General features: G+C 73.2%; 46 protein-coding genes and 2 tRNA genes (1 of these 48 only partly in view). 8 read left to right on the forward strand and 40 right to left on the reverse strand.

Translation table 11 applies throughout. The features are described 5' to 3' along the window. The 4 genes from ACF1AG_RS02860 to ACF1AG_RS02875 all read right to left on the reverse strand — a co-directional run. On the reverse strand, positions 1-850 hold the 5' portion of the coding sequence (locus ACF1AG_RS02860) for a PhoH family protein (RefSeq protein WP_051724555.1). Its footprint begins 221 nt before the window's first position; the window shows 850 of its 1,071 coding nt (coding positions 1-850); it begins with the start codon at positions 848-850; its stop codon lies beyond the left edge, outside the window. A gap of 229 nt (positions 851-1,079) precedes the next feature. After that, positions 1,080-2,225 carry a PfkB family carbohydrate kinase gene (locus ACF1AG_RS02865; protein WP_359600906.1) on the reverse strand — a complete coding sequence of 382 codons (1,146 nt, stop codon included), beginning with the start codon at positions 2,223-2,225 and terminating at the stop codon, positions 1,080-1,082. A gap of 95 nt (positions 2,226-2,320) precedes the next feature. Continuing rightward, the gene (locus ACF1AG_RS02870) at positions 2,321-3,628 is read right to left on the reverse strand and encodes a glucarate dehydratase family protein (protein ID WP_391809241.1); all 1,308 of its coding nucleotides are present in this window, start codon (positions 3,626-3,628) and stop codon (positions 2,321-2,323) included. After that, positions 3,625-4,521: a 5-dehydro-4-deoxyglucarate dehydratase gene (locus ACF1AG_RS02875; RefSeq protein ID WP_359600908.1), complete on the reverse strand. Its 897-nt coding sequence runs from the start codon at positions 4,519-4,521 to the stop codon at positions 3,625-3,627. The genes ACF1AG_RS02870 and ACF1AG_RS02875 overlap by 4 nt, the downstream gene beginning before the upstream one ends. Positions 4,522-4,880: 359 nt before the next feature. Between ACF1AG_RS02875 and ACF1AG_RS02880 the strand changes: the two genes are divergently transcribed. Beyond that, positions 4,881-6,242, forward strand: coding sequence for an MFS transporter (locus ACF1AG_RS02880; RefSeq protein WP_391809242.1), 1,362 nt, complete (start codon positions 4,881-4,883; stop codon positions 6,240-6,242). A gap of 267 nt (positions 6,243-6,509) precedes the next feature. Here ACF1AG_RS02880 and ACF1AG_RS02885 read toward each other — a convergent pair whose 3' ends face one another. From ACF1AG_RS02885 to hrcA, 8 genes are all read right to left on the reverse strand, one after another. Next, positions 6,510-7,418: a ribonuclease Z gene (locus ACF1AG_RS02885; protein ID WP_391809243.1), complete on the reverse strand. Its 909-nt coding sequence runs from the start codon at positions 7,416-7,418 to the stop codon at positions 6,510-6,512. 6 nt (positions 7,419-7,424) lie between these two features. Continuing rightward, positions 7,425-7,778, reverse strand: coding sequence for a histidine triad nucleotide-binding protein (locus tag ACF1AG_RS02890; RefSeq protein WP_122217237.1), 354 nt, complete (start codon positions 7,776-7,778; stop codon positions 7,425-7,427). A 95-nt stretch (positions 7,779-7,873) separates the two neighbouring features. Continuing rightward, entirely contained in the window at positions 7,874-11,089 is a 3,216-nt protein-coding gene (locus ACF1AG_RS02895) for a S41 family peptidase (RefSeq protein ID WP_387794835.1), read from the reverse strand. A 108-nt stretch (positions 11,090-11,197) separates the two neighbouring features. After that, positions 11,198-11,740, reverse strand: coding sequence for a hypothetical protein (locus ACF1AG_RS02900; protein ID WP_359606460.1), 543 nt, complete (start codon positions 11,738-11,740; stop codon positions 11,198-11,200). A 250-nt stretch (positions 11,741-11,990) separates the two neighbouring features. Then, a complete protein-coding gene (locus ACF1AG_RS02905; protein WP_391809244.1) occupies positions 11,991-12,731 on the reverse strand; it encodes a 16S rRNA (uracil(1498)-N(3))-methyltransferase in 741 nt (246 codons plus the stop codon). Further along, positions 12,728-13,843: a nitronate monooxygenase gene (locus tag ACF1AG_RS02910; protein WP_387794578.1), complete on the reverse strand. Its 1,116-nt coding sequence runs from the start codon at positions 13,841-13,843 to the stop codon at positions 12,728-12,730. Before ACF1AG_RS02910 ends, ACF1AG_RS02905 begins: the two co-directional genes overlap by 4 nt. 159 nt (positions 13,844-14,002) lie before the next feature. Next, entirely contained in the window at positions 14,003-15,142 is a 1,140-nt protein-coding gene (gene dnaJ / locus ACF1AG_RS02915; protein ID WP_048460288.1) for a molecular chaperone DnaJ, read from the reverse strand. Next, positions 15,143-16,159, reverse strand: a complete 1,017-nt coding sequence (gene hrcA / locus ACF1AG_RS02920) for a heat-inducible transcriptional repressor HrcA (RefSeq protein ID WP_359606454.1) — start codon at positions 16,157-16,159, stop codon at positions 15,143-15,145. Positions 16,160-16,321: 162 nt separating this feature from the next. On the opposite strand from hrcA, the gene ACF1AG_RS02925 reads away from it, so the two are divergent. Together ACF1AG_RS02925 and ACF1AG_RS02930 are read left to right on the forward strand one after the other, a co-directional pair. After that, positions 16,322-17,050, forward strand: a complete 729-nt coding sequence (locus ACF1AG_RS02925; protein WP_359606452.1) for an MBL fold metallo-hydrolase — start codon at positions 16,322-16,324, stop codon at positions 17,048-17,050. 34 nt (positions 17,051-17,084) lie between these two features. Further along, positions 17,085-17,891, forward strand: coding sequence for a DUF3097 domain-containing protein (locus ACF1AG_RS02930; protein WP_359606450.1), 807 nt, complete (start codon positions 17,085-17,087; stop codon positions 17,889-17,891). A 199-nt stretch (positions 17,892-18,090) separates the two neighbouring features. Here ACF1AG_RS02930 and hemW read toward each other — a convergent pair whose 3' ends face one another. The 5 genes from hemW to lepA all read right to left on the reverse strand — a co-directional run bounded on the left by hemW (position 18,091) and on the right by lepA (position 26,685). Further along, entirely contained in the window at positions 18,091-19,323 is a 1,233-nt protein-coding gene (gene hemW / locus ACF1AG_RS02935) for a radical SAM family heme chaperone HemW (RefSeq protein ID WP_387794576.1), read from the reverse strand. A 53-nt stretch (positions 19,324-19,376) separates the two neighbouring features. Continuing rightward, complete coding sequence (locus tag ACF1AG_RS02940) at positions 19,377-21,398, reverse strand: SpoIIE family protein phosphatase (protein WP_387794574.1); 2,022 nt, start codon at positions 21,396-21,398, stop codon at positions 19,377-19,379. 248 nt (positions 21,399-21,646) lie between these two features. Next, on the reverse strand, positions 21,647-22,591 hold the full coding sequence (locus ACF1AG_RS02945; RefSeq protein ID WP_359603266.1) for an NADP-dependent oxidoreductase: 945 nt from the start codon (positions 22,589-22,591) through the stop codon (positions 21,647-21,649). A 105-nt stretch (positions 22,592-22,696) separates the two neighbouring features. Beyond that, positions 22,697-24,571, reverse strand: a complete 1,875-nt coding sequence (locus ACF1AG_RS02950) for an AMP-dependent synthetase/ligase (protein WP_359603280.1) — start codon at positions 24,569-24,571, stop codon at positions 22,697-22,699. Between the two features lie 245 nt (positions 24,572-24,816). After that, complete coding sequence (gene lepA, locus ACF1AG_RS02955; protein WP_359603282.1) at positions 24,817-26,685, reverse strand: translation elongation factor 4; 1,869 nt, start codon at positions 26,683-26,685, stop codon at positions 24,817-24,819. A gap of 254 nt (positions 26,686-26,939) precedes the next feature. On the opposite strand from lepA, the gene rpsT reads away from it, so the two are divergent. Beyond that, complete coding sequence (rpsT, locus tag ACF1AG_RS02960) at positions 26,940-27,206, forward strand: 30S ribosomal protein S20 (RefSeq protein ID WP_024888342.1); 267 nt, start codon at positions 26,940-26,942, stop codon at positions 27,204-27,206. Positions 27,207-27,402: 196 nt separating this feature from the next. Here the strand turns inward: rpsT and holA are convergent, their stop codons facing one another. The 8 genes from holA to leuS form a co-directional block, all read right to left on the reverse strand. Further along, the gene (gene holA / locus ACF1AG_RS02965) at positions 27,403-28,392 is read right to left on the reverse strand and encodes a DNA polymerase III subunit delta (protein WP_387794571.1); all 990 of its coding nucleotides are present in this window, start codon (positions 28,390-28,392) and stop codon (positions 27,403-27,405) included. A gap of 66 nt (positions 28,393-28,458) precedes the next feature. Next, positions 28,459-28,704: a hypothetical protein gene (locus ACF1AG_RS02970; protein WP_359603286.1), complete on the reverse strand. Its 246-nt coding sequence runs from the start codon at positions 28,702-28,704 to the stop codon at positions 28,459-28,461. Positions 28,705-28,727: 23 nt separating this feature from the next. Then, positions 28,728-29,615, reverse strand: coding sequence for an arylamine N-acetyltransferase (locus tag ACF1AG_RS02975; protein WP_391809245.1), 888 nt, complete (start codon positions 29,613-29,615; stop codon positions 28,728-28,730). Between the two features lie 4 nt (positions 29,616-29,619). Further along, a complete protein-coding gene (locus ACF1AG_RS02980; protein ID WP_391809246.1) occupies positions 29,620-32,151 on the reverse strand; it encodes a ComEC/Rec2 family competence protein in 2,532 nt (843 codons plus the stop codon). Then, positions 32,148-33,347 carry a ComEA family DNA-binding protein gene (locus ACF1AG_RS02985; RefSeq protein ID WP_359603292.1) on the reverse strand — a complete coding sequence of 400 codons (1,200 nt, stop codon included), beginning with the start codon at positions 33,345-33,347 and terminating at the stop codon, positions 32,148-32,150. The genes ACF1AG_RS02980 and ACF1AG_RS02985 overlap by 4 nt, the downstream gene beginning before the upstream one ends. Before the next feature lie 289 nt (positions 33,348-33,636). After that, positions 33,637-34,482 carry a DegV family protein gene (locus tag ACF1AG_RS02990; RefSeq protein ID WP_163086692.1) on the reverse strand — a complete coding sequence of 282 codons (846 nt, stop codon included), beginning with the start codon at positions 34,480-34,482 and terminating at the stop codon, positions 33,637-33,639. Positions 34,483-34,576: 94 nt separating this feature from the next. Next, the gene (locus ACF1AG_RS02995; RefSeq protein ID WP_359603294.1) at positions 34,577-35,329 is read right to left on the reverse strand and encodes a hypothetical protein; all 753 of its coding nucleotides are present in this window, start codon (positions 35,327-35,329) and stop codon (positions 34,577-34,579) included. Between the two features lie 139 nt (positions 35,330-35,468). After that, a complete protein-coding gene (gene leuS, locus ACF1AG_RS03000) occupies positions 35,469-38,357 on the reverse strand; it encodes a leucine--tRNA ligase (protein WP_359603296.1) in 2,889 nt (962 codons plus the stop codon). Between the two features lie 485 nt (positions 38,358-38,842). Here leuS and ACF1AG_RS03005 point away from each other — a divergent pair, with 485 nt between their 5' ends. Then, complete coding sequence (locus ACF1AG_RS03005) at positions 38,843-40,060, forward strand: cytochrome b/b6 domain-containing protein (RefSeq protein ID WP_359603298.1); 1,218 nt, start codon at positions 38,843-38,845, stop codon at positions 40,058-40,060. Then, positions 40,057-41,670, forward strand: coding sequence for an NADH-ubiquinone oxidoreductase-F iron-sulfur binding region domain-containing protein (locus ACF1AG_RS03010; RefSeq protein WP_391809247.1), 1,614 nt, complete (start codon positions 40,057-40,059; stop codon positions 41,668-41,670). The genes ACF1AG_RS03005 and ACF1AG_RS03010 overlap by 4 nt, the downstream gene beginning before the upstream one ends. Positions 41,671-41,823: 153 nt before the next feature. On the opposite strand, the gene ACF1AG_RS03015 is transcribed toward ACF1AG_RS03010, so the two are convergent. From ACF1AG_RS03015 to ACF1AG_RS03055, 9 genes are all read right to left on the reverse strand, one after another. After that, positions 41,824-41,896: transfer RNA gene (locus ACF1AG_RS03015), tRNA-Ala, on the reverse strand. A gap of 139 nt (positions 41,897-42,035) precedes the next feature. Then, entirely contained in the window at positions 42,036-42,269 is a 234-nt protein-coding gene (locus ACF1AG_RS03020; RefSeq protein ID WP_006136074.1) for a hypothetical protein, read from the reverse strand. A gap of 3 nt (positions 42,270-42,272) precedes the next feature. Continuing rightward, the gene (locus tag ACF1AG_RS03025) at positions 42,273-42,446 is read right to left on the reverse strand and encodes a hypothetical protein (RefSeq protein WP_006136075.1); all 174 of its coding nucleotides are present in this window, start codon (positions 42,444-42,446) and stop codon (positions 42,273-42,275) included. Between the two features lie 202 nt (positions 42,447-42,648). Further along, a tRNA-Ala gene (locus tag ACF1AG_RS03030) sits at positions 42,649-42,721 on the reverse strand. Between the two features lie 162 nt (positions 42,722-42,883). Next, positions 42,884-43,558 (reverse strand): histidine phosphatase family protein, encoded by a 675-nt coding sequence (locus ACF1AG_RS03035; protein ID WP_387794561.1) that lies wholly within the window; start codon positions 43,556-43,558, stop codon positions 42,884-42,886. Then, positions 43,549-43,995: a ribosome silencing factor gene (rsfS, locus tag ACF1AG_RS03040; protein ID WP_359605014.1), complete on the reverse strand. Its 447-nt coding sequence runs from the start codon at positions 43,993-43,995 to the stop codon at positions 43,549-43,551. Before rsfS ends, ACF1AG_RS03035 begins: the two co-directional genes overlap by 10 nt. A gap of 93 nt (positions 43,996-44,088) precedes the next feature. Further along, positions 44,089-45,819: an LCP family protein gene (locus tag ACF1AG_RS03045; RefSeq protein WP_391809248.1), complete on the reverse strand. Its 1,731-nt coding sequence runs from the start codon at positions 45,817-45,819 to the stop codon at positions 44,089-44,091. Between the two features lie 16 nt (positions 45,820-45,835). After that, positions 45,836-46,474, reverse strand: coding sequence for a nicotinate-nucleotide adenylyltransferase (gene nadD, locus ACF1AG_RS03050; protein WP_359605018.1), 639 nt, complete (start codon positions 46,472-46,474; stop codon positions 45,836-45,838). 70 nt (positions 46,475-46,544) lie between these two features. Continuing rightward, positions 46,545-46,709: a hypothetical protein gene (locus ACF1AG_RS03055; RefSeq protein ID WP_006136080.1), complete on the reverse strand. Its 165-nt coding sequence runs from the start codon at positions 46,707-46,709 to the stop codon at positions 46,545-46,547. 292 nt (positions 46,710-47,001) lie between these two features. Here ACF1AG_RS03055 and ACF1AG_RS03060 point away from each other — a divergent pair, with 292 nt between their 5' ends. Further along, positions 47,002-48,111, forward strand: a complete 1,110-nt coding sequence (locus ACF1AG_RS03060) for a M48 family metallopeptidase (protein WP_359605020.1) — start codon at positions 47,002-47,004, stop codon at positions 48,109-48,111. Between the two features lie 19 nt (positions 48,112-48,130). On the opposite strand, the gene ACF1AG_RS03065 is transcribed toward ACF1AG_RS03060, so the two are convergent. The 5 genes from ACF1AG_RS03065 to proB all read right to left on the reverse strand — a co-directional run bounded on the left by ACF1AG_RS03065 (position 48,131) and on the right by proB (position 53,114). Continuing rightward, on the reverse strand, positions 48,131-49,207 hold the full coding sequence (locus ACF1AG_RS03065) for a hypothetical protein (RefSeq protein ID WP_387794558.1): 1,077 nt from the start codon (positions 49,205-49,207) through the stop codon (positions 48,131-48,133). 86 nt (positions 49,208-49,293) lie between these two features. Next, positions 49,294-49,866 carry a hypothetical protein gene (locus tag ACF1AG_RS03070; protein ID WP_359605024.1) on the reverse strand — a complete coding sequence of 191 codons (573 nt, stop codon included), beginning with the start codon at positions 49,864-49,866 and terminating at the stop codon, positions 49,294-49,296. A gap of 75 nt (positions 49,867-49,941) precedes the next feature. Further along, positions 49,942-51,228: a glutamate-5-semialdehyde dehydrogenase gene (locus ACF1AG_RS03075; protein ID WP_359605026.1), complete on the reverse strand. Its 1,287-nt coding sequence runs from the start codon at positions 51,226-51,228 to the stop codon at positions 49,942-49,944. 105 nt (positions 51,229-51,333) lie between these two features. Next, positions 51,334-51,804 (reverse strand): hypothetical protein, encoded by a 471-nt coding sequence (locus ACF1AG_RS03080; RefSeq protein WP_052183367.1) that lies wholly within the window; start codon positions 51,802-51,804, stop codon positions 51,334-51,336. Between the two features lie 134 nt (positions 51,805-51,938). Next, the gene (gene proB, locus ACF1AG_RS03085; RefSeq protein WP_359605030.1) at positions 51,939-53,114 is read right to left on the reverse strand and encodes a glutamate 5-kinase; all 1,176 of its coding nucleotides are present in this window, start codon (positions 53,112-53,114) and stop codon (positions 51,939-51,941) included. 325 nt (positions 53,115-53,439) lie between these two features. Between proB and ACF1AG_RS03090 the strand changes: the two genes are divergently transcribed. Then, positions 53,440-55,506 carry a hypothetical protein gene (locus ACF1AG_RS03090; protein WP_387794834.1) on the forward strand — a complete coding sequence of 689 codons (2,067 nt, stop codon included), beginning with the start codon at positions 53,440-53,442 and terminating at the stop codon, positions 55,504-55,506. Positions 55,507-55,593: 87 nt separating this feature from the next. Here the strand turns inward: ACF1AG_RS03090 and ACF1AG_RS03095 are convergent. Next, positions 55,594-56,826: stealth family protein (locus tag ACF1AG_RS03095; RefSeq protein ID WP_391809249.1), on the reverse strand; the 1,233-nt coding region annotated here is incomplete at its 5' end.

A 56,826-nucleotide genomic window follows, 5' to 3' on the forward strand; every position in this document is an offset into this window, starting at 1 on the left:
CCTGCGTCACGTCACCCGTGATCACGATCTTCGAGTCGAAGCCGAGACGGGTGAGGAACATCTTCATCTGCTCGGGGCTCGTGTTCTGGGCCTCGTCCAGGATGATGAACGCGTCGTTGAGCGTGCGGCCGCGCATGTACGCCAGCGGCGCGACCTCGATCGTGCCCGCGGCCATCAGCCGGGGGATCGAGTCGGGGTCGAGCATGTCGTGCAGCGCGTCGTACAGCGGGCGCAGGTACGGGTCGATCTTCTCGTAGAGCGTGCCCGGCAGGAAGCCGAGACGCTCGCCCGCCTCGACCGCCGGCCGGGTCAGGATGATGCGGTTGACCTGCTTGGACTGCAGGGCCTGCACCGCCTTGGCCATGGCCAGGTAGGTCTTGCCGGTGCCCGCGGGGCCGATGCCGAAGACGATGGTGTGCTTGTCGATCGCGTCCACGTAGCGCTTCTGGTTGAGCGTCTTGGGGCGGATCGTGCGGCCGCGCGAGGACAGGATGTTCTGCGTGAGCACCTCGGCCGGGGTCTCCTGGCCGTCGCTCTCCCCGCTTTCGCTCGCCTTGAGCATGGCGATCGAGCGTTCCACTGCGTCCTCCGTCATCGGCTGACCGGTGCGGAGCACCAGCATCATCTCGTCGAACACGCGCGAAACGAGGGCGACCTCCGTGGCGTCGCCGACCGCGCTGATCTCGTTGCCCCGGACGTGGATGTCGGCCCCCGGGAAGGCCTTCTCGATCACACGCAGGAGGGAGTCGCCGGATCCCAGCACGGTCACCATGGGGTGCTGGGCGGGGACGGTGAACTGCACTCTCGCCTGCCCCTGCGCGGGGGTGTGAGCTGTGGGTGTCTGAGTCATGGGCCGGCTCTGAGGCCTGCGGTTCCTCCTCGTCACGGCCGCGCAGCTGTGGGCGGCCTCGCGACTCCCAGGGTACGACGGCGGGGTGACAAGCCCGTAGGCCTTTTATCCGACCGGGTGCGTGGCCCCGTTCGCTTTCTTCCCCGCCTGCGCCGTGGCACGCCCCCTCGTACGGTCACCGTCCGCGCCGTGGCACGCCCCCTCGTACGGTCAAGGGCGGCGCCGGGCGTCACGCCGACCTGCGGAACCCGATCGTCGGGACGGCCCGCCGCAGCGGCCAGGGCCGCACCGCCTCCTCCGGGACCAGCCCGGTCAGGAAGCCGTAACGGCGCAGCGCGGACAGCTCCTGGCTCTCGACCGACTGCACCCTGCGCCACCATCCGGCGATCTCCGCCCAGCCCGGCGCGGACAGCGAGCCGCCGAACTCCTGGACGGACAGCGCGGCCGTGAGCCCGGCGAAGGCGAGCCGGTCGGCCAGCGGCCAGCCCGCCAGCGAGCCGGTGACGAAGCCTGCGACGAACACGTCGCCCGCCCCGGTCGGGTCCAGCGCCTCCACCTCGATGGCCGGCACCGACGCGGTCTCCCCCGTCCGCCGGTCCACCGCGTACGCGCCCTCCGCGCCGAGCGTGACCACGGCGACCGGGACGTGCTCGGTGAGGGCGTGGGCGGCTGCGCGCGGGGTGTCCGTGCCGGTGTAGCGCATGGCCTCCGCCGCGTTCGGCAGGAACGCCTCGCAGTGCCGCAGGTCGGGCAGGCCCGCCAGGTCCCACGCCCCGGTGTCGTCCCAGCCGACGTCGCCGAAGATCCGGGTGCCCGTGCGGGCGGCCTGGGCGATCCAGGGGGCGCTGCGTCCGGGGGTGAGCGAGGCGACGGCGGCGCGGGCGCGGGGCGGACAGTCGGGGGCCGGCTCCTCGGGAGGCGGCTCGTGGCCGTGGGAGACCATCGTGCGCTCGCCCTCGTACGCCATGGAGACGGTGACCGGGGAGTGCCAGCCGGGGACCGTGCGGGACGGGGAGAGGTCGATGCCCTCGCCCTGCTCCAGCGCGTCCCAGCAGTACTCGCCGTAGTGGTCGTCGCCGAAGGCCGCCGCGAGGGACGTGCGCAGGCCGAGGCGGGCCAGGGCGGTGGCCATGTTGGCCACGCCGCCCGGGCTCGACCCCATGCCGCGCGCCCAGGTCTCGGTGCCGCGCACGGGGGCGCAGTCGAGCCCGGTGAAGACGATGTCGAGGAAGACGGTGCCGGTCAGGTAGACGTCCCAGGGCGGGTCGTCCGGGCCGCGCAGGGCGGCGAGCGGGTCGATCTGGGCCGGGCAGGGCGGTCCCTCGACGGGTCCCTCACCGGCTCTCCTGCCGTTCCTCTTCCCGGTGGACGCCATCTCGGTGCGCTCCCTGACGTGGTGCGGTTTCAGCCAGTGTGCACCACTCCGCCGACAGGGAGGCGGCCGTCAGGCCGTGCCGTGTCCCGGACCGGTCACCAGCGGGGCACGGCGGGTCGGACCCAGTCCGGGTCGGCGACCCGCATGGCGGCCGCGTCGTCGCGGTCTCGCAGCGCGCCGTCGTCGTCCAGCCACCGCCGGTGCAGGAACGCCAGCCGGTCGCGGTCGAGTTCCACGCCGAGGCCCGGCGCGTCGGACACACGGACCGTGCCGTCCTCGAACGCCGGCCGCTCGGTGAGGACGTCCTCGGACTGCCAGGGGTAGTGGGAGTCGCAGGCGTGGTGCAGGTCGGGCACGGTGGACGCGACGTGCGTCATCGCGGCGAGGCTGATGCCGAGGTGGGTGTTGGAGTGCATGGAGACGCCGACGCCGAAGGTGCGGCAGATCGCCGCGAGGTGCTGGGTGTTGCGCAGTCCGCCCCAGTAGTGGTGGTCGGAGAGCACGACGTGCACGGCGTCCCGGGTGAACGCCTCCTTGATCTCGGCGAACGTCGTCACGCACATGTTGGTGGCGAGCGGCACGGAGGTGCCGGCCGCCACCTCCGCCATGGCCGGAGTGCCGAGGGCCGGGTCCTCCAGGTACTCCAGGACGTCCCCGAGCTCCTTCGCCACCTTGAGCGAGGTCTCCACGGACCAGGCGCCGTTGGGGTCGAGGCGCAGCGGGTGTCCGGGGAAGGCGGCGGCGAGGGCGCGGACGGCGGCGATCTCCTCCTCGGGCGGGAAGACGCCGCCCTTGAGCTTGAACGACGTGAAGCCGTACCGCTCGGTGAAGCGGCGGGCCTGCTCCACCACTCCGGCCGGGTCGAGGGCCGCGCCCCAGTCGTCCTTCTCCGCCGTCACGCCCTCGGGGTGCTCGGCCCACTTGTAGAACAGGTAGGCGCTGTACTCGACGGCGTCGCGCACCTTGCCGCCGAGCAGGGCGTGCACGGGCAGGCCGAGGCTCTTGCCGAGGGCGTCGAGGCAGGCGACCTCCAGGGCGGAGAGCACGGACAGCCGCAGCTTGTCGGCGGTCTGCACGCCGCGCAGTCCGCCGACGTCGACCTGTCCGGAGACGCGGGCGGCGTCGACGCCGACCTCGTCGGCCTCGGCGAACAGCCGGTTCAGGTCGTCGACCCGGTGCCCGACGAGCCGGTCGGCGAGCGGGCGGGCCAGCTCCAGGTACTTGGTGTCGCCGTACGTCTCGCCGAGCCCGGTGATCCCGCCGGCGGTCACCACCTCCACGATCAGCCGGGGGGTGTACGGCTGGTGCACGCCCTGCGTGTTGAGCAGCGGCGGGTCGGCGACCAGGACCGGGGTGAGGCGGACCTCGGTGACGGTCAGGTCGCGGGAGGTGGATGCGGTCACAGGGCGGCTCCTACGAGGTCGAGTCCGGCGTCGAGCAGGGTCCTGAGGTCGGTGAGGTCCCGGGCGGACGGGTCCGTGAGCGGGGCGCGCACGGGGCCGACGGGACGGCCGCGAAGCCGTGCGGCCGCCTTCACCAGCGACACCGCGTATCCGGGGGTGCGGTCGCGCAGTTCGACGAACGGCACGTAGAAGCCGCGCAGCAGCCGGTCGAGGGTGTCCGCGTCGCCGTCACGGAGGGCGGTGAAGAAGGCGCCGGCGATCTCGGGCGCGAAGGCGTGCACCGCGGAGGAGTAGGCGGGGACGCCGACGGTGGCGTAGGCGCGGGCCTGGATCTCGGCGGTGGCGGCGCCGTTGAAGAACAGGAAGTCGTCGGGGGCGGCGAGGGTGAGGCGCTGGAGGCGGTCGAGGTCGCTGTGCCCGTCCTTGAGGCCGATGACGTTCGGCAGGGCGGCGATGCGGCGCAGCGAGTCGGCGGTGTAGGCGACCTGGCCGCGCTGGTAGGTGACGAGCGGCAGCGGGGTGCGGGCGGCGAGCGCCTCCAGTTGGGCGACGAGGCCGTCCTGCGGGGCGGTGACCAGGTAGTGCGGCAGGACGAGCAGGGCGTCGGCGCCGGCGTCCTGTGCGATGCGCGCGAACCGGGCGGCCTGGGCCCAGCCGTAGCCGACGCCGGCGACGACGGGGACCCGTCCGGCGCTCTCCTCGACGGTGATCGCGACGACCTGGCGGTACTCCTCCTCGTCCAAAGAGAAGAACTCGCCGGTGCCGCAGGCGGGGAAGACGGCGCCGGGTCCGGTGGCGATCCGTTCCGCCACGTAGGCGCGGTAGCCGTCGGGGTCGAGCGTGCCGTCGTCGTGGAACGACGTGAGGGGGAAGGAGAGGACACCGTGTGTCATGCCGTCCTTGAGGCGTCTCGCCACGGCGGCGCTGCCGTCTCCCTCGGTACCGGGACTCACCCTCGCCCATCTCCCTATGTAGACGGCATCCATGTATGAGAACGAAGGCTAGAGGGGTGGACGAGGGGCGTCAATGGGGCGGACGAGCGGGACCGCACCGCAGTCCGGGCAGGCAAAAGCGTGCTGCTACCCAACCCTCCAAACCTCCAAACGCATGAGTGACTTAGATCACAGCTCCCTCACTCCCGTTGCGCTGCCCCCGCTTGATACAAATTGCCCGCGCGTTCTCGTCCGTCGACGGTCGTCGCCCCCCATCACCTCTTTTCGCACCGTCCCTTTCGCACGCCCTGGGAACGCCCGTGTACGCCCCTCGCACCACCCCCTGGCCCCTCGTCGCCCTTTTCACGGCCGGGTACCTCGCCCCGTATCTGCTGCCGACCACCGTCGGACGGCTGGAACGCGGTCTGGATCTGACGCCCACCCAGGCGGGGGGCGTCGGCAGTCTGCTGCTGCTCAGTTCGGCCACGGCCGGGTTCCTGCTCGCCTCCCGCGTCGAACGGACCGGCGCGCGCACCCTGGCCCGGTTCGGTCTCGTCCTCGCCGCCGTCGGCTACGGCGGGGCCGCCCTCACCGCCTCGGTCCCGGCCGTCGTCGCCGGCGCCGTCGTCGGCGGGTTCGGGTCGGGCACGGCGACCACGGTCGCGGCGACCCGGATCGCGGCGGAGAAGGACCCCCACCGGGCGTCCACCCTGGGCCTGCTCAGCGTGTCCGCGCTGGCCGGCGCGGTCTATCTGACGGTGCCGCACCTGCCCGGGCACGGGCTCACCCTCGCTGCCATCGCCCTCACCGCGCTCGCGGTGTGGCCGCTGACGGCGGGGCTGCCCGGGGGTACGGCGGGTACTGCGGGTACCGCGGGGCCGGCCGCGGTCGGGTCGGCGGAGGCCGACGGCTCGGGCGCCGGGCGTCTGCCGTACCGGCGATCGGGCATGGTGCTGGCCGGGGCCATGCTGCTGTGGTCGCTCGCGCAGAACGCGCTGTGGGGAGTCAGCGGGCGCATCGGCGTCGGTCAGGCCCATCTGTCCGAGCCGACCGTGGGCGTCGTCTTCGCGGTCGCCCTGGGCGCGGGACTGCTGGGCGTGCTGGGCGCGGGGGCGCTCGGCTCGCGGCTGGGGCGGGCGCTGCCCATCGGTGGCGGGACCGTCGTCATCGCCTGCTGCATCGCGCTGAGCGCTTCCGCGACAGGGCTTGGGAGCTTCGCCTTCGGCGAGATCGCGTGGAACACCTTCTATCCGGTGGTGCTGTCGTACCTGATCGGGCTGGCGGCCTCGCTGGACGCGCGGGGGCGGTGGGCGGTGCTGGTCGGGTCCGCGTCCTCGCTGGGGACGGCGGCCGGGCCGCTCACCGGGAGCGTGCTGTCGGCGCAGGCCGGCTTTCCTGTGATGGGGGCGGTCCTGGCGGTGGGGTTGCTGCTGGTCGCCGTGCCGATGACGGGGGTCGCCCTGCACGCGGGCGGGCGGGCGTTGCTGCCGGGGGCTGTGCGGAGGCGGGGCGGGCATCCCGCGGCTGTCGTCGCCGCGACGACGGGGACTCCGTCGGGGGTGGTGCCGGAGGTCGGCGCGCCGGAGCAGCCGGTCGTCGAGATCGCCCTCGACGGGGCGGCGGTGCCCGCGCGGGCCGCGTACGACACGGCGGCGGCTACGAGGGCGCCGGGTGGGGTGTGACGGGGCGACCTGGACAGCGGGCCTGGGTTCCGGCGCCCGGGGGTGGGACAGCCACTGCCCGCCGAAGGGGTGCCGCTGCGCCCACCCGTGCCGCCCCAGCGGCACGAATGCCCGCAACTGGGGCGGCCCTCTTCAGCGGCCGATGCGGAAGCACCCTCCAGGGGCGCGGGGAACTGCGCGACCATCCACGGACTGCCCGCACTGGCGCTGCGGCGAAGGCCCCCCCAGGGGCTCGGGGAACTGCGACCAGCCGGCGGCTACCCGCAGCTACTCCCGGCGTTTGGGGAGGGGCACCCTCTGAAGGTCCCTCGCCACCGTCAGATCCCCCTCGTAGCCCGCCGCCCGCGCCTCGCGTTCGAAGGCCGAGGGGTCCGAATACCGCTGACTGAAGTGGGTCAGCACCAAGTGACGGACCCCCGCTTCGCGGGCGACCCTCGCCGCCTGGCCCGCCGTCAGGTGGCCGAACTCGACCGCCAGGGACTCGTCCTCGTCGAGGAACGTCGACTCGATCACCAGCATGTCGCAGCCCTCGGCGAGCGCGTACACCCCGTCGCACAGCCGGGTGTCCATGACGAACGCGAGCCGCTGTCCGTGCCGGACCTCGCTGACGTCCTCCAGGGCCACGCCGTTCCACGAGCCCTCGCGCTGGAGGCGGCCGACGTCAGGTCCCTCGACGCCGTGCGCGGCGAGCCGGTCGGGCAGCATGCGGCGGCCGTCGGGTTCGACGAGCCGGTAGCCGTACGCCTCGACCGGGTGGGAGAGGCGGCGTGCCTCCAGCGTGTAGCCGGAGGTGCGGACGAGCGGACCGTCGGTGTCGACGGGGGCCTCGAGCAGGGCGACGGTCTCCCGGTAGGCGGTCGCGTACCGGAGCCGGTCGAAGAACCGTTGCCCGGATCGCGGGTAGTGCGCGCTCACCGGGTGCGGCACCTTGTCGAGGTTGATCCGCTGGATCACCCCGGCGAGTCCCAGCGAGTGGTCGCCGTGGAAGTGCGTGACGCAGATCCGGTTGATGTCGTGCGCCGCGACCCCGGCGCGCAGCATCTGCCGCTGCGTGCCCTCGCCCGGGTCGAACAGGATGCCCTCGCCGTCCCAGCGCAGCAGGTAGCCGTTGTGGTTGCGGTGCCGGGTCGGGACCTGGCTGGCGGTGCCGAGCACCACCAGTTCACGGACGGACAACGCGGCCTAGCCGGGAGGCCACTCGAGACCGCGCCCGCCCAGGACGTGGGCGTGCGCGTGCCACACGGTCTGGCCGGCGCCGCTGCCCGTGTTGAACACGGTGCGGTAGCTCTCCAGCTTCTCCTGGTCCGCGACGGCCTCCGTCTCGCGCAGCACGTCCGCGGCGAGCTCGGGGGCCGCGGCGGCGAGCGCCGCGGCGTCCCTGTGGTGCGCCTTCGGGATCACCAGGACGTGGGTGGGCGCCTGGGGGTTGATGTCACGGAACGCGACGGTCGTGTCCGTCTCCCGCACGATCGTCGCCGGGATGGTGCCCGCGACGATCTTGCAGAACAGACAGTCGTCCTGAGGTTCCCCTGCCATACGCCCTCCTCGGCCCGGCGATCTTCCCTACCCAGGCATGCTACCGACCCGCTCGCGGGCCGTCGTGCCGCGGCGGCACGACGGCCCGCGGCCGGTCACGACAGCTCCGGCGGCACCTTCGCCGGGGTCGTCTCCAGTGCCTCCATCGCCAGCCGCACTGCTTCGTCGAGCTGGACGTCCCGCCCGGCCGCGTGGTCCTGCGGGCGCTGGACGACCTCGACGTCCGGGTCGACGCCGTGGTTCTCGACGTCCCAGCCGTACCCCTCCAGCCAGAAGGCGTACTTGGGCTGGGTGACGAGCGTGCCGTCGACGAGCCGGTAGCGGCTGTCGATGCCGATGACGCCGCCCCAGGTGCGGGTCCCGACGACGGGGCCGATGCCGAGCGCCTTGATCGCCGCGTTGACGATGTCGCCGTCGGACCCGGAGAACTCGTTGGCGACGGCGACGACGGGTCCCCTGGGCGCGTCGCGCGGGTAGCTCTCGGCGCGCATCCCGCGCGGCAGGTCCCAGCCGACGATCCGCCGGGCCAGCTTCTCCACCACGAGCTGCGAGGTGTGGCCGCCGCGGTTCTCCCGCACGTCCACGACCAGGCCCTCGCGCAGCACCTCCACCCGCAGGTCGCGGTGGATCTGCGCCCAGCCGGGCGCCTGCATGTCGGGAACGTGGATGTAGCCGAGCCGGCCGCCGGACTTCTCCAGCACGTAGGCCCGCCGGTCGGCGACCCAGGCGTGGTAGCGCAGCGGCTCCTCGTCGGCGAGCGGTACGACGACCGCGTGCCGGGGCTCTCCCCCGCCGGCCGGTGACACGGTCAGCTCGACGGGCTTGCCTGCCGTGCCGATCAGCAGCGGCGCCGGCCCGGTCACCGGGTCGACCGGCTGTCCCGCGACGGCGACGATCGCGTCCCCCGGCCGGATCGCCACGCCGGGCGCGGCGAGCGGGGAGCGGGCCTCCGGGTCGGAGGTCTCGGCGGGCAGGATGCGGTCCACCCGCCAGCTGCCGTCCTCGTGCCGGGAGATGTCCGCGCCGAGGAGTCCCTGCCGGGCTCCGCCGCCGTAGCCGCCGCGCGGGGTGACGTAGGCGTGCGAGGTTCCGAGTTCGCCGTGCACCTCCCACAGCAGGTCCACCAGGTCGTCGTGGGTGGCCAGCCGGTCCAGGACGGGACGGTAGCGGTCCAGCACCCCGTCCCAGTCGACGCCGCTCATGTCGGGACGCCAGAAGTTGTCCCGCATGATCCGGCCGTTCTCGTCGAACATCTGCCGCCACTCGGCGGACGGGTCGACGAACTGCCGGACCCGCGCCAGGTCGACGGTGATGTTGCTGTCGCTGTCGTCGTCGGAGGAGGCGCGCCGGTCGCTCGGCACGACCTTGAGCCGCCCGTCGGTCCACAGCAGCACCCGCTTGCCGTCGCCGCTGACCTCGAAGTGGTCGGCGTCCACGGCGAGGTGCTCGAGGCGCTGCTGGGCGAGGTCGTAGCGCTCCAGGTCGGTCTTGGGGTCCGGATCGTCGGGCGTGGCCCGGGACGCCCCGAGCACGCCGCGCACCGGGTGGCGCAGCCACAGCACGCCGTCCTTGGCGGCGCGCAGGTTGCTGTAGCGGGCGGCCTCGACCGGGAACGGCACGATGCGGTCGGCGAGCCCGTCGAGGTCGATACGGGTGGTGGGGGTGCCCTCGCTGTCGGGGGTCTCGTCCCGGTCCGGGGTCTCGAAGGGCCGCCCGTGCCGCTGCGGTCCGAACGGCGACGGTGTGGCCGCCGCGAGCGTGATCAGGTACGGCCGTGCGCCCTCGACGAAGGCCAGGTCGAAGACGTGCTCGTCGTAGACCGGGTCGAAGGAGCGGGTGGACAGGAACGCGAGGTGCTTGCCGTCGAGGGTGAAGGCGGGCGCGTAGTCCTGGAAGCGCAGCGGGGTCGCCTCGGTGACCGACAGGTCGGTGGTGTTGGCGAGCTTGATCTGGCTGAGCGGGCGCGGTCCGGGGTGGGACCACGCGAGCCAGGTGGAGTCGGGGGAGAAGACCAGCCCGGAGACGTCGCCGTCCTCGCTGCGGTCGACCTCGCGGACTTCGCCGGTCTCCCGCTCGACGAGCAGGAGGCGGCCGTCGTGCGAGGCGATCGCGGCGCGGCTGCCGTCGGGCGCCATCGCCAGGTCCACGACCCGGCCGAGCTGTCCGGCGGCGAGCCGGCGCGGGGTGGCGCCGGGGACGGGTCCGGTGGCGGGGGCGAACTCCAGGGCGTCGTCGCCCTCGGCGTCCGTCACCCACACCACCCATTCCTCGCCGTCCGCGCGGAAGGTGCGCGGGCGCCGGGCGCGGACGCCGGGGGTGGCGGCGAGGGCGCGGGCGGGGCCGGAGCGGTGGGTGACCCAGTGGACGGTGCCGCGTACGCAGACGGCGCTGCCGCGCGCGGTGTGGTCGGGGGACGCGGAGCCGAACCAGCGGGCCGCGTTCACCGGGAACGGCTGGAGGTCGACGCGCTGCCCGCCGAGCCGGACGTCGAGCCGGCGCGGCTCGGCGGTGTCGAGGTCGTCGAGGATCCACAGCTCGCCGGCGCTGGAGTACACGACCCTGCTGCCGTCGGTGGCGGCGTGGCGGGCGTAGAAGCCTCCCCCGCTCTCGGCTTCTCCCCCACTCTCGACTTCGCTCGAGCGGGGGGACCCCCATGAGCGGGACGTGCCCCCGAGCGGGGTGTGGCGGCGCAGGTCGGAGCCGTCGGCGAGGGACGAGTACAGCGCGCCCGTGCCCTCGTGGTCGGAGAGGAACGCGACTCTCTCCCCCACCCACAGCGGGTACTCGATGTTCCCGTCGAGTTCCTCGTGCAGCCGGACGAACTCGCCGTCGCCCTGCCGGTCGATCCACAGCTTGCCCGCGGTGCCGCCCCGGTACCGCTTCCAACTGGCCGCCTCGCGGCCCATGGTGGCGGACAGCAGCACGGTGTGCGGGCCCGCGGCGATGTCGCCGACCGGTCCGTACGGCAGGGTCTCGGCGGGTCCGCCGTCGAGCGGCACGGCGCGTGCCCAGGTGCGGCGCAGGCTGGCCTGGCCGTACGTGCTCAGGGCGAGGACCCGGCCGTCCGCGGTCCAGCCGCGGACCTGGGTCCTCATGCTGCCCCAGTGGGTGAGCCGCCTGGCGCGGCCGCCGTCGACGGGGGCGACGTGCACCTCGGGGGCGCCGTCGCGGGTGGAGGTCCACGCGACGGTGGCGCCGTCCGGGGAGATCCGTGGATGGTTCACCGGCACGTTGTCCGCGCTGACCCGCCAGGCGCGGCCGCCGTCGAGCGGTGCGAGCCACACGTCGTCCTCGGCGGTGAAGGCGACCAACTCGCCGTGCAGGTGCGGGAAACGGAGGTATGCGCTGGATGCGACCGATGCAGGCTGTGTCACCCGATCACCCTATGGGCGCGCGTGCGGTCCGGCCAGAGGTTCCGATCACTTGCCCTCGACGGGGCGACAGGACGGGTACTGGTCGCACCACACCGTCGTGGTGACGGTCACGGTGACGGTGGGCCGTGGCCCCTGCTCGGTCGGCTCGCCCACGCGGGGCGGGCTCTTGGAGTCGCAGTCGCCGAGGCCCTCGACTCGGAACACCTGCCGGCCGTCCACCTTCGCGGTGATGTCCCCGCGGACACAGGCGTTGTTGACGGCGTGGGTGACCCGTCCGGTGACGGTGATCTCCTTGCCGCCCTCGGTCTCGCCCTCGCAGTCGACCGAGGCGGCGGTCTCCTCCGAGGCCGGCGACGCGGACCTGTCCCGGTCCCCCAGGGACGCGGTGCAGGTCAGCCAGCGGACCTTGTCCTTCTGGCGGTTGAGCTCCTTGGTCACGGTCCCGTCGGTGGTGAGCGCCACGGCGGCGGAGCTGAGGCCGCCGCCTTCGCAGGCCGTCACGCCGGTGACCGCGGCCACGGCGAAACCGGCGGCAAGCGCGAACCGCCGCCCTCGTGTTCCCCGCGGGAACCTTGTCGTCGCCCCCATGCACGGCAGCGTGCCACTGCCGCCCGCGCGGCGGTAGGGCGCATCGGGCCACGTGCGGCGGCCGTCCTGGGGACTGCGCCCCCGGATCCCCCTCGACGGCCCTGGCGGGCCTCGCCCTCGCACGCCGGACGGGCCGGGCATGGCTCTCCCGGCGCTCTCGAGGAGCGGGGGGGCAGGAACATTCCAGCCCTTCCGGCGTTCGCAGACAGAGCGGGTCCGGAGCGGGGGTCCGGGGCGGAGGCCCGTGGCCTCAGGACCAGCGGCCGGTGCGGCCGAGCAGCAGCGCCGCAGCAGCGGTTCCCGCCGTGGACGTACGGAGCACGCTCCTCCCGAGGCGGTACGCCCGCGCCCCCACGCTCTCGAACAGCGCCAGTTCCTCGGCGGACACCCCGCCCTCAGGTCCGACGACCAGCACGATGTCCCCCGTGTCCGGCAACGGAGCCGAAGCCAGCGGCTCCGTCCCGGATTCGTGCAGCACCGCCGCGAACCGCGCTTCGGCGAGAAGTGAGGCAACCCCCTTGCTCGTCGCCGCGTCCGCGACCTCCGGGAACCGCACCCGGCGCGACTGTTTGCCCGCCTCCCGAGCCGTGGCCCGCCACTTCGCGAGGGCCTTGGCGCCCCGCTCGCCCTTCCACTGCGTGATGCAGCGCGAGGCGGACCACGGCACGATCGCGTCGACGCCGACCTCGGTCATGGTCTCCACGGCCAGTTCGCCCCGGTCGCCCTTGGGCAGCGCCTGCACGACGGTCAGCCGGGGCGTCTCCACCGGCTCCTCGACGAGCTCGCCGAGCCGGACGATCAGCCGGTCCTTGCCCTCGGCGCCCTCCACCTCGCCGGAGGCCCAGCGGCCCGCGCCGTCCGTGAGGACGACCTCCTCGCCGGTCCGCAGCCGCTTCACGGCGACGGCGTGCCGGCCCTCGGGCCCGTCGAGGACGTAACGGCCGGAGCCGTGCGTGTCGAAGTCGTCGACGACGAAGACGGGGGCGGTCATCGGGCACCTCCGGCCGACAACGCTGTCCGGGCGGCGGCCAGTTCGGCGACCAGGACCTCCACGAGCTGTCCGGCGGGCAGTTCGCGGGCCATCCGGTGGCCCTGCCCCGCCCACAGCGCGAGCCCTTGTGCGTCCCCGGCCTTGGCGGCGGCCTTGCGCAGCGGCGCAGTGAGGTGGTGGACCTCCGGGTAGGCGGCGGGCGCGTACGGCCCGTGCTCGCGCAGGAAGCGGTTGACCAGGGCGCGCGCCGGGCGGCCGGTGAACGCGCGGGTCAGCTCGGTGCGGGCGAAGAGGGGGTTCGTGAGGGCCTGCTTGTGCAGGGCGTGCGCGCCGGACTCGTGGGCGGGGACGAAGGCGGTGCCCAGCTGGGCCGCGCTCGCCCCGGCGGCGCACACGGCGGCGATCTGGCCGCCGCGCATGATGCCTCCGGCGGCGACGACGGGGATGCCCACGGACTCACGGACCTGGGCGACGAGGGACAGCAGTCCGATGCCGCTGCCGTCCGTCTCGGGGACGTCCCGGTGGGTGCCCTGGTGGCCGCCGGCCTCGACGCCCTGGGCGATCACCACGTCCGCGCCGGCCCGTTCCACGGCGCGCGCCTCCTCGGCGGTCGTCGCGGTGACGAGGGCGAGGGTGCCCACGCGGTGCAGCGAGTCGATCACCTCGCGGGCCGGTACGCCGAAGTGGAACGACACGACCGGGACGGGGTCTTGGAGCAGCACGGCGAGCTTGGCGTCGTAGCCGTCGTCGCCGCAGCTCTCGGGTTCGCCCAGCTCGGTCTCGTACCAGGCGGCCTCGCCCGCCAGCTGGTGGGCGTAGACGTCGACGGCGGCGTTGGAGGGCGAGGCGTCGGCCGCTCCGGCAGAGCCGGTGCTCGCACCGGGGGTCTCGGGCTGGGGCAGGAAGAGGTTGACGCCGAAGGGGCGGGAGGTGAGTCCCCGCAGCTGCTTGATCTCCTGGTACATCCCGTCCGCGGTCTTGTACCCGGCGGCCAGGAAACCGAGCCCGCCCGCGTCGGACACGGCGGCGGCGAGCTGCGGTACCGATACGCCGCCCGCCATGGGCGCCTGCACGATCGGGTGCGGGAAGAGATCGGTCAGTACGGAGGACATGACCGCATGTTGTCACGTCCCCCGACCAACTCCGAAACGGCCCTTCCCCCTGGCATAAGCCACTTTTCGCCGGGCCGCCGACCACGCCGGCCGCCCAGGTCGAGGGGCGGGCCCGACGCCCGCCCGGACCCCGGCGGCAGGGCCCTCGGCGTACAGCGCTCAGCGCCCGTTGAAAGCGTCCTTCAACCGCGAGAACAACCCCTGCTGTCCGGGCTGGAACTGCCCCGTGGGCCGTTCCTCGCCGCGCAGCTTGGCCAGCTCGCGGAGCAGGCGCTCCTGCTCCGGGTCCAGCTTGGTCGGGGTCTGCACCTCGACGTGCACGATGAGGTCACCGCGACCGCCGCCGCGCAGGTGCGTGACGCCCCGGCCGTGCAGCGGGATCGACTGGCCGGACTGGGTGCCGGGCCGGATGTCGACCTCCTCCAGGCCGTCCAGCGTCTCCAGCGGCACCTTGGTGCCGAGCGACGCCGCTGTCATCGGCAGCGTGACCGTGCAGTGCAGGTCGTCGCCGCGCCGCTGGAACTGCGAGTGCGGCAGCTCGTGGATCTCCACGTACAGGTCGCCGGCGGGACCGCCGCCGGGGCCGACCTCGCCCTCGCCCGCCAGCTGGATCCGGGTGCCGTTGTCGACACCGGCCGGGATCTTGACCGTGAGCGTGCGGCGGGAGCGGACCCGGCCGTCGCCCGCGCACTCCGGGCAGGGCGTGGGCACGACCGTGCCGAAGCCCTGGCACTGCGGGCAGGGGCGCGAGGTCATGACCTGGCCGAGGAAGGACCGGGTGACCTGCGAGACCTCACCGCGGCCGCGGCACATGTCGCAGGTCTGCGCGGTGGTGCCCGGCGCGGCGCCCTCACCGCTGCACGTGGTGCAGACGACGGCCGTGTCGACCTGGATGTCCTTGGTCGTGCCGAAGGCGGCCTCGTCCAGCTCCACCTCGATCCGGATCATCGCGTCCTGGCCGCGGCGGGTGCGCGAGCGCGGTCCGCGCTGCGACGCCGTGCCGAAGAACGCGTCCATGATGTCGGAGAAGTTGCCGAAGCCCCCGGCCCCGAAGCCGCCCGCGCCACCGGCGCCGCCGGCCTGCGACAGAGGGTCGCCGCCGAGGTCGTAGACCTGCTTCTTCTGCGGGTCCGACAGCACCTCGTAGGCGGCGTTGATCTCCTTGAACCGCTCCTGGGTCTTCGGATCCGGATTGACGTCCGGATGCAGCTCGCGAGCGAGCCGCCGGAAGGCCTTCTTGATCTCTTCCTGCGACGCGTCGCGGCGTACGCCGAGTACGGCGTAGTAGTCCGTGGCCACCTATGACTCCGCCAGGATCTGTCCGACGTACCGTGCCACTGCGCGTACCGCTCCCATCGTTCCGGGGTAGTCCATGCGGGTCGGTCCGACCACGCCGAGCTTGGCGACAGCCTCGCCGCCCGAACCGTAGCCGACCGACACGACGGACGTGGAGTTGAGTCCTTCGTGGGCGTTCTCGTGACCGATCCGTACGGTCACACCCGGATCCTGCGCCTCGCCGAGCAGCTTGAGGAGCACGACCTGCTCCTCGAGCGCCTCCAGGACGGGCCGGATCGTGAGGGGGAAGTCGTGGCCGAAGCGGGTGAGGTTGGCGGTACCGCCGATCATCAGCCGCTCCTCGTTCTCCTCGACGAGCGTCTCCAGGAGAGTGGAGAGCACCGTGGAGACCGTACCGCGGTCGTCGGCCTCGAACGCCTCCGGGAGGTCCTCCACCAGACCGGGCACATCGGTGAACCGGCGGCCCGCGACCCGGCTGTTGAGCCGCGCCCGCAGGTCGGCCAGGGACGCCTCCCCGAACGGCGCCGGGCAGTCGACCATGCGCTGCTCGACCCGGCCGGTGTCGGTGATCAGCACCAGCATCAGCCGCGCCGGGGCGAGGGCCAGCAGCTCCACGTGCCGCACCGTCGACCGGGTCAGCGAGGGGTACTGCACCACGGCGACCTGCCGGGTGAGCTGCGCGAGCAGCCGCACCGTGCGGGCCACGACGTCGTCGAGGTCGACGGCGCCCTCGAGGAAGTTCTGGATGGCCCGCCGCTCGGGCGGGCTCATCGGCTTGACGCCGGCCAGCTTGTCGACGAACAGCCGGTAGCCCTTGTCGGTGGGAATGCGCCCGGCGCTGGTGTGCGGCTGGGCGATGAAGCCCTCGTCCTCCAGGGCCGCCATGTCGTTGCGCACGGTGGCCGGGGAGACGCCGAGGTTGTGCCGCTCGGTGAGGGCCTTCGACCCGACGGGCTCCTCGGTGCCCACGTAGTCCTGGACGATCGCGCGCAACACCTGGAGCCTGCGTTCACTGAGCATCGCGCACACCTCCAGCTGGCTTCCGCCCGGTAACGGCCCTGGCACTCTTCGCACGCGAGTGCCAGACTTCCCCGGCCCAGTGTACGGCCGGGGGGTACGACGACGGCAAGGCCGGTCCGCGCGGTGGTGCCGGGTGACGTCGTCCCCGCTAGCGTCCCGGTCATGACCGTGACTTGGGAAGAGTCGGGATGGGAGCAACTGGCGCCGGGGGTCGGGCGGCGCAGGCTTCCGGGGTGGGACTGCACCGCGGGGCTCGTGCTGGGCGCGGACGGCGTCCTGGCCGTGGACGCGGGCTCGTCCCTCGCCGAGGGCGCGCGGTTGCGGACCGAGGCGCGGGAGCTGGCCGGCCGCCGTGTGACACATCTCGCGCTCACCCATCCCCACTTCGACCACGTGCTCGGGGCGCCGGCGTTCGCGGACGCGGAGGTGTACGGCGCGGTCGGCCTGGGCGTGGCGCTCGCCGGGCGGGGGCGGGAGGAGCTGCGGGCGGACGCGGTGCGCTGGGGTCTCGGGCCGGCGGCGGCCGACGAGGCGGTGGCGGCGCTGGCCGCGCCCCGGCACGCGGTGTCCGGCGAGTGGACGCTGGACCTGGGCGGAGGCCGCCGGGCGCTGCTGGCGAACGTGGGTCCCGGTCATACGGCGTACGACCTTGCGGTGCTGGTGCCCGGCGACCCTGACGTGGTGTTCTGCGGCGACCTGGTCGAGGAGTCGGACGAGCCGCAGGCGGGCCCGGACGCCGTGCCGTCCCGCTGGCCGGCCGCGCTGGACCGGCTGCTGCGGCTGGGCGGCGAGGACGCGGTGTACGTCCCCGGTCACGGCGCGGTGGTCGACGCGGCGTTCGTACGGGCCCAACGGGACGCGCTGGCGGCACGGTTCGGCGTGTCGGAGTGATCACCGCCCGGACGTTCCTCGTATCGTCGGCAGAATGCGCCAGTACTCCGCCGATCTGACCCCTCCGTGGAAGAAGCCGCAGTCCGTCCCCGAGGTGCCGGCCGAGCCGGGCCTCGTGGTGGAGGAACCCGGCACCGGGTTCTGCGGCGCCGTGATCCGCTGCGAGGCCGGCACGGTGACCCTGGAGGACCGCTTCGGCAAGCACCGGGTGTTCCCGCTGGAGCCGCGCGGGTTCCTGCTGGAGGGCCGCGTGGTCACACTGGTCCGCCCCTCCTCCGGCCCGGCCCGCCCCACCCGCACGGCGTCCGGCTCGGTCGCCGTCCCCGGCGCACGGGCGCGCGTGGCCCGCGCGGGGCGCATCTACGTCGAGGGCCGGCACGACGCCGAGCTGGTCGAGAAGGTGTGGGGCGACGACCTGCGGATCGAGGGGGTGGTCGTGGAGTACCTGGAGGGCGTGGACGACCTCCCGTCGATCGTCGAGTCGTTCGCGCCCGGGCCGGACGCGCGGCTGGGGGTGCTGGTGGACCATCTGGTGCCCGGCACCAAGGAGTGGCGGATCGCCCAGGCGGTGACGAGTGAGCACGCGCTGGTGGTCGGCCACCCGTACATCGACATCTGGGAGGCGGTGAAGCCGGCGTCCGTGGGGATCGCCGGCTGGCCCCGGGTGCCGCGGGGGCAGGACTGGAAGACGGGGGTGTGCGAGGCGCTGGGGTGGCGGGTGGCCAACACGGGTGAGGCGTGGCGCCGGATCCTGGACTCCGTCCACTCGTACAAGGACCTGGAGCCCCAGCTCCTGGGGCGGGTGGAGGAACTCATCGACTTCGTGACGGCGCCGTCGTGACACCGGTTTCCTCGCCCCCGCCGCCCCTCCCCGTACCCGACCCCGGGGCTCCGCCCCGGACCCCGCTCCTCAAACGCCGGAGGGGCTACAAGTAGCCCGTCCGGCGTTTGAGGACGAGGCCCGAAGGGCCGAAAGGGGGCCTGGGGCGCAGCCCCGGGGACGGGACGGGAAGGGGCGGCGGGGGCGAGGAAACGTCTGGTCAGTCGACCAGGTCCCGCACCACCGCGTCGGCCAGCAGCCGTCCCCGCAGGGTGAGGGCCGCGCGGCCCTCAGCGAAGGGCTCCGGACGGAGCAGACCGTCCGACAGCGCCCGCCGCGCGGCGGCAAGCCCTTCCGGCCGCAGGAGATCCAACGGCACCCCGTCCAGAAGCCGCAGCTCCAGCAGGATCCGCTCGACCCGCCGGTCCTCCGAGGACAGCACCTCCCGCCCCGCCCCCGGCGACCTCCCCTCCGCCAGCGCGGCGGCATACGCGCCCGGATGCTTCACGTTCCACCAGCGCACCCCGCCCACGTGCGAGTGCGCCCCGGGCCCGGCCCCCCACCAGTCGGCCCCCCGCCAGTACAGCTCGTTGTGCAGACAACGCCCCGCCTCCGAGGTCGCCCAGTTCGACACCTCGTACCAGGAGAAGCCCGCCCGCGACAGCATCTCCTCGGCGATGAGGTACCGATCGGCGTGCACGTCGTCGTCCGTCATCGGCACCTCCCCCCGCCGGATCCGCCGGGCCAGCTGCGTGCCCTCCTCGACGATCAGCGCGTACGCGCTCACATGGTCGGGGCCCGCCCCGACCGCCGCGTCCAGCGAGGCGCGCCAGTCGTCGTCGGACTCCCCCGGCGTGCCGTAGATCAGGTCGAGATTGACGTGGTCGAATCCGGCCGCCCGGGCCTCGGCGACGCACGCCTCGGGCCGGCCGGGCGTGTGCGTGCGGTCGAGGACCTTCAGCACGTGCTGCCGGGCGCTCTGCATGCCGAAGGAGATCCGGTTGAAGCCGCCGGCCCGCAGCTCGGCGAGGTAGGCGGGGTCGACCGACTCGGGGTTCGCCTCCGTCGTGACCTCGGCGTCCGGCGCCAGCCCGAACTCCTCACGGATCGCGGCCAGCATCCGCACCAGATCGCCTGCGGCGAGCAGGGTGGGCGTGCCTCCGCCGACGAACACCGTGCGCACCGGCCGCGGGTCGTCGCCGAGCACCTTGCGGGCCAGCCGGATCTCGTCGACGAGGGTCTCGGCGTAGTTGTCGCGGGAGGCCAGCACGCCGCCGGTGCCGCGGAGCTCGGTCGCGGTGTAGGTGTTGAAGTCGCAGTAGCCGCAGCGGGTCGTGCAGTACGGGACGTGCAGGTAGAACCCGAGGGGGCGGTCGGCCGCCCCGGCGAGCGCGGACGCGGGCAGCGCGCCGTCGGCGGGGACGGGCTCGCCGTCGGGGAGTGCGGAAGGCATGTGCTCCATTGTCCCGCACCGCGCGAGGTCCCCTTCCGCCTCCCTGTACGGCCTTACTCGGCCTGGAGCACCAGCAGGGCCATGTCGTCCGCCGGGGGCCGTGCGTCGAACTCGTGCACGAGCTGGGTGATGCGGTCCGCCACGGTCCCGGCCTCCATCCCGGCGCAGCCCGCGAGCGCCCGGGCCAGTCCGTCCCCGTCGTCGAACTGCCGGGACCCGGAGCGCCGCTCGGTGACCCCGTCGGTGACGCAGAGCAGGGTGTCGCCGGAGTACATCTCGAAGGTCTCACCGGTGTACCCGGCGTCCTCGACCACCCCGAGCAGCGTCTGCGGCTGGGCGACGGCCCGGACACCGCCCTCGGGGTCGAGGAGCAGGGGCAGGGGGTGGCCGGCGGAGGCGAGGGTGCAGCGGACTCCGCCGTCGAAGGGCACCAGCTCGCCGTAGAGGAGGGAGAGGAAGCGGGTCTGGGGGCCGTCGCCGGGGGCGGCGGGGCGGGCACCGGCCGCCACCAGCGCGCGGGCGGCGGCGTCCGCGGCCTCGGTGGCGTCGTCGAGGAGGAGCTGGTTGAGCCGGTCGAGGACGTCGGCGACGCGGTAGCCCTCGCGGGCGAGCAGCCGCAGCCAGGGGCGGACCAGGCCGATGACGACGGCCGCCTCGGGTCCCTTGCCCTGGACGTCGCCGACGGCGAAGCACCAGCGTCCGGGGCCGGCCGGGAAGAGGTCGTAGAAGTCGCCGCTGGGGCCGCCCTTGTCGCACGGTTCGTGGACGAGGGCGCTGCGCACGCCGGGGATCTCGGCGACGGCGCCGGGCAGCAGGCCGCGCTGGAGCACGGCGCTGATGGTGGCCTGGCGGGCGTACTGCCGGGCCGCCCCGATGGCGAGCGCGACGCGCCGGCCCAGGTCCTCCACGAGCCCGGTGATCTCGTCGGGGAAGCGGTCGATGCCGCCGCGTCCGATCACCAGCGTGCCGAGCGGGCGTCCCCCGGCCACGAGCCGGTACGCGAGCGCGGCCCCGGCGGCCTCGGCACCGTCGATCACCTCGGCGTCCGCCGTTTCCGCGGCGTCCAGGGCCGGCCACGGATACGGCATGGGCCCGCTGCCGAGCGGGTCGTCGGTGTGGGGCGGCGGCGTGTGTTCGAGGGCCCGGCTCAGCTCCTCCACCAGATGCTCGCCGGCGTGCCAGACGCGGGCGAGGCGGCCTCCCGCGCCGGGACGGCCGCCGTGCGCGGTGGCCTCGTCCTCCAGCCAGACAGCGCACCAGTCGGCGAGCCGCGGCACGATCAGCTGGCCGGTGAGGGAGGCGACGAGGTCCTCGTCGAGCTGTCCGGCGAGCAGGTCGGACGCCTCGGCGAGGAAGGACAGCGCGCCCCGGCCCAGCCAGGCGCCGTCGCGTCCGGGGCGGCGGGCCAGCCAGTCGTCGCCGTAGGAGGCGGCACGCCAGGCGTCCCGGGGGCCGTCGCGCGGGCCCTCCCAGGGTCCGTCGTGGCCGCGTGGGGCGAGGGGGTCGGGCGGGTCGGAGGCGAGGAGGGCGGCGGCGCGCAGGTCCCGCTCGGGGGCGCGCTCCCCGGCGTGTGCGGCGGTCGGCTCGGCGGGCGCCTCCTCGCGGGTCGGCAGCCGCGCCCACACGGTCTTGCTGCCGGCGCGGTAGGTGACGCCCCAGGACTCGGCGAGCGCGGCGACCAGGCGCAGGCCGCGCCCGTACTCGGGGATGTCGTGCGCCGGCGCCTCCGCGTCGTCGCGCGGCGCGCGGGACGGGTGCCGGTCGGCGACCTCGACGACGAGCCCGCCGGTGTCCTCCTCGAGCCGGCAGGTCAGATGCACCTCGGTGCCTGCGTGCACGACCGCGTTGGTGACCAGCTCGCTGGCGACCAGGGCGGCGTCCTCGCCGACGCGGCCGGTGAGGAGGTCGGCGCCGTCCGCCGAGGACTGCGCCCACTCGGTGAGCGCCTTGCGCAGCATCGCGCGTGCCGAGCCCGGCGCGAGAGGGCTTCCGGACAGCATCGTCTCCACCCGCGTGCGCCCCCGCACGTCGGAGGCGCACGAGGTGGTCTCCCGTTGGGTCGGAATGGCCCGCATGGGCAGCTCCCCGGGCAGTTCGTACGAAGAGAACTCGATCGCTTGCCGACAGGGTGACAGAACGGACCCGCCCATAAGCGTGGAGTCACGAAAGTGGATCGCCTGTCGAGGGAACACTGCTACACGTTCGGTCGAGAACGACTCCGCGACCGCTCGTTTGCGGTCACCTGGGAACGAGAAGTGGCGGGGCCGCGCCGTCCGGCGCGGGCCCGCACGACAGAGGCCCTCGCGTCAGGAGAGCTCTCGCCTCAGGAGAAGTCGAGGACCAGGCGCCCTCGCAGACCGCCCGCCTCCAGCAGGCGGTGCGCCTCGGCCGCGTCGGAGGCGGGCAGCACCTTGGCGACACGCAGGGACAGCACGCCCTCCTCGGCCTGGAGCCGCAGGGTGTCCAGCAGGGCGGTGTCGGCGCGGACGCCGGCCACCATCACCGGGGTCACCGTCACGCCGCGCTCGGCGGGGCCCTGCCAGCCGCGCAGGGCGACGAGGGCGCCGCCGTCCGCGACCGCGGGAACGGCCGCCTCACGCTGGTCGGAGCCGTCCACCAGCCCGGGCACACCGTCGGGCGCCGGCTCGCGGACGCGGGCGGCGACGTCCGCGCCCCGGTCGACGACGTGGTCGGCGCCGAAGCCGCGCACCAGGTCACGGTCGTGCGGGGCGGCGTCGGCGACGACGGTCAGGCCGTCGGCCTTGGCCAGTTGGATCGTGTAGCCGCCGACGGCGCCCGCCGCGCCGGTCACGGCGACGGTCGCCCCCATCGGCAGGGCGAGGGTGTCGAGGGCCAGCCGGGCGGTGGCGGCGTTCATCAGGAGGGTGGACGCCTCGGCGTGATCCGCCCCGGCGGGGGCGGGGACGACGGATTCCGCGGGCACGACGATCTGTTCGGCGTACGCACCGCCCTGCGGGCGGGTGGGCATCACGAGAGCGACGACCCACTGCCCCACGGCCAGCCGGCCGTCGGCGCCGGGACCGATCTGGTCGATCACACCTGCCGCGTCCATGCCGGGCACGTACGGGGGCGGGACGTCTTGCAGCCGGGCGGCGTGGCCGCCGGTGCGCAGCATGACGTCGGTGGGGTTCACGGCCGCGGCGTGCACCCTGATGCGGACCTCGCCGGGCCCGGCCTCGGGGGTGGGGAGGTCAACTTCCCGCAGGACGTCGGGGCCGCCGTAGGTGGTCAACGCGATTGCCTTCATGGCGTGAGGCAACCGTGACGGACCGCGATCGATTCCCGGGACCGGCGGCAGAGAAGCGGAGGGACGGCGTCGGCCGGGAGAGCGTCTCCCCCGGCCGACGGTCCGTCACTTCTCGCGCGCGCCCTCGTACATCTCCTCGATGAGGTGCTTGTACTCGCGCTCCACCACCGGGCGCTTGAGCTTCAGGCTCGGAGTGATCTCACCGTGCTCCACGTCGAGGTCGCGGGGCAGCAGGCGGAACTTCTTGATGGTCTGCCAGCGCTGCAGGCCCTCGTTGAGCTGCTTGACGTAACCGTCGACCATCTCGACGGTGGCGGGCGCCGCGACGATCTCCGCGTACGGCTTGCCCTCCAGGCCGTTCTCGGCCGCCCAGGCGGTGATGGCGGCTTCGTCGAGCGCGATGAGGGCGGTGCAGTAGTTCCGGTCGGCGCCGTGCACCAGGATGTTGGAGACGTAGGGGCAGACCGCCTTGAACTGGCCCTCGACCTCGGCCGGCGCGATGTACTTGCCGCCGGAGGTCTTGATCAGGTCCTTCTTGCGGTCGGTGATGCGCAGGTAGCCGTCGGCGGAGAGCTCGCCGATGTCACCGGTGTGGAACCAGCCGTCCTCCTCCAGGACCTCGGCGGTCTTGTCGGGGAGGTTGTGGTAGCCCTCCATGATGCCGGGGCCGCGCAACAGGATCTCGCCGTCGTCGGCGATGCGGACCTCGGTGCCGGGGAGCGGCTTGCCGACGGTGCCGGTGCGGTAGGCCTCGCCGGGGTTCACGAAGGAGGCCGCGGAGGACTCGGTGAGGCCGTAGCCCTCCAGGATGTGGATGCCGGCGCCGGAGAAGAAGTAGCCGATCTCCGGCGCGAGGGCGGCCGAGCCGGAGACGCAGGCGCGCAGCCGGCCGCCGAAGGCCTCACGGATCTTGGCGTAGACGAGCTTGTCGGCGAGGGCGTGCTTGGTGCGCAGTCCGGCCGGGGCGGTCGCGGAGCCGGTGCGGCGGAAGTTGTCCTGGGTGACCTTGGCGTACTCGCGGGCGACGCCCGCCGCCCACTGGAAGATCTTGTACTTGGCGCCCCCGCCGGCCTTCGCCTTGGCGGCGACACCGTTGTAGACCTTCTCGAAGATGCGGGGGACGGCGGCCATGTACGTCGGCTGGACCACCGGCAGATTCTCGATGATCTTGTCGACGCGGCCGTCGACCGCGGTGACGTGTCCGACCTCGATCTGGCCGGAGGTGAGCACCTTGCCGAAGACGTGCGCCAGCGGCAGCCACAGGTACTGCACGTCGTCGGTGTGGACCAGGCCGGTCGCGGCGATCGCCTTGGCCATGTACGACCAGTTGTCGTGCGGCAGGCGGACGCCCTTGGGGCGGCCGGTGGTGCCGGAGGTGTAGATGAGGGTGGCGAGCTGGTCCTTGGTGAGGGCCGCGACCCGCTCCTTGATCAGCTCCGGCTCCTTCTGGAGGCGGGCGGCGCCGCGCTTCTCCAGCTCGGCCAGGGTGATCACGAAGTCGTCGGTGTCGGCGCCCTCGGCGTCGATCACCACCACGCGGGTCAGCTCGGGCAGCTCACCGCGCTTCTCGACGGCCTTGGCGGCCTGCTCGGCGTCCTCCGCGATCAGCACCCGGCTCTGCGAGTCCGAGAGGATGTACGCGGACTCCTCGGCGTTGGTCTGCGGGTAGATCGTGGTGGTGGCGGCGCCGGCGCAGAGGATGCCGAGGTCGGCGAGGATCCACTCGACGCGGGTGGAGGAGGCGAGGGCGACCCGCTCCTCCGGCTGCACGCCCAGTTCGATCAGGCCGGCGGCGATCGCGTGGACCCGCTCGGCGGCCTCGGCCCAGGTCAGCGACTTCCAGCCGTCCGGGCCCTCCCCGGAGGCCGGTGGGACCGGGTAGCGGTAGGCCTCGGCGTCCGGTGTGGCCGCCACACGCTCCAGGAAGAGGGTCGCCACGCTCGGCGGACGGTTCTCGATCAGTGTCTGTGTGTCGCTCACGACATCCTCCGGGGCCCGCGACGGTGCGGCTGGCTCAGTGCGGCTGGGGTTTCCTCGCGTCGTTGTTTAACTCGCGAGTAACTATCGAGCACGGACAGAGTAAAGGTCGACCGGCCACTGCGTAAGGGGCCACGGCCTGTAACTTCACACGGACACCCACGTGAGGAACGTGCGGGGCCCGCCGCACGGACGTGCGACGGGCCCCGATTCGCCCGGTTTGCGGAGTGACCCCCGGTAACCCGCGGCTACTTCTTGGCCTTGCCGGATCCCGCGTTCTCGTCGCTGGAGAGGACGGCGATGAAGGCCTCCTGCGGGACCTCCACGGAACCCACCATCTTCATCCGCTTCTTGCCTTCCTTCTGCTTCTCCAGCAGCTTCCGCTTCCGGGAGATGTCACCGCCGTAGCACTTGGCGAGGACGTCCTTGCGGATGGCGCGGATGGTCTCGCGGGCGATCACCCGGGAGCCGATGGCCGCCTGCACGGGCACCTCGAACGCCTGCCTCGGGATCAGCTCCTTCAGCTTGGCGACGAGCCGCACGCCGTACGCGTACGCCTGGTCCTTGTGGGTGATCGCGGAAAAGGCGTCCACCTTGTCGCCGTGCAGCAGGATGTCCACCTTGACCAGGCTGGACGTCTGCTCGCCGGTGGGCTCGTAGTCCAGGGAGGCGTAGCCGCGGGTCTTGGACTTCAGCTGGTCGAAGAAGTCGAAGACGATCTCGGCGAGCGGCAGGGTGTAGCGGATCTCCACCCGGTCCTCGGAGAGGTAGTCCATGCCGAGCAGGACACCGCGCCGGTTCTGGCACAGCTCCATGATCGAGCCGATGAACTCGCTGGGCGCGAGGATCGTGGCCCGCACGACCGGCTCGTAGACCTCGTCGATCTTCCCCTCGGGGAACTCGCTCGGGTTGGTGACGGTGTGCTCGCTGCCGTCCTCCATGAGCACGCGGTAGACCACGTTGGGCGCGGTGGCGATCAGGTCGAGCCCGAACTCGCGCTCCAGCCGCTCGCGGATCACGTCCAGGTGCAGCAGGCCGAGGAAGCCGACGCGGAAGCCGAAGCCGAGCGCGGCGGAGGTCTCCGGCTCGTAGACCAGGGCGGCGTCGTTCAGCTGGAGCTTGTCGAGGGCCTCGCGCAGCTCCGGGTAGTCCGAGCCGTCCAGGGGGTAGAGGCCCGAGAACACCATCGGCTTGGGGTCCTTGTAGCCGCCGAGCGCCTCCTGGGCGCCCTTGTGCTGGCTGGTGACGGTGTCACCCACCTTCGACTGGCGGACGTCCTTCACACCGGTGATCAGGTAGCCCACCTCACCGACGCCGAGGCCGTCGGCCGGCAGCATCTCGGGCGAGTTGGTGCCGATCTCCAGCAGCTCGTGGGTGGCGCCGGTGGACATCATCCGGATGCGCTCGCGCTTGTTGAGCTGCCCGTCGATGACACGGACGTAGGTGACGACACCGCGGTAGGAGTCGTAGACCGAGTCGAAGATCATCGCGCGGGCGGGGGCGTCCGCGACGCCCACCGGGGCGGGCACGTCGGCGACCACGCGGTCCAGCAGCGCCTCGACGCCGAGACCGGTCTTCGCGGAGACCTTCAGCACGTCGTCCGGGTCGCAGCCGACCAGATTCGCCAGCTCCTCGGCGAACTTCTCCGGCTGCGCCGCCGGCAGGTCGATCTTGTTCAGCACCGGGATGATCTGGAGGTCGTTCTCCATCGCCAGGTACAGGTTGGCGAGGGTCTGCGCCTCGATGCCCTGGGCGGCGTCGACCAGGAGGATGGTCCCCTCGCACGCGGCGAGCGACCGGGAGACCTCGTACGTGAAGTCGACGTGCCCCGGGGTGTCGATCATGTTGAGGATGTGCGTCTTGCTCTTGTCGTGGGTCGGGGCCCACGGCAGGCGCACCGCCTGGGACTTGATCGTGATGCCGCGCTCGCGCTCGATGTCCATGCGGTCGAGGTACTGAGCGCGCATCTGCCGCTGCTCGACCACTCCGGTCAGCTGGAGCATCCGGTCGGCGAGCGTGGACTTGCCGTGGTCGATGTGCGCGATGATGCAGAAATTGCGGATCAGCGCCGGGTCGGTACGGCTCGGCTCGGGCACATGGCTAGGAATCGCGGGCACGCAGGGTCCTGATTCTTGAGGCGTCCGCATACGTGTGCTTGTCCGTCTGCGGTCTCGGGTCGGATCGATACGTAGCTTCCATGGTCCCACGGGTGGCGACCGCGGACGGGTTTGGGCCACGGAATGGCCCGCTGGTAATGTGGGGGGCTGTGTCTCATGCCCTCTCAGCGCGAGGCACACCCCCCAAGAAATCACCCGGTGCGAAGCCGTGCGTCAGCGTACGGCCCCGTGCCAGAACCTGTAGAGGCTCATTCGTGGCGAACATCAAGTCCCAGATCAAGCGGAACAAGACCAACGAGAAGGCCCGGCTGCGCAACAAGGCCGTCAAGTCCTCTCTGAAGACCGCGATCCGCAAGGCCCGCGAGGCCGCCGCCGCGGGTGACGTCGAGAAGGCCACCGAGTACCAGCGCGCTGCCGCGCGTCAGCTCGACAAGGCCGTCTCCAAGGGCGTCATCCACAAGAACCAGGCCGCCAACAAGAAGTCGGCGCTGGCTCAGAAGGTCGCGGCCGTCAAGGCCTGAACCACCCTGATCTGACCGTCGGCGGGACCCGGGCGGGCCCTCTCTCATCCGCCCCCGGCCGACACCCCCGAGCCCGTACGCGGCCTGCGTTCGCCACGCGGGTACGGGCTCGACAGCTTCATCCGGAGGCCCCGTCCCCCGCCCTTCCCCAGGGCAGGAGGCGGGGCCTTCCGCATGAGGTTCTCGAGTCGCGGGGTCACGCCCGGCCGCGGGAGCGGGCCGCGCGGGCGATGGTGACGACCGCCTTCTCCAGGGCGTACTCCGGATCGTCCCCGCCGCCCTTCACGCCCGCGTCCGCCTCGGCGACCGCGCGCAGCGCCACGGAGACGCCGTCCGGGGTCCAGCCGCGCATCTGCTGGCGCACGCGGTCGATCTTCCACGGGGGCATGCCCAGCTCGCGCGCCAGGTCGGCGGGCCGGCCGCCGCGCGCCGAGGACAGCTTGCCGATGGCCCGCACGCCCTGCGCCAGCGCGCTGGTGATCAGCACCGGGGCCACACCCGTCGACAGCGACCAGCGCAGCGCCTCCAGGGCCTCCGCCGTCCGTCCCTCGACCGCCCGGTCGGCGACCGTGAAGCTCGACGCCTCGGCCCGCCCGGTGTAGTAGCGGCCGACGACCGCCTCGTCGATGGTGCCCTCGACGTCCGCCACGAGCTGCGTCACCGCGGAGGCCAGCTCGCGCAGGTCGCTGCCGATGGCGTCGACGAGCGCCTGACACGCCTCGGGCGTCGCCGAACGCCCCGCCGTGCGGAACTCGTTCCGCACGAACGCCAGCCGGTCCGCCGGCTTGGTCATCTTCGGGCAGGCCACCTCCCGCGCGCCCGCCTTGCGGGCCGCGTCCAGCAACCCCTTGCCCTTGGCGCCGCCCGCGTGCAGCAGGACGAGGGTGATCTCCTCGGCGGGCGAGGACAGATACGCCTTGACGTCCTTGACCGTGTCGGCCGACAGGTCCTGCGCGTTCCGCACGACCACGACCTTGCGCTCGGCGAACAACGAAGGGCTGACCAGCTCGGCGAGGGTGCCAGGCTGGAGCTGGTCCGGAGTCAGGTCACGGACGTCCGTGTCGGCGTCCGTCGCCTTCGCGGCGGCCACCACCTCCCGCACGGCACGGTCGAGCAGCAGCTCCTCCTGGCCCACGGCGAGCGTCACGGGGGCGAGGGGGTCGTCGGATGCGTTCTTCCTGGCCATCGCCGACAAGCATCCCACGCGCCACCGACAGCCCCGCCCGGCCGGCCCTTCAGCCGGGAGCACGGCCTACGGCTCCTCGCGCCAGCCGTCCCACCCGGCGAGGAAATCGTTCAGCTCGTCCGCGTCCAGCCGGCCCGCGTCATCCCGCAGCAGCACGAGCCACTGCGCGTCCTCGGCGTCGTCCTCCCCCGCGAGGGCGTCCCGCACGAGCCGCGGCTCCTCGTCGACGCCGAAGCGCTCCTCCAGCGCCTCGGCCACCTCCTCGGCCGCGTCCCGGTCGGGCAGCACCAGCACATGTCGCACATCACTCACACGGCTCATTCTCCGGTACGGGCTCAGCCGGCCGTCCCGCCGCCCCGCACCGTCGGCACCGCGTCCAACGTGATCCCGAACTCGTCCCGGTAGATCCCCAGCACCTCCGCGTCCGACCCGGTCTCCCGCTCCTGCCGCGTGCCGTCCGCAGCCGTGAGCGTCAGCCGGCGGCCGCTCAGCGTGATCCGCCCGCCGTCCTCGGTGACCCGCGAGCACACCAGCGACCGGGTGAAGTGGGAGTGCGGCGAGGTGCGGTGCCACCAGGATCCCGCCGTGAAGTCGGCGAGCGTCCTGGGCCGGGTCTCCAGCCGGTACACCGGCCGCCCGTCGCGCAGCACGTCCAGGTCCGCGGCGTCCGCCTCGCCGTGCCCGCCGCGCACCCCGGCCGCGTCCGCCTCGCCGTGACCGCCGCCCACCCCGGCCGCGTCCGGCCCCGCCTCGGCGATCCGGAACCCGCCCGCCGGGTCCCGCTGCTCGCCCCGCTCCCCGACGGCGAGCGGCAGATGGAAGTGCGAGCCGAACCCGACGTCCGCCAGCCAGTCACCCCCGTCCTCCGTCCGCACCCGCAGTGCGAGATGGTCGTACGGGATGCCCGGCCGTCCGCCCTCCCCGTACACCCGTGCGGCGAGCAGAGTGACGTCGTAGCCGAGCGCGGTCAGCAACGCGTGGAAGGCGCCGTTGAGTTCGTAGCAGAACCCGCCACGCCGTGCCTCCACCACCTTGTCCAGCAGCCGCTTCTCGTCCAGCACGATCTCCTCGCCGAGATGCACGGACAGGTTCTCGAACGGCACGGTCCGCAGATGGCGCAGGTGCAGTTCCCGCAGTGCGTCCGGCGTGGGCCGGGCGGGCCGCTCCATTCCCAGGCGGCGCAGATAGGCGTCGGTCGTCGCGGTGTCGATCCCGTCGGTCATGTCCTCAGTGTCGCGCCACCCCCACCTCCCCGTCCCCGCCCGGTTCCGTGACGACCGCCAGCGCCCCGTCCCGGTCGGTCCTCATCACGGCCGCTCCCTGGGCCCGCAGCGCCTCCACCGTCCCCGGAGCGGGGTGGCCGTAGGAGTTGTCCTCGCCGGTGCTGATCAGCGCCAGGCGGGGGGCGGCGAGGCTCACGAGGCCGGGGTCCTGGTACGCCGAGCCGTGATGGGCGACCTTGAGAACGTCGACACCGGCCAGATCCCTCGCCGCGGGCGAGCGGGCCAGGGCGCGCTGGGCCGGGGGCTCCAGGTCGCCGAGGAGCAGCAGGCGCAAGCCGCCGGTGCGGACCAGCATGGCCACGCTGGCGTCGTTGGGGCCTTCGACCGCCGGATGCCCGCCCGGCGGTGGCCACACCACCTCCCAGGACAGGTCCCCGGCCCGGCGCCGCTCCCCCGCGACGATCCGCGTCACGGGGACGCCCGCGGCGGCCGCGGCTCTCCTGACGGCCGCCGCCTGGTCGGCCGGCTCCTCCAGACCCGTGGTCCCGATGCCGCCCACCTCACGCCCCCGCAACACCCCGGCCAGTCCGGCCACGTGGTCGGCGTGGAAGTGGGTGAGGACGACGAGCGGGACACGGGTGACGCCGAGGGAGCGCAGGCAGCGGTCGACCGACTCCGGGTCGGGTCCGGCGTCCACGACCACCCCGGCACCGTCCCCGGCCGCCAGCACCAGTGCGTCGCCCTGCCCCACGTCGCACATCACCATCCGCCAGTCCGGCGGCGGCCACCCGGTGATCGTGCGCACCAGCGGCCGGGGCTGCACCACCAGCAGCGCCAGCAGCAGCGCGCACGCCGCGCACCACCAGGGGTGCCGCAGCAGCCGGCGCCCCACGAGCAGCGCGGCCACGGTGACCGCGCCGAGCGCCACCGCCCCCGTCCAGCTGCCCGGCCAGTCCACACCGGCGCCCGGCATCGCCGCCCCGGTCCGGGCGACCCGCGCGATCCACCCGGCGGGCCAGCCCGCGCACCACGCCACCGCCTCCGCCAGCGGCATCGCGACCGGAGCGGCGGCCAGGGCGAGGAAACCGAGCACGGTGGCCGGGGCGAGCGCGGCCTCGGCGAGCAGGTTGCAGGGGACCGCCACCAGGCTCACCCGGGCCGACAGCACGGCCACCACCGGGGCGCACAGCGCCTGCGCGGCACCGGCGGCGGCCAGCGCCTCCGCGATCCGGGGCGGCACCCCGTGACGCCGCAGCGCCTCGCTCCAGCGCGGGGCGAGGGTGAGCAGCGCACCGGTCGCCAGTACGGAGAGCAGGAAGCCGTAACTGCGGGACAGCCACGGGTCGTACAGCACGAGGAGCAGGACGGCCGTCGCCAGGGCCGGGACCAGGGATCTGCGGCGGCCGGTGGCGAGGGCGAGCAGCGCCACGGAACCGCAGGCGGCGGCGCGCAGCACACTGGGGTCCGGCCTGCACACGACGACGAACGCCAGGGACAGCACCCCGCCCAGGACCGCCGTGGTCCGCAGCGAGATGCCGAGGCGGGGCGCGAGCCCGCGCCGCTCGGCCCGCTGCGCCAGCCCCGGCGGGCCGAGGAGCAGGGCGAGCAGGATGGTGAAGTTGGCCCCGGACACGGCGAGGGTGTGGGTGAGGTCGGTCTCGCGGAACGCCCGGTCCAGCTCCGGCGTCACCCGCGAGGTGTCCCCGACGACCAGCCCCGGGAGCAGCGCCCGCGCGTCCTCCGGCAGACCCTCGGTCGCCTCACGCAGTCCGGCGCGCAGCCGTCCCGCGAGCCGTTGAGGGGCCGAGGGTCCGCCCACGGCCTGCGGACCGTCGCGGCCGTCCACCCGCAGTACCGCCGCGAACCGGTCGCCTCCCTCCCGCGCCGGCGCGAGCCCCGCCTCCAGCCTCAGCCGGGTGGAGGGCAGCAGGGACAGCCACGGCGCCGTCGCGCCGGCGGCGGGTGCGGCCGGCTTCCGGTCGCCGGTGTCGACGATCAGCAGGACCGGCGCCCGGGTCTTCCGCGCCGCTGCTCCGGCCCGCTCCACACGCCGCACCTCGGCCTCGATCAGCACGGACACCGGGGCCATGCGGTTGCCGCTGACCCGGGGCCGCGTGAGCCGTGGATCCGCGGTGACTTCCACCTCCGCGACCACCCGGGCGTACTCGCGGGCCAGTTCGGGCACGGGGCCCCGCCGGACGTCCGCGCCGTGCAGTCCCGCCGCGCCGGCGGCTGCCGCGACGCAGAGCAGGGTGGCAGCGACGGCGTGGGCGGTGACGCGCGCCCGCTGCGTCACACGCCGACGCGTCAGGAGCAGGCGGCCGCGTGCCGACAGGAGGACGGCGGCTGCCAGGACCGGGGCGACCACGGCCGTCAGGGCCCGGCCCGGCGGGGCGTGCAGCGTCACCGCCGCCGTGGCCCAGGCGGCGAGGGCGGGCGGGACCAGCCGGAGGTCGGCCGGTCCCTCCTGCCGGGGACGGGAGGCGTCCGCCCGTCCGGCCCGGGCCTCGGGGCCGACGCGGATGCGGGCGCTCATGGCCGTACGAGGTCGCGCAGGTCGGCGAAGCGTCGGTCGCCGATGCCGTTGACCTCCCGCAGCTCGTCCACCGAGCGGAAACCGCCGTTGCGGGTGCGGTAGTCGACGATGTGCTGGGCGAGGACGGGACCGACACCGGGGAGGGTGTCGAGCTGGTCCACGGTGGCGGTGCTGAGGGAGACGGGAGCCGTGGGACCGGCCGCCGTTCCGGCGCCCGCCGGGGCCGCGGGGGCCGTCGCTCCGGCCGGCGCGGGCCCGCCCACCACCAGCTGCTCGCCGTCGACGAGGAACCGGGCGCGGTTGAGCCCGCCCGTCTTCGTGCCGGGCCGCACTCCGCCGGCCGCCTTCAGGGCGTCCTCGACCCGTGAGCCCGCGGGCAGGCGGTGGACGCCCGGGTCCCGCACCTTGCCGCTGACGTCGACCACGATCTCGGGAGCCGCCGTCCCGCCCGCCTGCCCGGAGGCACCCGGGGCGGCCGAGCGGCCTCCTCCGGCCACGCCCTCTCCCTGCGCCGCCGGAGCCGCCCGCACCACCTCCGGCGCCCGCACCGGCTGGGTGCGCCCGGTCCAGAAGTGCTGCACGGCGAGGACGAGCGCGAGAGCGAGCAGCGTCGTGAGCGCGACGACACTGCGCCGCTCCAGCCCGCACCTGGCCTGCACCCACAGCGGCAGCCGCTCCCGCAGCGCGGGGCCGAACCGCCCCGGCGGCGACCCGGGCGGCGGTTCCGGTTCGGGCACGCCGTCAGGCGTCTCCCGGTCCGCCGGGTCCGGAGGGCCGGCCGCGTCCCGGCCGGGGCGTCCGGCGGGCAGGCGCACGGGGTAGGTGGCCGGCTCCTCGCCCTCCGGGCCGACGCCGAGGAACCGCCCGGGACGGGCCGCATCCGCGCCTCCGACCGACCCGGCCACCGGAGGCGCCCCCGTGCGGTCCGGCAGCCGCCTCAACTCCGGCGTCAGCTCCCCAGCCGAGGCCCGCCCCCGCCCGCCGGCCGTCCGAGACCCCGTCAGCAGCGCCTCTCCTGCCACCCCCTGACGGTCCACCACCACGACGCGGCGGCACGGCCGGCGGGGCGCGTCGTCCTTCACTCCCGCCGAGACGCGCCCCTCCCGCGCCCAGCCCGGCGCCCTCCGCTCGGCCGGACGCCCGTCGCGCACGGCCGACGGCTCCCCGCCGAACAGCGTCTCCGCACGGCGCCGCATCTCCTCCCCCGGCGCCCGGCGGTCCGCGTTCCGGGACCACGCGCGGGCCCGGCTCGGGCGGCCCCTGCGGTGACGGTGGCGGGACGTGCGGCTGTCGGACAGGGGCCCGCGTCCCGGACCACTCGTCGGGGCAGCGGTACGCGTGTGTGATCGAAGTGCCATGCGACGAGGGTCGGACACCACCGCACCCTCGCGATGATCATGGTCAGAATCCGTGGACAGGCACCCGGTTGTGGAAAACGCCGTCACCCGGTCGAAGGAGCATCCCCGCGCCCCGCCCCCGGAGGCCTCACCGTGCGGAGACCACGACCCCCAGCAGTCCCGGCCCCGTGTGCGCGCCGATCACCGCGCCCACCTCGCTCACATGCAGCTCCGACAGTCCCGGCAGCCGGGTGCGCAGCCGGTCGGCCAGGGCGGAGGCGCGTTCCGGGGCGGAGAGATGGTGGACGGCGACGTCCACCTCCGCGCCCCCCGCGCGGTCCGCCGCGATCTCCTCCAGGCGGGCGATGGCCTTGGAGGCCGTCCGCACCTTCTCCAGCGGTTCGATGCGGCCGCCGGCCAGCTGGAGCAGCGGCTTCACGGCGAGGGCGGAGCCCAACAACGCCTGAGCCGCGCCGATGCGGCCGCCCCTGCGCAGATAGTCGAGCGTGTCGACGTAGAAGTAGGCGGAAGTGCCCGCCGCCCGCTTCTCCGCCGCGGTCACCGCCTCGTCCACGGTGCCGCCCGCCTCCGCCGTCTCCGCGGCCGCCAGCGCGCAGAACCCGAGCGCCATCGCGATCATGCCGGTGTCGACCACGCGGACCGGCACCGGCGCCTCGCGGGCCGCGAGAACCGCCGCGTCGTAGGTGCCGGACAGCTCGGCGGAGAGATGGAGGGAGACGATGCCGGTCGCACCGGACTCGGCGGCCCTGCGGTAGGTCTCCGCGAAGAGCTCCGGGCTGGGGCGGGACGTCGTGACGGGACGCCGCTTCTGCAGAGCCTGGGCGAGGGAGCGGGTGGAGATCTCGGTGCCCTCCTCGAGGGCGCGGTCCCCCAGCACCACGGTCAGGGGTACCGCCGTGATGCCGTGCCGCTCCATCGTCCGGGCCGGAAGGTAGGCCGTTGAATCGGTGACGATCGCGACATGGCGGGACATGAGCTGGAGGTTACCTGCCGTGGTGGCCCTGCGGCAGCCCGGGCTCGTGGGGGCGTCGCCCGCCGCGGGCCGGCCGGTGCCGCTCGGGCGGCGGTCACGTGGTGGACTCGGGGCGCGGCTTCTTCTGCCAGGGGTAGGTGGGGCGCGGGGCGGCCGGGGCGATGGCGGGCCGCTCCTGGTCGTCGCTCTGCCGCGGCTCCGCCTCCTGCCGGGCGGTGTCCGGCCAGGTCTGGCCGGGACCGGCGGCATCGGCGGCCGGGGCCTCGGGCCAGCGCGGGGGTGCGGGCGTGGACGGCTGGTCCGTGGTGGTCCAGTGCCGCAGGGCGCCGGCCTCCATGTCGATCTGCTCGCTCAGCGAGTCGAGGTCGTCGTCCGCGAAGCGGCGGGCCCGGTCGCGGGTGGCCCAGCGCAGGGAGTCGGCGGAGCTGGTGATGCGCTCGGTGCGCTCGCGCAGGTCGGGCAGGCGCGCGGACAGCGTCGAGCGGTCCGGCTCCCCCTCCAGGCGACGCAGTTCGGCGTCCAGCTCGTGGCCGTGCGCGCTGAGGCGCTGGAAGAGGGCGAGGGACTCCTTCACCGAGCCGTCCTCGGCGGCGACCGCCTCCAGGGCGTCCTGCGTGGCGCGCATCGAGGTGCGCAGCTTCAGCCGGAGCTGGGCGATCTCGCCGGCCGGGCCGGTCTGCGCGAACGCCTTGGCGCGCAGGGTGTGGTCCTCGACCGTGCGGCGGGCCTGGTGGATGTGACGGTCCGCGCTGCGCTTGGCGGCGCCGACGACCTTCACCGTGGCGTACACGCCCAGTGCCACGAAGAGCACGAAAAGCAGGGCGATCACTGCGAACACCGCTTCCACGAGGCTCCTCCTCCGGGCACGCACGGTCTGTCCCGGCACATGTCGTGCCGCTCCTCCACGGTAAACGCAACGGGCAGGCCCGGAGTTCCGGCGGAACCCCGAACCTGCCCGCAGACGACGCGACGACTACCCGTAAGGGTCAGGCCGGAACGATGTTCACCAGCTTCGGCGCGCGCACGATCACCTTCCGGATCCCGGCGCCGTCCAGCGCCGCGACCACGCGCTCGTCGGCCAGCGCGGTCTTCTCCAGCTCGTCGTCGGAGATGGCCGGGGAGACCTCCAGCCGGGCCTTCACCTTGCCCTTGATCTGGACGACGCAGGTGACGGTCTCGTCGACCACGTACGCGGGGTCGGCCACCGGGAAGTCGCGGTGCACCACGGAGTCGGTGTGGCCCAGCTTGCGCCACAGCTCCTCGGCGATGTGCGGGGCCAGCGGCGCGACCAGCAGCACCAGGGACTCCGCGACCGGGCGCGGCAGCGGGCCGCCCCGCTTGGTCAGGTGGTTGTTCAGCTCGGTGACCTTGGCGATGGCGGTGTTGAACCGCATGCCCTCCAGGTCGCCGCGCACGCCGTCGATCGCCTTGTGCAGGGCGCGCAGGGTGTCCTCGTCGATGCCGTCGGCGTCGTCGGCGTCGTCGGTGTCGACGACGGTCACCTCGCCGGTCGCCTCGTCGACGATGTTGCGCCACAGCCGCTGCAGCAGGCGGAACTGGCCGACGACCGCGCGGGTGTCCCACGGGCGGGACACGTCCAGCGGGCCCATGGCCATCTCGTACAGGCGCAGCGTGTCGGCGCCGTACTCGGCGCAGATCTCGTCCGGGGTGACCGCGTTCTTCAGGGACTTGCCCATCTTGCCCAGCAGCCGGGTGACGCGCTCGCCCTGGTACCAGTAGCCGCCGTCGCGCTCCTCCACCTCGGCGGCCGGCACGGCGATGCCCCGGCTGTCGCGGTAGACGTAGGCCTGGATCATGCCCTGGTTGAACAGCTTGTGGAACGGCTCGGCCGAGGACACGTGCCCCAGGTCGTACAGCACCTTGGACCAGAAGCGGGCGTACAGCAGGTGCAGCACGGCGTGTTCGGCGCCGCCGACGTACAGGTCGACGCCGCCGTGCGGCATGCCCTCGCGCGGGCCCATCCAGTACTGCTCGATCTCCGGGTCGACCAGCTTCTCGGAGTTGTGCGGGTCCAGGTAGCGCAGCTCGTACCAGCAGGAACCGGCCCAGTTGGGCATGGTGTTGGTCTCACGCCGGTACTTCTTCGGCCCGTCGCCCAGGTCCAGGGTGACGTTCACCCAGTCCTCGTTGCGCGACAGCGGCGTCTCGGGCTGGGTGTCGGCGTCGTCCGGGTCGAAGGTGCGCGGGCTGTAGTCCTCGACCTCGGGCAGCTCCAGCGGCAGCATCGACTCGGGCAGCGCGTGGGCGATGCCGTCCTCGTCGTAGACGATCGGGAAGGGCTCGCCCCAGTAGCGCTGACGGCTGAACAGCCAGTCGCGCAGGCGGAAGTTGACGGTGCCCTCGCCGTGGCCCTCGCGCTCCAGCCACTCGGTGATGCGCGCCTTGGCCTCGACGACGCCCAGGCCGTCCAGGGAGACGTGTTCGCCGGAGGAGTTGACGATCTTCGCGTCGTATGACACGAAGGCGTCGTCCCACGTCGACGGGTCGGTCCCGCGGCCGTCGGTCGGTTCGACCACGCAGACGACGGGCAGTTCGAAGGCGCGCGCGAACGCGAAGTCGCGGGAGTCGTGGCCGGGGACGGCCATGATCGCGCCGGTGCCGTAGCCCATCAGGACGTAGTCGGCGATGAAGACGGGGACCTTCTCGCCGTTGACCGGGTTGGTCGCGTACGAGCCGGTGAAGACGCCGGTCTTGTCCTTGGCCTCGGCCTGGCGCTCGACGTCGGACTTGGAGGCGGCCTGCGCGCGGTAGGCGGCCACGGCCTCGGCGGGCGTGGCGTGGCCGCCGGTCCACACCTCGTGGGTGCCCTCGGGCCAGGCGTCGGGGGTGAACTTCTCGACCAGCGGGTGCTCGGGCGCCAGCACCATGTAGGTGGCGCCGAACAGGGTGTCGGGGCGCGTGGTGAAGACGGTGATGTTCTCGCCGTCGATGGGGAAGTCGACGCGGGCGCCCTCGGAGCGGCCGATCCAGTTGCGCTGCTGCAGCTTGATCGCCTCGGGCCAGTCCAGGGCGTCCAGGTCGTCCAGCAGCCGGTCGGCGTAGGCGGTGATGCGCATGTTCCACTGGCGCAGCTTGGCCTTGAAGACGGGGAAGTTGCCGCGCTCGGAGCGGCCGTCGGCGGTGACCTCCTCGTTGGCCAGCACGGTGCCCAGTCCGGGGCACCAGTTGACGGGCGCGTCGGAGGCGTAGGCCAGGCGGAACTCGCCCAGGACGTCGGCGCGCTCGGCCTCGGACAGCTCGCTCCAGGGGCGGGTGTGTCCCGGTACCTCGCGCTCACCGGACTCGAACTGCGCGACCAGCTCGGAGATCGGGCGGGCCTTCTTCGCGTCCTGGTCGTACCAGGAGTTGAAGATCTGCAGGAAGATCCACTGCGTCCACTTGTAGTAGTCCGGGTCGATCGTGGCGAACGACCGGCGCTTGTCGTGGCCCAGGCCCAGCCGGCGCAGCTGGACCTGCATGTTCTTCATGTTGGCCTCGGTGGACACGCGGGGGTGCGTGCCGGTCTGCACCGCGTACTGCTCGGCGGGCAGGCCGAAGGCGTCGAAGCCCAGGGTGTGCAGGACGTTGTGCCCGGTCATGCGCTGGAAGCGGGCGTAGACGTCGGTGGCGATGTAGCCCAGCGGGTGCCCGACGTGCAGGCCCGCACCGGAGGGGTACGGGAACATGTCCATGATGAACTTCTTGGGCCGCGCGACCAGCTCCGGGTCGCCCGCCAGGTCGCCCTTGGGGTTGGGTGCCGCGTACGTGCCCTCGGCGTCCCAGAAGTCCTGCCAGCGTGCTTCGATCTCGGCGGCCAGGGCGGCCGTGTAGCGGTGCGGCGCGGCCTCCGCGGCTGCGGGGTTCGTCTCGCTCATGATCCTCAAAGCTCCATCGATCGTCTCTGCCTGCTGCTGCGACTTCCTGGAAATGAAAAAACCCCTCGCACAGGAGGGGACGCCGCGCCGATTCCGGCCTGCCGGACGCCGGCGGGTCGGGACTGATCAGCGCGGCTCGCTAAGCAGAAGGCGTACGGCACGCATGCGGTCAGGGTACCGCAGGGACGGATCTCGCCGCGACGCCCTTCCACAGGGCACTGAACAACGGTCAAGAGTTACTTCGCGTAACAACCCCTAAGCGGACAACACAACGGCCTCATTGTCTTTTGATAACAGCGCAATAACTCAAAGCTGGTACTGACGGGTACGACGAGGCTTAGAGTTCGGCAGCGGGACCGCTTTACCGAACCGTTCGGAGTTGCCCCCATGAACCCTCGTCCACTCGGCAGCCCACCCCCCGCCCGGGGCAGGTCGGCTGCGACTCCGTCGTACCCGCTGTGCGTCCGGACCTCCGGAGGTGCGTCGTGAGGCCGGACGACAGCACGGCGGACGACTGGTTCGTCGACTTCCTCGACTTCGGCGTCGGCGTCCTGGCGCTCGTCTGCCTCAGCTGCTCCGTGATCTGGGGACTCGTGGCACAGGACCGGATCCTGCTCGGTCCCCGGCAGCGGATCATCGCGCAGGCGGTGCACCGGACCACGGCGGTCGGGGCCGTCGTCTTCCTGCTGATCCACATCGTGATCAAGCTGGCGCTGGACCACACGTCGTGGATCGCGGCCCTGATCCCCTTCGGTCTCGTCCTCACCGACGACGAGGCCGTCATGGGGCGGAGCTTCCTGATCGGCCTCGGCACCCTGGCCGGCATGCTGATGATCTTCGTGGCGATCACCGGCATCCTGCGCAACCGCTTCGCCTCCCCGGCGGAGGTCGCCGCCCGCTGGCGCGCGGTGCACATGCTGGCCTACCCGGCCTGGTGCGCGGCGCTGGTGCACGGCCTCTACGCGGGTCGAACGGCCAAGCCGATCTTCATGATCCTGTACGGCCTGTCGCTGTTCGGCGTGTTCGTGGCCCTGATGCTGCGTGCCTCCCCGCCCCCGGTCAAGCGCAAGGTGGCCGACAAGATCACCTCGCTGCTCGGCCTCGACCGGCAGCCCGGCAGCCGGCTGGAGGAGGCCAGAGCGCGCAACGCCGAGTCCGCACTGCCCGGTTACGGCGGCGGCGCCCGGGGCGACGGCCGGTCGCGCCCCGAGCGCCCGTCGTACGACGCCCCCGACCCGGCTCCGGAACCGGCGAACGGCTTCGCGGCCGCCTACCGCGCGGTGTCCCCCCGGCCGTCCGCCGCGCAGAACCCGCTCACGGACACCACCGCCCGCATGGAGATGCCGGACCTCCGGGCCACGGAGGCGATACCTCGCGTGGACCCGCCCTCCAGCACCTCGGGCAGCTGGCCGATCCCGTCCCCGCCGCCGGTCGGCGAGGCCCCTCCGTCGGCCTACGACCCGCTCAACGACACCGGATACAACATCCCGACCTACAACAATTCGGCCGCCTCCGGCTACGGGTCGAGTGATGTGTACGACACCGCTGAGACAAACAACCTCTACGGCACGTACAACCCGGGTGACACGTACAACAGCGGTCCCGCCAATGCACCAACCCCCGGTGTGCCCTCGTCGTCCTACGACTTCGACGCACCGGGGTCGGGCGAACCTTGGAACACGCCTTCCGGAGGCTTTAAGTGAACGAGGCCCTGCCCGACGTCCCCGAAGTCCGCGTCGTGGGGCTTCCTCAGCTCACGTCGGGTTTCGACCTTGTCGACAGGCTCGATCTGCAGATGCACCTCAAGGTGCACGGCCCGCTCGAGCCCCTGGGCGGTGAGCAGCTCGCGCAGCTCGCCGAGCGCATCAACCTCAGGGGCCGCGGCGGCGCGGGCTTCCCCTTCCACAAGAAGCTGCGCTCGGTCGCCGAATCGGCGATCAAGCGCGGCGTCCGGCCGGTCGTCGTCGTCAACGGCAGCGAGGACGAACCGGCCTGCCGCAAGGACACGGTGCTCATCAACCGGGCGCCGCACCTCATCCTGGACGGCGCGCTGCTGTGCGCCGAGGCCATGGGTGCCCGCACGCTCGTGGTGGGGGTCACCCGTGAGTCCACGCAGCGCTCGATGGAACAGGCGCTCGCCGAGCGCGGCCTGAGCAACGGCCGCCGCTCGGCGCTGCGCGCCTGGGTCCAGCGCAACCCGGTGCGCATGGTGACGGGGGCCGCCGCCTCCCTGATCCGCTCCATCGACGGCGGCCCGGCCATCCCGCCGGGCCGCAAGACCAGCGCCTCCAAGAGCGGTGTGGGCGGCGCGCCCACGCTGCTGTCCAACGCCGAGACGTTCGCCCAGCTCGCGATCGCCGCCCGCATCGGCCCGGAGCGCTACGGCAACACCGGCCTGTACGACGAGCCGGGCACCGTGATGCTCACGGTGTCCGGGGCGGTGGCCCGCCCGATGGTGGTCGAGGTCCCCACCGGTGTGCCGCTGCGCTACGTGCTCCAGCTGGCCGGTGCCCCGCCGGTCCCGCAGGGGGTGCTGACGGGCGGCTACCACGGCAAGTGGATCGACGCGGCGACGGTGAACGAGGCGATCGTCTCCCGCAACTCGCTGGACGCGGTGGGCGGCTCGCTGGGCGCGGGCGCGATCCTGCCGATCAGTCAGGACACCTGCCCGCTGGGCGAGTCGCTGATGGTGGCCAAGTGGCTGGCGCAGGAGAGCGCCAACCAGTGCGGCCCCTGCTACCTGGGGCTCCCGGCCGCCGCGCGCGGCCTGGAGGACATCCTCAACGGCGGCGGCGCGGCCTCGCTCGAGGCGGTCCGGCAGGTCGCGAAGAACGTGAAGCGGCGCGGGGCCTGTTCGCACCCGGACGGCTCGGCGATGTTCCTGGAGTCGACGCTGAAGGCGTTCACCGAGGACATCGCGCTGCACGCCCTCGGCAACGGCTGCGGGCGGCCGGTCACCGGCGTGCTGCCCCTCTTCGAGGGCGGCGCGACCCCGACGGGCATCCCGGGAGGCGAGGACGAGGAGAAGAACGGCCCCAGCCGCCAGAAGATCTTCGTCGACTGGACGCTGTGCCGGGGCCACGGCCTGTGCGCGGACCTCCTCCCGGAGGTCTTCCAGCTCGGCGCGGACGGCTTCCCGACGGTGGCTCAGGCACAGGTGCCGCGGTACGCGGAGGCGAAGGCTCTGCGCGCGGTGCGCCGCTGTCCTGCGCTGGCCCTGCGCATCGAGGAATCGGCGCCCCAGGCGAAGGCGCCGTCCCTGAACCTTCCAGTGCTCTCCCAGGTGCGCGGCAGACGCGCTCTGGGGCGCTGACGCACTGACGGGGGCGACACACAGCCGGCCCTCTCCGGCGGTCTCGGACCGCCGGAGAGGGCCGTTCGCGTTCGGTGTGACGAGGTGTCCGGGGACATGTGCACAACGACCGAGGGCGGACCATCCGTTCGGATGATCCGCCCTCGACTTCTGTGGAGCTAAGGAGAATTGAACTCCTGACCTCCTGCATGCCATGCAGGCGCTCTACCAACTGAGCTATAGCCCCTTGCGGTGTTCCCCCGGGTTTCCCCGGCGGCGACGCCAACTTTACACGGTCCCCCCGGCCCAACACCAAATCGGTTTCGCTTCGCGCCGTTCCGCCCGGAACGCCCGCCCCCGGAGGGGCGCTCCCCCGCCCTCAGCGCTCACGCCGTCACGAACGAGTAGAAGCGTTTGAGGGTGCAGTGCTCCTCCAGCAGCCGGCCGTAGATCGGCTCCCCCTCGAGTTCCCGGTACGTCTCGATGGGGTCGCCCTTTATGATCAGCGCCCGCGCGCACTCCTCGCACCAGTACTGGTAGTCGGGGTTGATCGGCTCCATGTCGCGGACGATGGGCGTGCCGCTGCCGCACCAGTCGCACTTCCGCCTGTGTGCACCCATCGGTCAGCTCCAGCTGTGGCCGCAGGCCGTGCACACGTAGGAGATCCCGCCGTTGTCGCCGAGCACCTGGGCGACGTGTGCGGAACCGCAGGAAGGGCAGCTGAGACGCGTAGAGGTCCGTCGGGTCGACACCGCTCCGAGGAGGTGGTCGACCTCCTCGAGGATGCTCGCAGGCATCACAACTCCCTCCCGTCGGGCCGCGCCCCCTTCCGGTCGTTTGATTCTGCCACGACCGGGCCAATACGGTCAGCGACGCCGTGGTACCGGTAGGGACACGGCTGTACGCCTCGTAGAGGTATACGTCGGAGAACGCCGCCGTGCTCATCGGCGGACGACAAAAGATCCCGCCTCCGCTGAGGGAGACGGGATCTTCACCATGTGGAGCTAAGGAGAATTGAACTCCTGACCTCCTGCATGCCATGCAGGCGCTCTACCAACTGAGCTATAGCCCCTGGCCGCCACATGAAGTGACTTCCTGGTTTCGCTCCGCTCGGCGGGGCGAACAAGAAGAACTTTAGCCTGCGACCTGCCAGAAAGTGAAATCCGGGTCCGGGACTCCGCGGGGCGGGTCGCACGGCCGCCGCCGGAGGCCCCGGCGGCGGGCACGGCCGTCCTCAGGTGTCGTCGCCGAGCACCGGCTCCGGCAGGGTGCCGGCGTTGTGCTCCATCAGCCGCCAGCCCCGGGCGCCCTCGCCGAGGACGGACCAGCAGCAGTTGCTGAGGCCGCCCAGGCTCTCCCAGCTGCGCGGGTCCAGGCCGAGCAGCCGGCCGATGGTGGTGCGGATGGTCCCGCCGTGGCTGACGACCACGAGCGTGCCGTCCTCCGGGAGCTTCTCGACGTGCCGCAGCACCACGGGGGCGGCGCGGTCGGCAACCTCGGTCTCCAGTTCGCCGCCGCCGCGACGGACGGGCTCGCCGCGCTTCCACGCGGCGTACTCCTCGCCGTACCGGGCGATGATCTCGTCGTGCGTCAGGCCCTGCCAGACGCCGGCGTAGGTCTCCCGCAGGGCCTCGTCGTGGAAGACCCGCAGGCCGGTGAGCGCGGCCAGCTCGGCGGCGGTGGCCGCGGCCCGCTCGAGGTCGGAGGCGACGATCGCGTCGGGCTTCAGACCGGCGAGCAGACGTGCCGCCCGGCGGGCCTGGGCGACGCCGGTCTCGGTCAGCTCGACGTCCGTGGAGCCCTGGAAGCGTCGCTCCACGTTCCAGGAGGTCTGGCCGTGCCGCCAGAGGATGACGCGGCGGCCCCGGCGCGCGGAGCCGCTCACCTCACCGGTGGCGCTCACCGCCACTCACCTCCCGGCTCGGTCGCCTCCTCGGCCTCCTGGAGCTTGGCGTGCTCGGCGGCCTTGCCGCGGGTGGCCTTGGCGTCCTCGGGCAGGTCCAGCTCGGGGCAGTCCTTCCAGAGCCGCTCCAGAGCGTAGAAGACCCGCTCCTCGCTGTGCTGGACGTGGACGACGATGTCGACGTAGTCGAGCAGCACCCAGCGGGCCTCGCGGTCGCCCTCGCGGCGGACCGGCTTGGCGCCGAGCTCCTTGCCGAGCCGCTCCTCGATCTCGTCGACGATCGACTTGACCTGGCGGTCGTTCGGCGCGGAGGCCAGCAGGAAAGCGTCGGTGATGGAGAGCACGTCACTGACGTCGTAGGCGACGATGTCGTGCGCGAGCTTGTCGGCGGCCGCCTGGGCGGCGGTGCGGACGAGCTCGATGGAACGGTCGGTTGCGGTCACTGCGTGGCTTTCGGTCGACGGTCGGTTGACCTCCAGGGTCTCACGGACCGCCGGGCGCACCCCACGTCGTCACGCGGGGTGCGCCCGCCCTCACTACGAGCCGGGGTCGTAGTCCTGGCCGAGGACGACCGCCACGCGCGCGTTGCCGGAGATCTTGCCCTTGGTGACGGCGTCGGCGGGCAGGCCGAGGGTCTTGGCGACCTCGGCGGCGTTCTCCTTCTCCGCCGGGTCGGCGTAGACGACCTCGGAGGCGGACTCGGCGGAGCCGGCGGTGCCGCCTTCCAGGAAGGTGAAGCCGCCGTTGAGCAGCACCACGCGGGCCTTCTCGGTGTCGTCCTCGTCCCCGGTGGCGTTGCGCACGGAGACGGTGACCGCGGCGTCCCGGTCGGGGCTCTTGGCGGTGCCGCCGAGGACGTCCTTGACGACGCTGTCACTCGCCTCGGCGGTGAGCGTGCCGTCCTCCTCGACCGGCAGCAGCTGGGTGCGGTGGTCGCCGCCCTTGGCCAGGTCGGAGAGCCCGGCGAGGAAGGCGCCGAGGTCCGCGTCGGTGAGCGGCGGCTCGATGATCTGGCCGAGGGTCTGGACGGTGGTCGTGGCGGCGTCCGGGTCGGAGGTCAGCTTGCGCAGCACCCCGTGCAGCACCTGGCCGAACCGCTCCAGCTGGGCGTCCTGGGCCTCGCCGGGGCCGCGGTGGGTGGCGTACGCGACGGCCATCTTGCCGCTGAGGGTCTGGCCCTTGCCCTTCCTGACCAGCGGCGCCTGGCCCTTCTTCTTGGCGTCCGGGTCGGGCACGTCGGCGTCGGTGTCGACCTCGATGTTGCCGACCAGGTCGACGAGGGTGAGCAGGAAGGGGGTGTCCAGCCGCCAGGTGCCCTCGATGTCGGTGCCGAGGACGGTGTCCAGGGCGGTCCTGGTGCCCTCGGAGCCGTCGTCCTCGACGGACTTGGCGAGCGTGGTGGTGGTGCCGTCCTCGGCGGTCAGGGCGAGGGAGTTGGGCAGCAGCACGGTGGTGCCCTGCTCGGTGGTGGCGTTGTCGACGAGCAGCGCGGTGGAGGTGCCGCCGTTCTCCGTGTCGTGCAGGTGGACGACGAGCACGTCCCGCTTCTGGGCGCCCGCGGCGGTGGTGGTGGTGCCGGTGCCCTTGTCGGAGGCGGAGAGCCCGGGGAGTTTCCCGGCGTACCAGAGGTAGCCGACGCCGCCGGCGGCGACCAGCGCGAACACCACGGTCAGGGCGATGATCCGGCTGCGGGCGCGGCGGCGGGCCTCCTCGCGGCGCTCGGTGCGGTTCTCGGTGAACTTGAGCCAGTCGATGACGTCCTCTGAGTCGTCGTCCGGCTCCTCGACGAAGGCGAACTGCTCGGTGCGGTAGTCGGGGGCGGAGCCGTCGCCGTTGTCCCCGGCGTCGTCGGCCGGGCGGGCCTGCTGCGGGATGTGCGCGGTGCGCTCGGGGGCGTGGCCGGACTGCTCCGGTATGTACGCGGTCTGCTCGGTCACCCTGGGCTGCTGTCCGGTGCCGTCGGGGTGCGCGCCCTGCCCGTAGGGGTCGTGGGCGGGCTGCTGGTGGCCGCCCGTGGCGTACGGGTCGTAGCCGTAGCCGCCGCCGTTGCCGTACGGGTCGTAGGCGGGCTGCTGGCGGCCGCCGGTCGCGTACGGGTCGTAGCCGTAGCCCTGCTGGGGCTGCCCGCCCTGCTGTCCGTAGGGGTCGTACTGCTGCTGCGTCTGCCGGCCGTCGGCCTGCCGGTAGACCGGCCGGCCGTACTCGTCGTAGCCGACGAGCTCGTACGGGCCCCCGTCCCCGTATCCCGCGTCGTATCCGTCGTTCACCGGTGCCCCTCTCGGCTCACTCGCCGCGATACAGCTGGCGCTTGGCGATGTAGCGCACGACACCGTCCGGCACCAGGTACCAGACGGGGTCTCCCTTGGCGACTCTCGCACGGCAGTCCGTGGAGGAGATGGCGAGGGCCGGGACCTCCACGAGCGAGACTCCGCCCTCGGGCAGGCCGGCGTCGGTCAGATGGTGGCCGGGCCGGGTCACGCCGATGAAGTGTGCCAGGGAGAACAGTTCCTCGCTGTCGCGCCAGGTCAGGATCTGGGCGAGGGCGTCGGCTCCGGTGATGAAGAACAGGTCCGTGTCCGGGTTGAGCGCGTCGAGGTCGCGCAGGGTGTCCACGGTGTAGGTGGGCCCGCCGCGGTCGATGTCGATGCGGCTGACCGAGAACTGGGGGTTCTCGGCGGTGGCGATGACCGTCATCAGGTAGCGGTCCTCGGCGGGCGAGACCGCGCGGTGGCTCTTCTGCCACGGCTGGCCGGTGGGGACGAAGACCACCTCGTCGAGGTGGAACTGCGCGGCCACCTCGCTGGCTGCCACCAGGTGCCCGTGGTGGATCGGGTCGAAAGTGCCGCCCATGACGCCCAGACGGCGCTTGCCCCGCTGCGCCGGGCCGGTGCCGGGGCCGGTAGGCATGTCCTGCTCTCCCATGCGTGCAGACCCTACCGGCCCGGCCCGTGGGCCACGTCGGCCAGTGCCCCCGGGACGAGGGCGCCGCGGCTCAGCGGTCGCGGTTGAAGCGGGTGGTGATCCACAGTAGGAGCAGCAGCACGAACAGGGCGCCGCCGCCGGTGAGGTAGGGGCTGAGGCTCTCGTGGTTGCCGCCGTGCTCTCCGCCCTCGGCGGCGAGGGTGACCATCTGGGCAGCGGTGCTGGGGAAGCTCATCTTCGGCAGGACCTATCGCGTGTGGGCGGGATAAAGACGTGCGCTCATCGTATGCGGGCGGCTTCCCGGCGATCACGCCGACTCCGCCGTTGCGGGCGTGCGGAGCCCCGGCGCGGCCGTCCCGGCGCGGGAGGCAACCGTTGCCCGGTGCCCGGTCGTCCTTCCGCGTGAGGCCGCACGGAGCGCCCGTCCCCTGCCCGCGCACGGGAATCCCGCCTAGGCTGGGTTCCGCCGCGGGGAACGGGGCCGCACCGGCGACCGCGCAGATCCATCAGACGCACATGGGGGATACATGTCCGACGGCCACCAGCACAACGGGCACGAGAGGGTGCCCGGCAGGCAGCGCAGGCGCTTCCCCGGGATCTCCTCGCGTGCGTACGAACACCCCGCCGACCGTTCCGCGCTGGTGGCACTGCGGAAGCTGAGCGGGTTCGACACGGTCTTCAAGGCGCTGAGCGGACTGCTGCCCGAGCGGAGTCTGCGGCTGTTGTTCCTGTCCGACTCGGTGCGGGTCTCGGACCGGCAGTTCGCGCATCTCAACGACATGCTGCGGGACGCCTGCTACATCCTGGACCTGGAGAAGGTCCCGCCGATGTACGTCAACCAGGACCCGAACCCCAACGCGATGTGCATCGGTCTCGACGAGCCGATCATCGTGGTGACCACGGGTCTGGTGGAGCTGCTCGACGAGGAGGAGATGCGGGCGGTCGTCGGGCACGAGGTCGGGCACGCGCTGTCCGGCCACTCGGTGTACCGCACGGTCCTGCTGTTCCTGACGTCGCTGGCGGTCCGGGTCGCCTGGATCCCGCTGGGCAACGTGGCGATCATGGCGATCGTGACCGCGCTGCGGGAGTGGTTCCGCAAGTCGGAGCTGTCCGCGGACCGCGCGGGGCTGCTGGTGGGGCAGGACGTCCAGGCGTCGATGCGCGGCCTGATGAAGATCGCGGGCGGCAACCACCTGCACGAGATGAACGTGGACGCGTTCCTGGAGCAGGCCGAGGAGTACGAGTCGGGCGGGGACCTGCGCGACTCCGTGCTGAAGATCCTCAACGTGCTGCCGCGCTCGCACCCGTTCACCACGGTGCGGGCGGCCGAGCTGAAGAAGTGGGCGGCCTCCCGGGACTTCCAGCGGATCATGGACGGCCACTACCCGCGCCGCGAGGACGACAAGGAGGCGTCGGTGCGGGACTCCTGGCGGGAGTCGGCGAGCACCTACGCCGACGAGGTGCGGACCTCCAAGGACCCGCTGATGAAGCTGGTCGGCGACATCGCGGGCGGCGCCGGCGACCTGGGCGACCGGGTCCGCCGCGGCTTCGGCGGCTTCACGGGTTCGAAGCCCGGCCCGTCCGGCCCCGACGGCGACGGCGACACCGACGGGAACCCGCCGCGCGACCAGGCGTGAGACACCGCGCGGCCCGGTCTCACAGCCGGGGCTGGGCCGCGTCCGCCAGGGTGCCGCAGAGCGCCGGGGCGGTGGTGTCGGGCGCGTAGGGATCGGTGCCGGGCGGGGCGGTGTGCGGGGCGCGCTGGCCGGCGAGCAGGGGGTGCAGGACCGGGGCGGGGTCCACGGCGCAGGACTGGGGCCCGGCCTGGACGTGCGAGACGACCAGCTCCGCCTGGTGCAGCCGCAGGTCCTCCCGGTCGAAGCGGAACCTGAGCTCGCGGCGCACCGTGAACAGTGACGCCTCCGTGTCCGGGCCCGCGCCGGCCGGGCGGAGCGCGTAGACGACGGTGTGGTCGGTGGTGACCTCAAGCGTCCCGGAGTCGGCTTCGGCGGCCTGGAGGGTGCCCCGGACCCGGATGTGCGGGTCGGCGAGCCGCACATGGGCGGGGTCGAAGCGGACGAGCCATCCGGTGACCGCGTGCCGTCCGTCGGCGGCGGGCCGGTCGAGGCTCTGGTCGAACTGCTCCTGCTGGCGGGAGTCGAGCAGCACCCGTACGGCGCGGGTCTCGCGGCCGGTGACGACGGCCGGGTCGAGGGCGGACCGTACGACGTAGTCCCGGGCGGTGAGCAGGGCGGACACCACCTGGTCGTCGGAGAAGTTCGCGGTGCGCCGGGTCGGCGGGAGCGGGACGCCCTCGGCGCCGGCGCGGAAGTGCGCGGCGGGGCTGTGCGTGTACAGCTGGTCGACGTCGCGGGCGCCGGGCACCGCACCCTCGGGGGCGAGGGGCACCACGGTCATCCGTAAGGGCTCCGCGGGCCGCTCGGCGACGGGGGTCCGGTAGGGGTGGCGCACGCCCATGTAGACGGCGGTGCCGAAAGCCACGGCGATCAGCAGGACCAGGACGAGTGCCTGCCGCGAGAGGCCGCTGCGGCGGGCCGGCGGGAGGCGGCGCACGGCGGGCGTGTGGTCGGTGATGCGCTCCTGCGCGGAGAACTCCTGGAGCCGGGCAGCGCGCACGAAGGTCTCGTCGAAGACGACGGACCGGTACTCGTCGTCACCGCCTCGGGGGGCTCCCTCGGGCGTCCCCTCGGGCGGGTCCGAAGGCTCTCCCATACCTTCAGGGTAGGTCTGGCGGGGTGCCGGTAAACGCCCGCCGGGGCTCCAACTTCTGTCAGGTTCTCACCAAGGCGGAGCAGGGGTCACGGCCCGCCCGTGGGGATCACCGGGACGGTCGGCCGGGAGTGGTCCGCCGAGGGCGCCGCGCCCGTGCCCTGGCCGACGCCGGTGGTGGCGGGCGGCGGGGCGGGCTCCTGGCGCTGCGCGGAGCCGCCCCGGTAGACCGCCGAGAAGGCGAGCGCGACCATGCCGATGCCCATCACCAGGGCCAGCATCCAGGCGACCGGGCGGTGCCAGCGCACCTGCCTGCCGTAAGGGGAGCCGTACTCGGCCTCCGGGGCGTCGGCGTCCTCGTCGTCGGAGTCGTGGCCCCCGGCGCGGTGGCCGCCGTAGCCGTCGTCGCGCCGCCGGGAGCGGGTGCGGTGGGCCTCCGCCTCGGAGGCCTCCGCTCTGGCCTGCGCGGCGGCCAGGAGACGCTCGACGGCGGTCGGCTCGTGCACCGCGGCCGCCTGTACGAAGGCCTCGTCGAAGACCACGGAGGCGAACTCTTCGTCCGACACCCCGCGGTCGTGGTCGTCGTCGGGCTTCCAGCCGTCAGGGAACGGCGTGCCCCCCACGTCCTCCGGCACTCGTCCAGAGTAGACCTGGGGGGTCAATTTGGGCAGACGGTACGGAAATTCGTCCGCCCATCGGATGTGGCCCCGCCGGGCCGCGCCGGCGGGGCGCGCCCCTCAGCGCCGGGTGTGGCCGTCGCCGGTGACGATGTACTTCGTGCTGGTCAGCTCGGGCAGGCCCATGGGACCGCGGGCGTGCAGCTTCTGCGTGGAGATGCCGATCTCCGCGCCGAAACCGAACTGGCCGCCGTCGGTGAACCGGGTGGAGGCGTTCACCGCGACCGTGGTGGAGTCCACCAGCTGGGTGAACCGGCGGGCGGCCTGCTGCGAGGTGGTGACGATGGCCTCGGTGTGGCCGGAGGTCCACAGCCGGATGTGCTCGACCGCCCGGTCCAGGGAGTCGACCACGGCGGCGGCGATGTCGTGGGACAGGTACTCGGTCTCCCAGTCCTCCGTGGTGGCCTCCACGACGGTGGCCCGGGAGTCCTTGGCGTACGCCATCACGCGCTCGTCGGCGTGCACGGTCACCCCGGCGTCGGCGAGGGCGTCCAGCGCGCGGGGCAGGAACTCGGCAGCGATGTCCTGGTGCACCAGCAGCGTCTCGGCGGCGTTGCACACGCCGACGCGCTGCGCCTTGCTGTTGACCAGGATGTCGACGGCCATGCCGAGGTCGGCGTGGGCGTCGACGTAGACGTGGCAGTTGCCGGTGCCGGTCTCGATGACGGGGACGGTGGACTCCTGCACGACCGTGTTGATCAGCGAGGCGCCGCCGCGCGGGATCAGCACGTCGACCAGGCCGCGGGCGCGCATCAGCTCCCGCACGCTGTCCCGGCTCTCCCCGGGAACCATCTGGACGGCGTCGGCGGGCAGGCCCGCGCCGTGCACGGCGTCGCGCAGCACCCGCACCAGCGCGGTGTTGGAGCGGTAGGCGGAGGAGGAACCGCGCAGCAGGACCGCGTTGCCCGACTTCAGGCAGAGGGCGGCGGCGTCGACCGTCACGTTGGGACGGCCCTCGTAGATGATGCCGACGACGCCGAGGGGCACCCGGACCTGGCGCAGGTCGATGCCGTTGGGCAGGGTGGAACCGCGGACGACCTCGCCGACCGGGTCGGGCAGCGCAGCCACGTCCCGCACGTCGGCGGCGATGGCGCGGACCCGCTCCGGGGTGAGCGTGAGCCGGTCGATCATGCCCTCGCCGATGCCGGCCTCGCGCGCCTTCGCCACGTCCTGGGCGTTGGCCTCGACGATCTCGCTCGTGCGGACCTCCAGCGCGTCCGCGATGGCGAGCAGCGCGTCGTCCTTGGCGGCGCGCGGCAGCGGGGCGAGGGTGGCGGCGGCGCCCTTGGCGCGGTAGGCGGCCTGGCTGACCGGGGACATCGAGTCGAACGGCGAGAGCGTGGTCATGGGTGGAAGCGTAGTGTGCCCGGGCCGCGGCGGAGGGGTTCGTCCCACACCCCGAGACAGGGATATTCAGGGTCAAAACGGGTGTGACAGGAGAGGCTCCGGGTGTCACGGGAACGGGTGCACCCCGACCGGCGTGGCCGGTACCGGCCCGTGCCCGGCGGCGACGCGGCTGCGGTAGGTGGCCCGGTCGATGACCTCCAGGCCCACGATCTCCCACGGCGGCAGTCCCGCGGACCGCCGGTGCTCGCCCCACAGGCGCAGCGCCACCGCGGCCGCGTCGTGCAGGTCACGGGCCTCCTCCCAGTAGCGGATCTCCGCGTGGTCGTCGGCGTAGCGGCTGGTCAGCAGGAACGGGTGGTCGTGGGCGAGCTGCTCCAGCGCCCGCCGGACCTCCGCGACCGGCGCGGGCTCGCCGGAGACGCTGAGGGTGACGTGCCACAGGCGGGGCAGGTCGCGCGCCTCGCCGCCCCGGTGCCGGTCCCCGGCCGCGACGCTGGTCAGGGCGCGTTCCTCACCCGCCGCCCGGGAGCCGCGGCCACCGTGGGACACCGTCGTCCCGGGGCGCACTCGTCTCACGACGGCCTCCTTCACACGCGCACCGCCCGCACGCCGGGCGGAATTTTGTCCCTGCGACAAAGTTGAGCAGGCTGTCGCGGATCGTGGGGCGGTTTCGCGGAACGTCCACCACCGAGGGCCGACGTTTTGGGGCATTACGGATGCAGGACCACGAGATCGTCCCTGTGTACGACCTCGCGTTCGTACCCGGGGCCGAGCTCCCGCGCGAGTTCGCGGGTCGAGCGGCCCACCAGGAGGGGGATCTCCTTGGCGTCGAAGTTGACGAGCCCGCGGGCCACCGCGCGGCCCTCCCGGTCCCGCAGCTCCACCGGGTCGCCCGCGCTGAAGTCGCCCTCGACGCCGGCGATGCCTGCCGGGAGCAGCGACTTGCGGCCCTCGACGACCGCGCGCACCGCTCCGTCGTCCAGGGTGAGCGAGCCCTGCGGGGTGGAGGCGTGCTGGAGCCACAGCAGCCGGTCGGCGGAGCGGCGCCCGGTGGGGTGGAAGTAGGTGCCGGTGTCACCGCCGCCCAGCGCCTCGGCCGCGTGGACCGCGCTGGTCAGCACCACCTGGATGCCCGCGGCGGCGGCGATCCGGGCGGCCTCCACCTTGGTGACCATGCCGCCGGTGCCGACGCCCGCCTTGCCGGCGCTGCCGATCTCCACGTGGGCGAGGTCCTCGGGTCCCCTGATCTCCGCTATCCGTGAGGTGCCGGGACGGGACGGGTCGCCGTCGTACACGCCGTCCACGTCGGACAGCAGCACCAGCAGGTCGGCGCGGACCAGATGGGCGACGAGCGCGGCGAGCCGGTCGTTGTCACCGAAGCGGATCTCGTCCGTGGCGACGGTGTCGTTCTCGTTGACCACCGGCAGGGCGCCCATCGCGAGCAGCTTGTCCAGGGTGCGGGAGGCGTTGCGGTGGTGGGCGCGGCGGCTCATGTCGTCGCTGGTCAGCAGCACCTGCCCGACGCGGACGCCGTAGCGGGCGAAGGAGGCGGTGTAGCGGGCGACGAGCAGACCCTGCCCGACGCTGGCGGCGGCCTGCTGGCGGGCCAGGTCACTGGGCCGGCGGCGCAGTCCCAGCGGGGCGAGACCGGCGGCGATGGCGCCGGAGGAGACGAGGACGACCTCACGCTCCCCGCCCGCCCGTCTGCCGCCCCCCTCGGCCGGGGCCGTGCGGGCCACCCCTTCTTTCCTGGTCTTGGCGAGGACGTCCACGAGCGCGTCCACGCGGTCGGCGTCCAGTCCGCCCGCGGCGGTGGTCAGCGACGAGGAGCCGACCTTGACGACGATCCTGCGCGCCTCGACCACGGTCTGCCGTGCCCCTGCCACTGTGCCGTCGCTCCTCACGTCGATCGCTTCGCCCGGCAGGCAATCTACGCGAAGCGCATCGAAGGACGCTCGACGGTCCAGCCTCCGGACACCGCGCCGGACACGGCCCGGCGGCCTCCAGGACGCCGTACCCCGTCCGCGCGAACCGGGGTGTGGACACCAGTGCGACGACACCTGGCCTGCGGCGGCGCGACACGCGCGTGTCGTCTTCAGGCCGACGGCCGTTAACCCGGCGCACGTCCCTCACGACCCTGGAGTGACCGCAGTGCCCCTACCCACGTCCCGTCGGCGGTTCAGGGCGGGTATCCGCCGGCCCCGCCTCCCGCTGCTCCGCGCGCCCGGCCGCCCCGCGCTCGCCACGCTCCTCACGGCGTCCGTCCTGGCCGGTGCCTACGTGGTGCAGGCCGTGGCGGCGCTGGCCCCGCACGTGCCGCTGCTGCTGGCCGCCACCGCCCTCTCGCTGGCCGTCGAGGGCGTGCTGTACCGCTGGCAGCGTGGGGTCCCCGCGCTGTTCGCCAAGGCGCACGCGGACGTCACCGTCCGCCATGTGCTGCGCGACCTGCTGCTGGTGGTGGGCCTGCTGCGGCTCGGCGAGCAGCACCGCGAGACGCAGTACGCGCCGCTGCTCGCCGGCCTGCTGCTGTGCTACGCCCTGCACTGCGCCATCCAGGCGGTGTCCGTGCTGGTGCGCCGCACCCGCACGCTGCCGGTGGTGACCCGCAACATCGACGCCTCCGCGCTGCGCCTGTCCCCCGCCCCGCCCGCTCTGCTGCGCCGCCCCGGACACCGGCTGCTGGTCTTCGGGCTGCCCGCGACGGCCGGGCTGACGGTGACGGCGGTGACGGACGACGCGCGGTGCGCGGCGGCCGGGATCGCGCTGTCACTGGCGCTCGCACTGGGCGGTCTGGTCGCGCTGTCGCTGCGGCTGCTGCCCGGGAGGCGCCCGGCCGGCGAGCAGGAGGTGCTCGCCTGGTTCGACGCCTGGCTGGCCGAGTACCGGCCCACCGTGGGGCTGTACTTCTCCGGCGGTCCGTCCTCCGTCTACCAGGCCGGGATGTGGCTGGAGCCGCTGGCCCGGCTGGACGGACGGCCGCTGATCGTGCTGCGCGAGCGGTACATGGTGTCGCGGATGCCGGCGACCGACATCCCGATCGTGTGCCTGCCGAAGGTGCCGACGCTGATGCGGCTCGAGCACTCCACGCTCCAGGTGCTCATCCACCCGTCCAACTCCGGCAAGACCTCGCAGGTGCTGCGCATCCCCACGATCAAGCACGCGTTCGTCAACCACGGGGAGAGCGACAAGCTGTCGTCCTGCAACCCGTACGCGAAGGCGTACGACGAGGTGTGGGTCGCGGGTCCGGCGGCGCGCGAGCGGTACGCGCTGGCCGAGGTCGGGGTCGAGGACAAGGACGTGGTGGAGATCGGCCGCCCGCAGCTGGACGCGGTCCGGCCGTACGCGGGGCCGCCCACGGGCGCGTACGTCACCGTGCTGTACGCGCCGACCTGGGAGGGCTGGGACGGCAACCCCGGCAACACCTCGGTGATCACGGCCGGCGAGAACCTGGTGCGGGCGCTCCTCGCGGACCCGGGCGTGCGGCTGCTGTACAAGCCGCACCCGCTGACCGGCTCGGTGGACCCGCGCGCGGGCGCCGCGGACCGCCGCATCCGGGAGATGGTCCGCGCGGCCGCCCGGGCCCGCTCCGGCCCGCGCCCCGCCCCGTCGAAGGAGCCGGCCGCCCGCACGGCCGAGCTGGACCGGCTGACCGCCGCGGAGTTCCGTGAGGGCGCCGACCAGACGGAGCGGATGCTCGTCCAGTCCGCTCCGCCGGCGGGCCGCGCGGAGGCGGTGGCGCGGGCGACCGAGGCCTGGGAGGCGGCGTACTGGGCGTCGCTCCCGGAGTGGGAGCACCAGGTCGTCGAGGACGCCCGCCCCTCGCTGTACTCCTGCTTCGACGTGGCCGACCTGCTGATCAGCGACGTGTCGAGCGTGATCAGCGACTTCCTGGCGAGCGGCAAGCCGTACGCGGTGACGAACACCGGCGGCCTCACCGAGGAGACGTTCCGCGCCCGGTTCCCGACGGTGGCGGCGGCGACCGTCCTCACCCCGGACGCGACGGGCGTGCCGGCCCTGCTGGAGACCGTCCGGCACCCGGAGAAGGACGGTCTGGCAGAGGAGCGTGCGAAGCTGCGCCTGCACCTGCTGGGCCCGTCCGAGCCCTCGTCCCAGGAGCGCTTCGCCGAGGCCGTACGCGCCCTGGGCGCGGCGGCCGCGACGCACAGGGCCCGGATGACCGGCAGGACGGCGGCGGGCGTCCCGGCCCCCCGCCAGGCCCGTCCGGCACCCGCCCGGATCACGCTGCCCGCGCCGGAACGGCCGGGGCAGCTCGCCTGACGACGCGCGGAAGGGCGCTCACGGAGCAGAACGGCGGGTCGCCGCGCATGGACGCGCGGCGGCCCGCCGGGGGTCCGGGGCGGCGCCTCAGGCGCGCTCGAAGGAGCTCGGGTACGGGAAGTACCACTCCAGGAAGTCGTGGACGTAGGAGCGCACGTAGTCGCGGCGGTCGGGGGCCGTGTCCACGTCGTTGAGGCAGAAGAAGTCGTAGCCGCGGCGCGTCTTGAGGGACTCGACGCGCTCCTCCAGGTGGGGCTTGCCGACGTCGACGTAGCGGTACTTGAACTTCGCCGGGACGGCGCGGCCGGTGAGCAGCGCCAGGTGGTGGTGGAAGGAGGTGGCCGGCGAGACGTCCTCGATCGACCGGAACCGGGACCGCATGGTCCGCTCGATCGCCTCCGGGTAGTCCCGCTCCAGATCGGTCAGCACGTCCCGGCGCTGGGGGTGCGGGGTGTGCAGGAACTTGTGGGTGATGGACACCCCGTAGGCCCCCTCCAGCAGCCGGCGCACGTTCCGCCCGGCGGAGTTGGGCGCGGAGGCCTGCGGGTGCGGGGCGCCGACGCCGATCTGGTACGTCGAGAAGGGCAGCCGGGCGACGCCGCTGGCGTGGAAGAAGTGCTGCGGGGTGACGCTGCGGCCGACGAACACGTCGTCGTTGAAGTACAGGTAGTGGTCCGAGAGGCCCGGGATGTGGTGCAGCCGCGTCTCGATGGCGTGCGAGTTGAAGACCGGCAGGACGCCCTCGGGGAAGATGTCCTTGTGGTCCACGACCGTGACGCCCGGCGCCTCCGGGTCGAGCCACTGGGGGGTCTGGCCGTCGGTGACGATGTACACGTGCCGCACGAAGCCGGCGTACATCTGGAGGGACCGCAGGGAGTACTTGAGCTCGTCGTGGCTGGTGTAGCGGGACTCGCCGACCTCGCGGGCGGCGATGCCGGCGTCCCCGTCGCCGCGGTACTTCTGGCGCTTGGCGCGCAGTTCGGGGTCCTGACCGTCGACCCAGGTGTAGACGACGTCGATGGGGAACGTGACGTCCTCCACCGTGGTCACGGTGAACGGCGCGAAGGTGGGGTGCTCCCGCCCGCCGACCGTGACCTTCGCGGGCGTCTGCTCCGCGGTCGGCACCACGTCGGCGATGCGGTTGCGGCGCGGCGCCACGAGGGAGTCGGCCAGGACGTCGGCGGAGGCCTGCGGCGACACGCGCGCCAGCTCCGCCTGCGCCTGGGGACCTGCGAGCACGTCGGCGCCGTCCTGCCAGAACTCCACGTCGCAGCCGAGCATCGGACCGCCCAGGACCTGCCCCGCGGGACCCAGACGCAC

The sequence above is a fragment of the Streptomyces sp. NPDC014764 genome (assembly GCF_043082785.1).
GTDB classification, from domain to species: Bacteria; Actinomycetota; Actinomycetes; order Streptomycetales; family Streptomycetaceae; genus Streptomyces; species Streptomyces althioticus.

Coding starts and splice junctions, on each gene's coding strand:
- ACF1AG_RS02865 (WP_359600906.1), bottom strand. CDS start 2,225: ATGGCGTCCACCGGGAAGAGGAACGGCAGGAGAGCCGGTGAGGGACCC.
- ACF1AG_RS02875 (WP_359600908.1), bottom strand. CDS start 4,521: ATGACACACGGTGTCCTCTCCTTCCCCCTCACGTCGTTCCACGACGAC.
- ACF1AG_RS02890 (WP_122217237.1), bottom strand. CDS start 7,778: ATGGCAGGGGAACCTCAGGACGACTGTCTGTTCTGCAAGATCGTCGCG.
- ACF1AG_RS02900 (WP_359606460.1), bottom strand. CDS start 11,740: ATGGGGGCGACGACAAGGTTCCCGCGGGGAACACGAGGGCGGCGGTTC.
- ACF1AG_RS02905 (WP_391809244.1), bottom strand. CDS start 12,731: ATGACCGCCCCCGTCTTCGTCGTCGACGACTTCGACACGCACGGCTCC.
- ACF1AG_RS02910 (WP_387794578.1), bottom strand. CDS start 13,843: ATGTCCTCCGTACTGACCGATCTCTTCCCGCACCCGATCGTGCAGGCG.
- hrcA (WP_359606454.1), bottom strand. CDS start 16,159: ATGCTCAGTGAACGCAGGCTCCAGGTGTTGCGCGCGATCGTCCAGGAC.
- ACF1AG_RS02925 (WP_359606452.1), top strand. CDS start 16,322: ATGACCGTGACTTGGGAAGAGTCGGGATGGGAGCAACTGGCGCCGGGG.
- ACF1AG_RS02930 (WP_359606450.1), top strand. CDS start 17,085: ATGCGCCAGTACTCCGCCGATCTGACCCCTCCGTGGAAGAAGCCGCAG.
- hemW (WP_387794576.1), bottom strand. CDS start 19,323: ATGCCTTCCGCACTCCCCGACGGCGAGCCCGTCCCCGCCGACGGCGCG.
- ACF1AG_RS02940 (WP_387794574.1), bottom strand. CDS start 21,398: ATGCGGGCCATTCCGACCCAACGGGAGACCACCTCGTGCGCCTCCGAC.
- ACF1AG_RS02945 (WP_359603266.1), bottom strand. CDS start 22,591: ATGAAGGCAATCGCGTTGACCACCTACGGCGGCCCCGACGTCCTGCGG.
- holA (WP_387794571.1), bottom strand. CDS start 28,392: ATGGCCAGGAAGAACGCATCCGACGACCCCCTCGCCCCCGTGACGCTC.
- ACF1AG_RS02975 (WP_391809245.1), bottom strand. CDS start 29,615: ATGACCGACGGGATCGACACCGCGACGACCGACGCCTATCTGCGCCGC.
- ACF1AG_RS02980 (WP_391809246.1), bottom strand. CDS start 32,151: ATGAGCGCCCGCATCCGCGTCGGCCCCGAGGCCCGGGCCGGACGGGCG.
- ACF1AG_RS02985 (WP_359603292.1), bottom strand. CDS start 33,347: ATGCGGCGCCGTGCGGAGACGCTGTTCGGCGGGGAGCCGTCGGCCGTG.
- ACF1AG_RS02990 (WP_163086692.1), bottom strand. CDS start 34,482: ATGTCCCGCCATGTCGCGATCGTCACCGATTCAACGGCCTACCTTCCG.
- leuS (WP_359603296.1), bottom strand. CDS start 38,357: ATGAGCGAGACGAACCCCGCAGCCGCGGAGGCCGCGCCGCACCGCTAC.
- ACF1AG_RS03020 (WP_006136074.1), bottom strand. CDS start 42,269: ATGGGTGCACACAGGCGGAAGTGCGACTGGTGCGGCAGCGGCACGCCC.
- ACF1AG_RS03025 (WP_006136075.1), bottom strand. CDS start 42,446: ATGCCTGCGAGCATCCTCGAGGAGGTCGACCACCTCCTCGGAGCGGTG.
- nadD (WP_359605018.1), bottom strand. CDS start 46,474: ATGGGAGAGCAGGACATGCCTACCGGCCCCGGCACCGGCCCGGCGCAG.
- ACF1AG_RS03055 (WP_006136080.1), bottom strand. CDS start 46,709: ATGAGCTTCCCCAGCACCGCTGCCCAGATGGTCACCCTCGCCGCCGAG.
- ACF1AG_RS03060 (WP_359605020.1), top strand. CDS start 47,002: ATGTCCGACGGCCACCAGCACAACGGGCACGAGAGGGTGCCCGGCAGG.
- ACF1AG_RS03065 (WP_387794558.1), bottom strand. CDS start 49,207: ATGGGAGAGCCTTCGGACCCGCCCGAGGGGACGCCCGAGGGAGCCCCC.
- ACF1AG_RS03075 (WP_359605026.1), bottom strand. CDS start 51,228: ATGACCACGCTCTCGCCGTTCGACTCGATGTCCCCGGTCAGCCAGGCC.